This window comes from Gammaproteobacteria bacterium (assembly GCA_027296625.1).
In the GTDB taxonomy this organism is placed as follows: Bacteria; Pseudomonadota; Gammaproteobacteria; order JAKEHO01; family JAKEHO01; genus JAKEHO01.
The window spans coordinates 1-57,671 of record JAPUIX010000158.1; the positions used below are offsets into that span (position 1 = coordinate 1).

48 protein-coding genes (1 of these 48 running past the window's edge) are annotated in these 57,671 nt (G+C 54.0%); 10 read left to right on the forward strand and 38 right to left on the reverse strand.

Translation table 11 applies throughout. From position 1 onward, the window contains the following. The first annotated feature begins 162 nt into the window (after positions 1–162). Positions 163–705, forward strand: a complete 543-nt coding sequence (locus tag O6944_09335) for a Smr/MutS family protein (GenBank protein ID MCZ6719337.1) — start codon at positions 163–165, stop codon at positions 703–705. 65 nt (positions 706–770) lie between these two features. On the opposite strand, the gene ispF is transcribed toward O6944_09335, so the two are convergent. The 6 genes from ispF to O6944_09365 all read right to left on the reverse strand — a co-directional run bounded on the left by ispF (position 771) and on the right by O6944_09365 (position 6,151). Continuing rightward, positions 771–1,244 carry a 2-C-methyl-D-erythritol 2,4-cyclodiphosphate synthase gene (gene ispF / locus O6944_09340; GenBank protein MCZ6719338.1) on the reverse strand — a complete coding sequence of 158 codons (474 nt, stop codon included), beginning with the start codon at positions 1,242–1,244 and terminating at the stop codon, positions 771–773. Then, a complete protein-coding gene (ispD, locus tag O6944_09345; GenBank protein MCZ6719339.1) occupies positions 1,235–1,948 on the reverse strand; it encodes a 2-C-methyl-D-erythritol 4-phosphate cytidylyltransferase in 714 nt (237 codons plus the stop codon). The genes ispF and ispD overlap by 10 nt, the downstream gene beginning before the upstream one ends. 7 nt (positions 1,949–1,955) lie before the next feature. Next, entirely contained in the window at positions 1,956–2,264 is a 309-nt protein-coding gene (ftsB, locus tag O6944_09350) for a cell division protein FtsB (protein ID MCZ6719340.1), read from the reverse strand. A gap of 81 nt (positions 2,265–2,345) precedes the next feature. Continuing rightward, positions 2,346–3,641, reverse strand: a complete 1,296-nt coding sequence (gene eno / locus O6944_09355) for a phosphopyruvate hydratase (protein ID MCZ6719341.1) — start codon at positions 3,639–3,641, stop codon at positions 2,346–2,348. A 43-nt stretch (positions 3,642–3,684) separates the two neighbouring features. Further along, complete coding sequence (kdsA, locus tag O6944_09360; protein MCZ6719342.1) at positions 3,685–4,503, reverse strand: 3-deoxy-8-phosphooctulonate synthase; 819 nt, start codon at positions 4,501–4,503, stop codon at positions 3,685–3,687. After that, positions 4,490–6,151, reverse strand: coding sequence for a CTP synthase (locus O6944_09365; GenBank protein MCZ6719343.1), 1,662 nt, complete (start codon positions 6,149–6,151; stop codon positions 4,490–4,492). The genes kdsA and O6944_09365 overlap by 14 nt, the downstream gene beginning before the upstream one ends. A gap of 375 nt (positions 6,152–6,526) precedes the next feature. Here O6944_09365 and O6944_09370 point away from each other — a divergent pair, with 375 nt between their 5' ends. Then, positions 6,527–7,411, forward strand: coding sequence for a DMT family transporter (locus O6944_09370; GenBank protein ID MCZ6719344.1), 885 nt, complete (start codon positions 6,527–6,529; stop codon positions 7,409–7,411). A gap of 469 nt (positions 7,412–7,880) precedes the next feature. Further along, entirely contained in the window at positions 7,881–9,653 is a 1,773-nt protein-coding gene (locus O6944_09375) for a formate--tetrahydrofolate ligase (GenBank protein ID MCZ6719345.1), read from the forward strand. Between the two features lie 79 nt (positions 9,654–9,732). Here the strand turns inward: O6944_09375 and O6944_09380 are convergent, their stop codons facing one another. The 20 genes from O6944_09380 to leuB form a co-directional block, all read right to left on the reverse strand. Then, positions 9,733–12,498, reverse strand: a complete 2,766-nt coding sequence (locus tag O6944_09380; protein MCZ6719346.1) for a phosphoenolpyruvate carboxylase — start codon at positions 12,496–12,498, stop codon at positions 9,733–9,735. Next, positions 12,495–13,466: a D-glycerate dehydrogenase gene (locus O6944_09385; GenBank protein MCZ6719347.1), complete on the reverse strand. Its 972-nt coding sequence runs from the start codon at positions 13,464–13,466 to the stop codon at positions 12,495–12,497. The genes O6944_09380 and O6944_09385 overlap by 4 nt, the downstream gene beginning before the upstream one ends. A 9-nt stretch (positions 13,467–13,475) precedes the next feature. Then, positions 13,476–14,366 (reverse strand): succinate--CoA ligase subunit alpha, encoded by an 891-nt coding sequence (sucD, locus tag O6944_09390; protein MCZ6719348.1) that lies wholly within the window; start codon positions 14,364–14,366, stop codon positions 13,476–13,478. 21 nt (positions 14,367–14,387) lie between these two features. Then, the gene (locus O6944_09395) at positions 14,388–15,563 is read right to left on the reverse strand and encodes a malate--CoA ligase subunit beta (GenBank protein ID MCZ6719349.1); all 1,176 of its coding nucleotides are present in this window, start codon (positions 15,561–15,563) and stop codon (positions 14,388–14,390) included. Between the two features lie 22 nt (positions 15,564–15,585). Further along, positions 15,586–16,536 (reverse strand): CoA ester lyase, encoded by a 951-nt coding sequence (locus O6944_09400; GenBank protein MCZ6719350.1) that lies wholly within the window; start codon positions 16,534–16,536, stop codon positions 15,586–15,588. 98 nt (positions 16,537–16,634) lie between these two features. Next, complete coding sequence (locus O6944_09405; GenBank protein ID MCZ6719351.1) at positions 16,635–17,840, reverse strand: aminotransferase class V-fold PLP-dependent enzyme; 1,206 nt, start codon at positions 17,838–17,840, stop codon at positions 16,635–16,637. A gap of 266 nt (positions 17,841–18,106) precedes the next feature. Next, complete coding sequence (locus tag O6944_09410) at positions 18,107–19,297, reverse strand: O-succinylhomoserine sulfhydrylase (protein MCZ6719352.1); 1,191 nt, start codon at positions 19,295–19,297, stop codon at positions 18,107–18,109. 195 nt (positions 19,298–19,492) lie between these two features. Beyond that, positions 19,493–21,004: an amidophosphoribosyltransferase gene (gene purF / locus O6944_09415; GenBank protein MCZ6719353.1), complete on the reverse strand. Its 1,512-nt coding sequence runs from the start codon at positions 21,002–21,004 to the stop codon at positions 19,493–19,495. Between the two features lie 41 nt (positions 21,005–21,045). Further along, positions 21,046–21,534, reverse strand: a complete 489-nt coding sequence (locus tag O6944_09420; protein MCZ6719354.1) for a CvpA family protein — start codon at positions 21,532–21,534, stop codon at positions 21,046–21,048. A gap of 92 nt (positions 21,535–21,626) precedes the next feature. Next, complete coding sequence (locus tag O6944_09425; protein ID MCZ6719355.1) at positions 21,627–22,202, reverse strand: SPOR domain-containing protein; 576 nt, start codon at positions 22,200–22,202, stop codon at positions 21,627–21,629. Positions 22,203–22,227: 25 nt separating this feature from the next. Further along, on the reverse strand, positions 22,228–23,577 hold the full coding sequence (gene folC / locus O6944_09430; GenBank protein MCZ6719356.1) for a bifunctional tetrahydrofolate synthase/dihydrofolate synthase: 1,350 nt from the start codon (positions 23,575–23,577) through the stop codon (positions 22,228–22,230). Positions 23,578–23,631: 54 nt separating this feature from the next. Beyond that, positions 23,632–24,492 (reverse strand): acetyl-CoA carboxylase, carboxyltransferase subunit beta, encoded by an 861-nt coding sequence (gene accD / locus O6944_09435; protein MCZ6719357.1) that lies wholly within the window; start codon positions 24,490–24,492, stop codon positions 23,632–23,634. Between the two features lie 68 nt (positions 24,493–24,560). Continuing rightward, complete coding sequence (trpA, locus tag O6944_09440; protein ID MCZ6719358.1) at positions 24,561–25,367, reverse strand: tryptophan synthase subunit alpha; 807 nt, start codon at positions 25,365–25,367, stop codon at positions 24,561–24,563. A 54-nt stretch (positions 25,368–25,421) separates the two neighbouring features. After that, positions 25,422–26,546, reverse strand: a complete 1,125-nt coding sequence (trpB, locus tag O6944_09445; GenBank protein MCZ6719359.1) for a tryptophan synthase subunit beta — start codon at positions 26,544–26,546, stop codon at positions 25,422–25,424. Between the two features lie 112 nt (positions 26,547–26,658). Beyond that, positions 26,659–27,309, reverse strand: a complete 651-nt coding sequence (locus tag O6944_09450; protein MCZ6719360.1) for a phosphoribosylanthranilate isomerase — start codon at positions 27,307–27,309, stop codon at positions 26,659–26,661. A gap of 90 nt (positions 27,310–27,399) precedes the next feature. Then, positions 27,400–28,197, reverse strand: a complete 798-nt coding sequence (gene truA / locus O6944_09455; GenBank protein MCZ6719361.1) for a tRNA pseudouridine(38-40) synthase TruA — start codon at positions 28,195–28,197, stop codon at positions 27,400–27,402. Beyond that, a complete protein-coding gene (locus tag O6944_09460; GenBank protein MCZ6719362.1) occupies positions 28,194–28,868 on the reverse strand; it encodes a hypothetical protein in 675 nt (224 codons plus the stop codon). Before O6944_09460 ends, truA begins: the two co-directional genes overlap by 4 nt. Before the next feature lie 132 nt (positions 28,869–29,000). Continuing rightward, positions 29,001–32,228, reverse strand: coding sequence for a hypothetical protein (locus tag O6944_09465; protein MCZ6719363.1), 3,228 nt, complete (start codon positions 32,226–32,228; stop codon positions 29,001–29,003). A gap of 196 nt (positions 32,229–32,424) precedes the next feature. After that, on the reverse strand, positions 32,425–33,447 hold the full coding sequence (locus O6944_09470) for an aspartate-semialdehyde dehydrogenase (protein MCZ6719364.1): 1,023 nt from the start codon (positions 33,445–33,447) through the stop codon (positions 32,425–32,427). Positions 33,448–33,524: 77 nt separating this feature from the next. Then, the gene (gene leuB / locus O6944_09475) at positions 33,525–34,598 is read right to left on the reverse strand and encodes a 3-isopropylmalate dehydrogenase (protein MCZ6719365.1); all 1,074 of its coding nucleotides are present in this window, start codon (positions 34,596–34,598) and stop codon (positions 33,525–33,527) included. A 338-nt stretch (positions 34,599–34,936) separates the two neighbouring features. On the opposite strand from leuB, the gene dapC reads away from it, so the two are divergent. Beyond that, the gene (gene dapC / locus O6944_09480) at positions 34,937–36,136 is read left to right on the forward strand and encodes a succinyldiaminopimelate transaminase (protein MCZ6719366.1); all 1,200 of its coding nucleotides are present in this window, start codon (positions 34,937–34,939) and stop codon (positions 36,134–36,136) included. 24 nt (positions 36,137–36,160) lie between these two features. After that, the gene (gene dapD / locus O6944_09485; GenBank protein ID MCZ6719367.1) at positions 36,161–36,982 is read left to right on the forward strand and encodes a 2,3,4,5-tetrahydropyridine-2,6-dicarboxylate N-succinyltransferase; all 822 of its coding nucleotides are present in this window, start codon (positions 36,161–36,163) and stop codon (positions 36,980–36,982) included. 132 nt (positions 36,983–37,114) lie between these two features. Here the strand turns inward: dapD and glmM are convergent, their stop codons facing one another. The 6 genes from glmM to carA all read right to left on the reverse strand — a co-directional run bounded on the left by glmM (position 37,115) and on the right by carA (position 46,241). Further along, complete coding sequence (gene glmM / locus O6944_09490; GenBank protein MCZ6719368.1) at positions 37,115–38,473, reverse strand: phosphoglucosamine mutase; 1,359 nt, start codon at positions 38,471–38,473, stop codon at positions 37,115–37,117. 158 nt (positions 38,474–38,631) lie between these two features. Next, on the reverse strand, positions 38,632–40,557 hold the full coding sequence (ftsH, locus tag O6944_09495) for an ATP-dependent zinc metalloprotease FtsH (protein MCZ6719369.1): 1,926 nt from the start codon (positions 40,555–40,557) through the stop codon (positions 38,632–38,634). 57 nt (positions 40,558–40,614) lie between these two features. Next, on the reverse strand, positions 40,615–41,229 hold the full coding sequence (locus O6944_09500) for an RlmE family RNA methyltransferase (protein MCZ6719370.1): 615 nt from the start codon (positions 41,227–41,229) through the stop codon (positions 40,615–40,617). Between the two features lie 119 nt (positions 41,230–41,348). Further along, on the reverse strand, positions 41,349–41,825 hold the full coding sequence (gene greA, locus O6944_09505) for a transcription elongation factor GreA (protein ID MCZ6719371.1): 477 nt from the start codon (positions 41,823–41,825) through the stop codon (positions 41,349–41,351). Positions 41,826–41,829: 4 nt separating this feature from the next. Beyond that, positions 41,830–45,042, reverse strand: coding sequence for a carbamoyl-phosphate synthase large subunit (gene carB, locus O6944_09510; GenBank protein MCZ6719372.1), 3,213 nt, complete (start codon positions 45,040–45,042; stop codon positions 41,830–41,832). 47 nt (positions 45,043–45,089) lie between these two features. Beyond that, the gene (carA, locus tag O6944_09515; protein ID MCZ6719373.1) at positions 45,090–46,241 is read right to left on the reverse strand and encodes a glutamine-hydrolyzing carbamoyl-phosphate synthase small subunit; all 1,152 of its coding nucleotides are present in this window, start codon (positions 46,239–46,241) and stop codon (positions 45,090–45,092) included. 120 nt (positions 46,242–46,361) lie between these two features. Between carA and O6944_09520 the strand changes: the two genes are divergently transcribed. Further along, entirely contained in the window at positions 46,362–46,682 is a 321-nt protein-coding gene (locus O6944_09520; protein ID MCZ6719374.1) for a Rieske 2Fe-2S domain-containing protein, read from the forward strand. Between the two features lie 58 nt (positions 46,683–46,740). Here the strand turns inward: O6944_09520 and dapB are convergent, their stop codons facing one another. The 5 genes from dapB to hrcA all read right to left on the reverse strand — a co-directional run bounded on the left by dapB (position 46,741) and on the right by hrcA (position 52,636). Further along, the gene (dapB, locus tag O6944_09525; GenBank protein MCZ6719375.1) at positions 46,741–47,550 is read right to left on the reverse strand and encodes a 4-hydroxy-tetrahydrodipicolinate reductase; all 810 of its coding nucleotides are present in this window, start codon (positions 47,548–47,550) and stop codon (positions 46,741–46,743) included. A gap of 12 nt (positions 47,551–47,562) precedes the next feature. Continuing rightward, the gene (gene dnaJ, locus O6944_09530; protein MCZ6719376.1) at positions 47,563–48,690 is read right to left on the reverse strand and encodes a molecular chaperone DnaJ; all 1,128 of its coding nucleotides are present in this window, start codon (positions 48,688–48,690) and stop codon (positions 47,563–47,565) included. Between the two features lie 125 nt (positions 48,691–48,815). Next, positions 48,816–50,753: a molecular chaperone DnaK gene (dnaK, locus tag O6944_09535; GenBank protein ID MCZ6719377.1), complete on the reverse strand. Its 1,938-nt coding sequence runs from the start codon at positions 50,751–50,753 to the stop codon at positions 48,816–48,818. Positions 50,754–50,857: 104 nt separating this feature from the next. After that, positions 50,858–51,499, reverse strand: coding sequence for a nucleotide exchange factor GrpE (gene grpE / locus O6944_09540; protein MCZ6719378.1), 642 nt, complete (start codon positions 51,497–51,499; stop codon positions 50,858–50,860). An 84-nt stretch (positions 51,500–51,583) separates the two neighbouring features. Continuing rightward, positions 51,584–52,636 (reverse strand): heat-inducible transcriptional repressor HrcA, encoded by a 1,053-nt coding sequence (gene hrcA / locus O6944_09545; protein ID MCZ6719379.1) that lies wholly within the window; start codon positions 52,634–52,636, stop codon positions 51,584–51,586. A gap of 131 nt (positions 52,637–52,767) precedes the next feature. On the opposite strand from hrcA, the gene O6944_09550 reads away from it, so the two are divergent. Both O6944_09550 and recN read left to right on the forward strand, forming a co-directional pair. Continuing rightward, positions 52,768–53,646 carry an NAD(+) kinase gene (locus O6944_09550; protein MCZ6719380.1) on the forward strand — a complete coding sequence of 293 codons (879 nt, stop codon included), beginning with the start codon at positions 52,768–52,770 and terminating at the stop codon, positions 53,644–53,646. Continuing rightward, complete coding sequence (gene recN, locus O6944_09555; GenBank protein MCZ6719381.1) at positions 53,640–55,316, forward strand: DNA repair protein RecN; 1,677 nt, start codon at positions 53,640–53,642, stop codon at positions 55,314–55,316. The genes O6944_09550 and recN overlap by 7 nt, the downstream gene beginning before the upstream one ends. A gap of 44 nt (positions 55,317–55,360) precedes the next feature. Here the strand turns inward: recN and fur are convergent, their stop codons facing one another. Continuing rightward, the gene (fur, locus tag O6944_09560) at positions 55,361–55,780 is read right to left on the reverse strand and encodes a ferric iron uptake transcriptional regulator (GenBank protein ID MCZ6719382.1); all 420 of its coding nucleotides are present in this window, start codon (positions 55,778–55,780) and stop codon (positions 55,361–55,363) included. 180 nt (positions 55,781–55,960) lie between these two features. Between fur and bamE the strand changes: the two genes are divergently transcribed. Together bamE and O6944_09570 are read left to right on the forward strand one after the other, a co-directional pair. Next, positions 55,961–56,566 (forward strand): outer membrane protein assembly factor BamE, encoded by a 606-nt coding sequence (bamE, locus tag O6944_09565; GenBank protein MCZ6719383.1) that lies wholly within the window; start codon positions 55,961–55,963, stop codon positions 56,564–56,566. Between the two features lie 63 nt (positions 56,567–56,629). Further along, positions 56,630–57,671, forward strand: partial view of a hypothetical protein gene (locus tag O6944_09570; protein ID MCZ6719384.1) — the 5' portion only. 71 nt of this gene lie beyond the right edge of the window; the window shows 1,042 of its 1,113 coding nt (coding positions 1–1,042); its start codon is at positions 56,630–56,632; the stop codon falls past the right edge of the window.

A 57,671-nucleotide genomic window follows, 5' to 3' on the forward strand; every position in this document is an offset into this window, starting at 1 on the left:
TTAGATTATACATTTAATTATGCACGTGAACTATACTGGAGCCCGGGCCTTAACCCCTATCCAGGCTACGCGGTGACGCCAAGCACCTGCCATGTGCACTGCAGCATGCTCTGCCCGGGGATCCCAAACGCGCCCATGTGCACTGAGTACCAAGCAACGACCATGACCAAGCAATCGAAACGTCCGGGCGATGATACCGGAATCTTCCGCCGCGCCGTGGGCGACGTTAAGCGCCTACCACAAGATCGCGCGGCGCTCGACAAACCTAAACCACCGCCGGTCCCAGTCCAGAGACAGCTGGATGAGCAGCAAGTCACAAAGGCGCTGCTGTCGGGTCAATTTGATGGAAGTGAACTGGAAACAGGAGAAGAACTCCTTTATTTGCGTCCTGGCGTGCAACGCACTGTGTTTCGCAAATTGCGGCGTGGTCAGTTCACCGTTGAGGCGGAACTTGACCTCCACGGGATGAATGTCGATAAGGCGTCCGGGAGGCTCGCCGAGTTCCTGACCGAATCCCAGTCAAGGGATCGGCGATGCGTGCGGATCGTCCACGGCAAGGGGCACCGATCACGCAACAAGCAGCCGGTACTAAAAAACAAATTGAATAATTGGCTACGCCAGCGGGATGAGGTCTTGGCATTCTGTTCAACACGTCCTGTAGACGGAGGGACCGGCGCGGTTTATGTGCTACTTAAGCGCCGCTGAAGGCGAAAGCAACTGACCCAACAGTTCTCGCCAGAGAGCACTCGCCTGCTCAAGTGCTCCGATCACTAATTAGTCGTCAATAGCACAACCGCATGGGCCACGATGCCCTCTCCGCGTCCCGCAAAGCCCATGCCTTCGGTTGTGCTTGCCTTGACATTGACCGATTCAACGTTGATGGTCACATCGGCGGCAAGGTTTTTTCTCATGGGCGCAAAATAGGGCGAGAGCTTTGGCGCCTCAGCGACAATGGTAATATCCGCATTGGCGACCCTCAAACTGTTGTCCTTGAGTAACTGAACAACCTTACGCAATAGGATGCGGCTGTCGATCCCCTTTAACTCAGCCTTGGAATCAGGAAAGTACTGACCGATATCGCCCAAACCAGCCGCACCCAAGAGTGCGTCACACAAGGCATGAATGACCACATCACCATCAGAGTGCGCAGCCAACCCTTGATGGTAAGGAATGGTTACACCGCCAAGGATGAGCGATGACCCTTCCTCGAATCGATGGGCGTCGTAGCCGTGGCCTATGCGCATGCTTCTCGCTCCTGTCGGCGTAAATACAGCTCGGCCAGTGCAAGGTCCTCTCGATTGGTGATCTTAATATTGTCCGAGTGTCCCTCAACCAACCTCGGCGCTGCACCCGCAAGCTCCATGGCCTGCGCCTCGTCCGTTACCTTCTGGCCTTGCGCCAGCGCCGCCTCAATGGCACAGCGAAGGGCTTCTAGGCGAAACATTTGTGGCGTCAGCGCATGCCAGAGGCCGTGGCGTTCCACGGTCGCCTGTACGGTATTATCCAGCTGACCTCGCTTGATGGTATCGCGCACCGGCAGCGCGAGCAGTCCACCCACCGGATCATCCGCCAAGACATCCAGCAAGCGATTGATATCTTCTTCACGCACACAAGGCCGCGCTGCATCGTGCACCAACACCCAATCCTCAGACCGGGCAACTGTCTCAGCAGCTTTCAGTCCATTGAGCACGGAATGACATCGCTCAACACCGCCGGTCGCGACGATCACCTGATTGCTGTAGGGGAGTTCAAGTGCTTGCCAGTGACTGTCATGCTCAGCGATTACTACGACAACCCCTTTGATGCGTGGATGGGTGCAAAAACGATTCAGCGTATGTTCGATGACCGGCCGACCACGCAATGAAAAATATTGTTTCGGAACATCGCCGCCCATGCGTTCGCTAATCCCGGCAGCGGGAATTACCGCCCAGAAGTGCTCGCCTGTCATTCAGCCGCTAATCCTGAGCGGGCACGTCTGTCCCTGTTGTCTCTGATTCATTAACGAATAAATAAAACGTTTCGTCCGTCGCAATCATCCCCATCTCGCTGCGGGCTCGCTCTTCGATGGCTTCAAGTCCTTGCTTGAGATCCTGGACTTCCGCCTCAAGGGACTCGTTTCTTTCCTTAAGTTGCTCGTTTTCCAGAATTTGTGCCTCCCTAGCCTGATCCAAGCGACGTACCTCGGTGAGACCACCATGTCCGAACCATAACTTATATTGCAGCAGGATAAGGAGCAGCGCGAAAATGACCCCGAGTGTCCTCATGGTTAGACCATGGAAATCACTGGTGTCACGGCATCCTTGATCACGGCAGTCATATCATCATGATCCCGCATCGTGACAGCGTCAGGCACACGATTCAGAAAAACGGGTAAATGCACTTCGCCCAGGATACACAGATCGATCCCCAAGCTGTTCCTCGATCAGCATCAGGCGATTATACTTGGCCACCCGGTCTGAACGTGATAAGGAACCGGTTTTTATCTGCCCAGCGGACGTGGCCACAGCCAAATCTGCGATCGTTGTATCCTCGGTCTCCCCAGACCGGTGGGAGATAACCACGGTGTAACCGGCAGCCTTTGCCATTTGAATTGCCGCAAGAGTCTCAGTGATTGTCCCAACCTGGTTTACCTTAATAAGGATTGAATTGGCGATCCCTTTGTTTATTCCCTTTTCCAATAATTTGGTATTGGTGACAAACACATCATCACCAACCAATTGGACGCGTGAGCCTAATCGTTCGGTGAGCAAGTGCCAGCCGTCCCAATCATCCTCGGCCATGCCATCCTCAATCGTGATGATAGGATACCGATCCGCCCAAGTTGCAAAGACATCAACTAATTCTTGAGCCGAAAGGGCGCGATTCTCTGAGGCCAATACATAGCGCCCATCCTTGAAGAATTCTGAACTCGCTGCATCGAGGCCTAATAGAATGTCTTCACCCGCCTGGTAGTCCGCCTGCGCGATCGCTTCCAGGATCACTTCAATGGCTGCCTCGTTTGAAGGGAGATCAGGTGCAAATCCACCCTCATCGCCGACGGTCGTGTTTAGCCCTCTCGAATGAAGCACGGCCTTTAAGGCATGAAAGATCTCCGCCCCATAGCGTACCGCCTCGCGGAGACTCGTGGCGCCCACCGGCAGGATCATAAATTCCTGGAGATCAACATTGTTATCGGCATGAGCACCACCGTTGATGATATTCATCATAGGAACCGGCATGTGAAATGCGCCATCGGTGCCCAGATACTCATACAGGGCAACACCCGCTTCACTGGCAGCGGCTCGAGCTGTTGCCATGGAAACAGCAAGGATGGCATTTGCACCAAGCCGCTCCTTAGTGGGCGAGCCATCCAGGTCAATCATGGTCTGATCAACGCCCACCTGATCCGAGACATCCATCCCTTTAAGCATGGGGAAGATTTCGCGGGTAACATTCGCCACGGCCTTCTGCACGCCCTTGCCGCCGTAACGCCTGGGATCGCGATCACGGAGCTCAACGGCCTCCCGTGTGCCAGTGGAGGCACCGGAGGGAACCTTGGCGGTACCCGCCACACCGGTTTGTGTCATCACAGTGGCTTCAACGGTTGGATTGCCGCGCGAATCCAGAATCTCGCGGGCTTGAATCGCTGTGATCGCGGACATCTACTCTACCCTACAAACCCCGCCTATCCATCTCGTGCAACACTCATACACCGTGCGTCTTCACCTGTTCATCCAAAAGTTTGAGCGTCTCCAGTAGCTCGCGCATCTTGCCGAGAGGCCATGCGTTGGGTCCGTCACTTAACGCCTGATCAGGATGGGGATGAGTTTCCATGAACAAACCAGCAATACCGACTGCCACGGCGGCGCGTGCAAGTGCAGGAACCATCTCGCGCTGACCGCCTGATCGATCACCCTGGCCACCAGGCAGTTGTACTGAGTGCGTCGCATCGAAGACAACCGGACAACCGGTTTCGCGCATTACGACCAGCGAGCGCATGTCGGAAACGAGGTAATTGTAGCCAAAGCATGTGCCCCGTTCACAAACGAGGATCCGTTCATTCCCAGTAGCCTTGGCCTTGTGCACGACACTCTTCATGTCCCACGGCGCAAGGAACTGACCTTTCTTTATGTTCACCGGGAGGCCTTGTCGGGCCACATTCTGAATGAAGTTAGTTTGTCGACAGAGAAACGCCGGTGTCTGCAGCATATCGACAACGTCACTGACCTCATCAAGCGGCGAATCCTCATGCACATCGGTGAGAACTGGGACACCGAGCTCACGCTTGACCTTGCCGAGTATCCGTAGACCTTCTTCGATCCCTAACCCCCTGAAACTCTCAAGGGAGGTTCGATTAGCCTTATCGAAAGATGACTTATAGATAAAGGAAATGTGCAGTTCGTCAGTGACTGCTTTGAGCTGCTCTGCACTATCTAAGGCGAGTTGCTCATCTTCGACTACACAAGGCCCGGCAATGAGAAAGAATGGGGCGTTAACATCCACCTCAAAATCAAATAGCCGCATTCTTGATCTCAGGGCTCTTTGCTTGATGGTACTTAATCGCGGCCCGGATGAATCCGGAGAATAGCGGATGACCATCCCGTGGCGTAGAGGTGAATTCGGGATGGAATTGACATGCGATAAACCATGGGTGGGCCGGGTTTTCGATAATCTCTACCAATTTACCGTCCATCGACGTCCCGGCGATCAAAAGCCCCGCATCCTGCAGTTTGGCCCCATAGGAACCATTAAACTCGTAACGATGTCGATGCCGTTCCACGATCACAGGTTTCCCATACATCTCGCGAACCCGTGAACCCGGGACTAAACGACATTTCTGCCCTCCCAGCCGCATGGTGCCGCCCAGATCCGAATGCTCATCACGCCGTTCAACTGTTCCATCGGAAGAGATCCATTCGCTAACCAGTGCGATGACCGGATGAGGCGTTTGCGGATTAAACTCAGAACTATTCGCGCCTGCTAGGCCTGCCTGGTTGCGGGCGAACTCGATCACCGCAACTTGCATACCTAGACAAAGACCCAAATACGGAATCCCTTGCTCTCGGGCAAACTTCACTGCTTGTATCTTGCCTTCGATACCTCGCACGCCGAAACCGCCTGGGACGAGAATCGCATCCACGCTGTTAAGAGATCCCGTACCCGACGCTTCAATGTCTTCTGAATCCACGTAACGAATGTTTGCCCGGATGCGCGTGTGGATCCCTGCATGGATCAGAGCTTCCGAGAGAGACTTGTACGAATCCATGAGATTTACGTACTTGCCCACCATAGCGACAGTAACCTCAGCCTCGGGATTTTGCATCACATCAACTACGGCGTTCCACTCACTTAAGTCGGCCAACGACGCGTCTAGGCGCAGCTTATCCACGACGATGGCATCCAGCCCCTGTTCATGTAACAGCTTCGGGATCTTATATATGTTGTCGACATCGACCGCCGAGATAACCGCCTTCTCGTCAACATTTGTAAACAGCGCGATCTTTTTTTTCTGAGCCTCTGGGATAGGGCGGTCTGTGCGGCACAGGAGAATATCCGGCTGTATACCGATCGACCGCAGCTCTTTTACAGAATGCTGCGTCGGCTTTGTCTTCATTTCCCCAACGGTGGGTATGAATGGAACCAGCGTCAAATGTATGAAGACGGTACGCTCAGCCCCAAGTTCGATCCGCATTTGACGAATGGCCTCAAGAAATGGTAGAGATTCAATGTCACCTACGGTTCCACCAATCTCTACCATGGCCACTTCAGCATCGCCTGCGCCACTCATGATGGAACTTTTAATCTCATCGGTAATGTGTGGGATCACCTGGACCGTGGCGCCCAGATACTGTCCGTGCCGCTCCTTACGAATGACACTCTCGTAAATTTTACCTGTCGTAAAGTTATTGCGTCTCCCCATCGTGGTGCGCACGAAGCGCTCGTAGTGCCCCAAATCGAGGTCTGTCTCCGCTCCGTCTTCGGTGACATAGACCTCGCCGTGTTGGAACGGGCTCATGGTACCGGGGTCCACATTAATATAGGGATCAAGCTTTAAGAGCGTCACTCTGAGGCCTCGCGCTTCGAGGATGGCCCCTAACGAAGCAGATGCAATGCCCTTTCCCAACGAGGACACGACGCCGCCAGTAATAAAGACGAACTTTGTCTTAGACATCACGCGTACATTACAAAAAAAAGGTCCTGCCGCAAGGCCCTTTACGCCCCGTTATGCACACCGAGACGTTCGACCTGGCAGCAACGAGATTACTGACTATGGCTAACCCCCTCTTCTGGGTGTTATGAACGCCAGCAGATCGCAACAAAACACCCGAAATCAAACATAAGGCCGAGAAGCCCCACAAGAGGGATCAATGTGCTAAAAGGACGGGAGTAGAAAGTACCAGAATGGCGCCGGTTTCTCAATCAAATCCACATGTCGCCCGAAACGGAGTAGCACCGGGCCACGTCATCCTGTAACGTACGCCCAAGCAGAACGATTCAATATTCAGAGCCCCCACCAAGCCCAACGGGTCACCGATCTCGCGCCCCCATGCATTCAGATCATCTATTTCGAGGGATCGGCTTCGCTCTTGCCGCCGCGCTCAGTTTCGCTGGCATGGGTGCCACCGTCAAGCTTGCCTCTGAGTCATTATCAAATGAAATGATCGTATTTCTGCGCAATCTTTTTGGACTCATTGTGCTCGCTCCCTGGCTGTATCAGAGCGGCATTAGGACCTTGGCAACGCGACGCTTCACTCATCATCTCGTCCGGACCCTTTTCGGACTTGCCGCGATGTATTGTTTCTTTTACGCCATTGCGCACCTGCAGCTTGCTGAAGCCGTTTTACTCAATTTTAGCGCGCCGTTATTTATCCCCATTATCGCCTTGCTTTGGTTGGGAGAGAGCTTAACAGCACGCTTAGGATCTGCAATCATCGTCGGCTTCCTTGGCATCAGCCTCATTTTAAAGCCTGGTATTGGGATACTCTCTGACGCGGTGTTTGTCGGCCTGGCTTCGGGCGTCTTCGCTGCCGTCGCGATGGTGAGTATCCGCCGCTTATCAGACACCGAGCCAACCCTACGGATCGTCTTTTATTTTGCGGTGATCTGCACCCTTGTCTCAGCGTTGCCACTCATCTGGAACTGGCAGACGCCGGCGCTTGGGGCACTTGCAGCGATGGCCGTCGGTGGGGCCTTCGCAACCATTGGGCAACTGTGCCTCACCCACGCCTACACCCTAGCGCCCGCCGCGCAGATCGGGCCATATACCTATGCGACGGTAATATTTGCCGCAGCGATCGGCTGGGCGATTTGGGGAGAGGTCCCTGATCGACTTACAATGCTAGGGACAACGTTGGTATGCATAGCCGGGATCCTCGCGCTGAGCCTTTCACCAAAGCGCCAGGCGGCTGCGCGCATCACGATTCATGAATAAATCAGAATAACGATCTACTCTTGCCGGCTGACAAGCATACGGGCGATATATTAAGAGCGGGCAGGCGTTCCGCCACCGAGAACCGATAGCGGATTCGAAAGGATGATTTCAGTAGGGATCCTGGATCCAAATGGTTAAAATTATGACGCTAGCAGAAGGCACGCGGCGGTTGGAGGGGGAGCGTCCTGCAATGCCAAACGGATGGAAGACATCACCAAGCTACATTAGCTGAGCACCCAGGCGCCGTTGATGGGTGCCGCCCGACGATCCGTTCATTGCCGATCAAAAACAACGGCCAATGACTCACTGCATAATCACGGGACAACAATGCTGAATCTTTAAACAAAGAAATTAAAAGCCCCCAAGCCAAAAAACCACTTCAAACCGGGGGCATATGACAAGGCGAAACTCCTCATTAGAATTTATTCAGCGTTGGTGATACGGGCGAAAAAAAAAGGAGGATTTCATCATGGCACTTGATCCAACCAAACACGCTGATTGGGAAATTGCAGCGGCGGCTGAGCAGAATATGAAAACAGCTCAGCAGCTCGCTGACGAATTGGGTATTGCGAACGATGAACTGCTCCCGCACGGACATCATATTGCAAAGATTGATTATGCAAAAGTCCTGAGCCGCCTGAAGGACAAACCGGACGGCAAGTTTATTGAAGTCACGGCCCTTACGCCAACACCGCTCGGAGAGGGCAAATCGACGACGACGCTCGGTCTGTTACAAGGAATTGGTAAACGAGGTAAAAAAGTGACGGCCTGCATTAGACAGCCGTCCGGTGGCCCGACATTTAACATTAAGGGTTCAGCCGCCGGAGGCGGACTTTCTCAGTGTATACCTCTGACTGAGTTTTCACTTGGACTGACTGGCGATATCAATGCCGTTATGAACGCACACAACCTCGCCATGGTCGCACTTACGGCAAGAATGCAGCACGAATTCAACTATGACGACGCAACGCTCGCAAAGCGTAACCTGAGTCGACTCAATATCAATCCGAAGAATGTCGAAATGGGCTGGGTTATCGATTTCTGTGCCCAGGCCCTTCGCAATATCATCATCGGCATCGGCGGCAAGATGGATGGCTTCATGATGTCCTCAAAGTTTACCATTGCCGTTTCTTCAGAGGTTATGGCCATACTTTCCATCTTCAGCGACCTTGCAGACTTCAGAGAACGGATAGGTGCTATCGTGGTCGCATACGACAAACAAGATAACCCTGTCACTACGGAAGATCTCGAGGTTGCAGGCGCCATGACAGCCTGGATGAGAGACGCTATCAATCCGAATATGCTTCAATCCATCGAAGGGCAGCCCTGCTTTGTGCATGCAGGCCCGTTTGCAAATATCGCTGTGGGGCAATCATCGATCGTCGCCGACAAGATGGCCCTGAAGCTGGCGGACTACCACATCACTGAATCAGGATTTGGTGCGGATATCGGGTTTGAAAAATTCTGGAACGTGAAGTGCCGCTACTCCGGAAACATTCCCAATGTCTCGGTCATTACCGCCACGATCCGCGCCTTGAAGCACCATGGCGTAAATGCCGGCGCCCCGCCGGTTGTACCCGGCCGACCGATACCAAAAGAATACCTTGAGGAGAATCTCGCATGGCTTGAGGATGGTATGGCAAATGTGATACATCATATCAATACCGTAAAGAAGGCCGGCATTAATCCTGTTGTTTGCATCAACGCCTTTCACACGGATACAGAAGAAGAAATCAAGCTGACAAAGAAGATGTGCGAAGAAGGGGGAGCGCGGGTTGCAGTTTCACGCCACTGGCAATACGGCGGCGAGGGGGCCCTGGAGTTGGCCGATGCGGTCATGGATGCATGTAATGACAAAGTCGACTTTAAGTTTCTCTACGATCTGGATACGCCACTGCGCAAGCGCATCGAGCTGATTGCCAAAGAGGTCTACGGCGCGGATGGCGTAAGTTACACCGCAGAAGCGACGGCCAAAGCAGAAAAATTCGAGAAAGATCAGAAGCTTAAGGACTATACGACAATGATGGTCAAAACCCATCTGTCCCTGTCGCACGATCCCAGCCTCAAAGGCGTACCTAAAGGGTGGACCCTTCACATTCGCGATTTCCTCACCTACGGCGGGGCACGGTTTATCTGTCCTGTTGCCGGAAATATCAGTTTGATGCCTGGTACCGGATCCGATCCCGCCTATCGCCGGATCGACATCGATGTCGATACCGGCAGAGTGAAAGGATTATTTTAGTGCTTTCACCTGAGATGGGGAGGCTGCACTCGCGAGGAACGGATCCCAAATAACCAGGTGCCTGCCTGTCCCGTGGCGGCTAGCCGGTCCAACCTAACCCTTCCGCGACACAGTTAATACTAAGCAACAAAGGCACAAGATCGGACTGCTTCACCTTTTTTGCGCGGCGGAAGCGCTTGATCAATTTGACTTGCTCATAACCGATCTGATTAAGGGTCGGCAGCCTTCGTCCTAGCCGGCGCCTAAAACGCGGAAACCGTTCACAGAGTCCCTGACCGGTGATTTGCAATATCATCTTGACGGTCCGGTGATATTCGTCCTCGATCATGGAAAAGATCTCATCTCGAACACTTCTATCTGGCACAAGGTCCGCGTACTCACGGGCGATGGCAAGATCTACCTGCGGTAAGGTCTTCTCTGCCTCGTCAACAATTAGCCGAAACAAACGCGATTCATTGAACATGCGCCCGAGTAATTGCTCACCTAGCCCTCCGCGCACAGCGATAAAGCGCTCGAGTCCCGTTCCGATCCCATACCAGCCCGGCACCATATGTCGGTTCTGTGTCCAGGCGAACACCCAGGGGATCGCCCGTAGATCATTGAGCGTCTTGGCGCCAAAACGCCGTGCCGGTCGTGATCCGATCTTGAGCAGCACCAACTCATCAACAGGACTCGCCGCCTGATAGTAGGTCACCAAGCCGGGATGCTCCGCCAGTTGCCGATAAGCCGCATAGGCGGCACCAGATAACGCCTCCATGGTCTCATCGAACTCCGGATTGGGTTTGAGCTCCGGTTCTTTTCCCGATTTGAGCGAATGCTCGAGCACGCTTGCCGCGATTAGTTCCATATTATATTGGGCGGTACCGCGGTTCGCATACTTGTAAGTCACGACTTCACCCTGCTCGGTCAGACGCAATTGGCCATGGACCGATCCCGCTGGCTGCGCAGCGATCGCTCGTCCCGTCGGCGCGCCACCCCGGCTCACCGACCCCCCACGGCCATGAAAGAACGCGATGGGAATGCCGCACTCCTCCCCAACGCGCGTCAGCTTCGCCTGGGCTTTGCTCAACTCCCAATTCGATGTCAGAAAGCCACCGTCCTTATTGGAATCTGAATACCCAATCATGACTTCCTGAACCCCGCCAAGATCACGCACCGTTCGCCGCACCACTGGGATCGAGAGAAGCTCCCGCATAATCGTCGGCGCCGAATTCAGATCCGTTATGGTTTCAAAAAGCGGATCCACCAGCAAGGTCGCGCGTTCAATCCCTTCCGCATCAGCAAATAAGCCCGCGTATTTTTCGAGGAGATAGACGCCCAGCACATCCGCTACTGACTGTGTCATGCTCAAGATAAAATTCCCGGTTGCCTCCCGATCCACCTCCAAACTCATGTCACGCACGACCCGAAGCAGCCCTATGGTCGATGCGGCTTTCGGTCCAAATCCGTCTAATTTCGGCAAGCCATTGAGTGGTCGCGCAAGTTCTCTAATCAACCATTCCTTCCATTCGTCTGAGGTGGGATCCGGTAGAGACTCTATTGGTTGATGGGTGAGGTGGCGCCACAATTCAGCCAGCGTACGGTTAGTCACCGTGGTATTTTCGCGTACGTCCAGGCTGACCGTCCTGAAACGAAAGATCTCCACCTCTCGCCGCAGCGGGCGTACCAAACTTTTGGCCAATGATTCGCATTCAGACTCCACAAGCCCGGTTTCCATGATGTTCAGATCACGAATGAGTTCATCGGCACTGGCGTAGGTCGGACTCTTTGAATCGGGCGCCTGATTATCGGCGCCTGAAAGGGTCGCATCTAACTTTCGGAGCATGCACATGGCAAATTGCCTGAAGACCTCGCCGGGATTGCGCACAGCGATGCCGTCTTTATCCCCGCTCTCCTCCAGCGTGCGGCTAAGTGCTTCCAGGTACTTTTCTGATACATTGAGCGCGTGTTCCGCGATACTGCTGGTTCGTACCAAGTGCTCGAGCCTCTGCCGGTATCGTGTAAGAGATACAAGACGGTTAGTTAACATCGTGTCCTTAGTCACTTCGTTGGTAACGAATGGATTGCCGTCGCGGTCACCGCCGATCCAAGACCCGAACTGAAAGAAGGGCGGTATGCGAAACGTATGCTCAGGATAATGTTGGCCGAGGGTCCATTCGAGCTTTTCCAGGAGTTCCGGCACGCGCTCGAACAGGGACTCCTCGAAAAAATGCAGGCCCCATGCAACTTCCTGGGCCACGGTGGGCTTTTCCAAGCGGAGCTCACCGGTAAGCCATAAGAGGTCAATCTCATTTTTCAGATCACTAACCAGTGCCTCTCGCTCCCGGGGCGTCCAACGAGGCGACTCCAATTCCATCAGCAAGAGATAGATGCGCCGGTGTATCTCCAGGACCGTGACGCGCTTGGCCTCGGTGGGATGGGCCGTGATCACCGGTCGCACCCGAGCCGTATCGAGCAGCGCTTGAATCTCTTCCGCCTTGACCTTTGATGCCGCCGCATTCGCAATTACATAGGGCAGCGTACCCTGGACCTGGTCGGCCCCCCGTTGTCGTTCGACCTGCCGTCGCCGGCGCATGGCCGCGTTCTGCTCTGCAATACTCAAGAGCTGGAACCAAATTCCGTGCGCTTGTAGGAACCGCAGTAACAATTCGCGCTCATTGCTGGGCGCCGGCACCTCGCCCCTAAAGGCGGGCACAATAGCCGGATGGCGGGCGTGGATGACGTCCCCGAGCAGCCTAGATAGGAGGCCAATGACCTCGTTTGCATAGGCGGCGGCCGCCGCCTCAGGATCGTCTACCGGGGAAGAGACTGGGGGTGGTGCAGAAAGGATTGGGTCCTCAGTCACACAACTTTGTCACGCGGGGTCTCACCGGCGAAGAACGTCTTGACGTTTTCCAGCGCACGCATGCCCATCGCTACACGGGTCTCTCGTGAGGCACTGCCAAGATGGGGAAACAGGACCACATTCTCCATTGCAAGCAACTCCTTCGAGACCTGCGGCTCGTTTTCATAGACATCCAGAGCAGCACCGGCAATGGTACCGTCTTGCAGAGCCTTGACCAGCGCCTTTTCATCAACGACATCACCACGCGACGTATTGATGAGAAAGGCAGTTGGTTTCATCAGCGCCAACCTTTCTGCGTTGATCAAATAGTGTGTCTCCTTACCAGCTGGGCAGTGTACCGAAACAACATCCGCATCCTTAAAGACGTCTTCCAGTGTTTCACATGGCTGCGCTTCTAGGGCTGCGACAACGTCCTTAGGCGGTGGATAGGGATCATAAAAAATAATGTTCATGCCAAAACCAAAATGCGCCCGCTTCGCCACGGCCTTCGCAATTCGTCCCATGCCAACAAGGCCCAAGGTCTTGCCACTCACCTTCGTTGCGAGCATATGGGTGGGTCGCCACCCGGTCCACGACTTGGAGCGAACATGCCGCTCGCCTTCACCCGCTCGCCGCGCCACCATGAGCAGCAAGGTCATGGCGGTATCCGCCGTACAGTCGGTCAGCACGTCCGGGGTGTTGGTTACGGTAATACCCCGCTCCTTTGCAGCGTTCAAGTCAATATGGTTGAACCCGACACCAAAGTTCCCAAGGATTTTTGCCCTCAGGGGCTCGGCGCTGAGGACCTCGGCGGTGATCTTGTCCGATACCGTAGGCAGTACCGCATCGGCACAACGGAGAGCCTCCTGAAGTTCTGTGACACTCATGGGGTGGTCATTCTCGTTGAGCTCTACGTCAAAGAGCGCCTTCAGCTCTTCCTCCACCTCTTCCGGCCAACGCCGGGTCACGATAACCTTTAGCTTCTCCATGAACGCTTACTAATTCGCCTTCTTAAGCACGTCTGCCACGGTGGCACCCAACTCGGCGGGACTCGGCGCCACCCTAACGCCCGCATCTTTCAGTATTTCGACCTTTTCCGCGGCACTCTCACCAAAGGCGGAAATGATGGCCCCTGCATGACCCATCCTGCGGCCCTTCGGTGCGCTCAGCCCCGCGACGTAAGCAACTACCGGCTTCGACATGTGATCCCGCACAAACTCCGCCGCTTCTGCTTCCTGAGGCCCACCGATCTCACCGATCATCATCACAGCCTTTGTTTCATCGTCTTCTTCAAAACGCTCCAGGATGTCCTTGAAGGAACTGCCGTTGATCGGGTCCCCGCCAATCCCCACGCTGGTTGACACCCCGATGCCGAGTTCCTTCATCTGTGACGCGGCCTCATACCCGAGCGTGCCGGATCGCCCCACAACACCCACTGGACCGGATACATAGATATGACCCGGCATGATCCCCATCATCGCCTTTCCGGGGCTGATGACGCCGGCACAGTTAGGTCCAATTAAACACATACGCTGATCCTTCTTGTAGCGCCACATATAGCGCTTCACCCTGATCATGTCATGGGCCGGGATCCCGTCCGTGATGGCAACGCACCCGCGTATCCCCGCATCAGCCGCTTCCATGATCGAGTCACCCGCAAACGGGGCGGGCACAAAGATGATACTGGCGGTTGCGCCTGTTTCTTGGACGGCCTCCTTGACCGTATTGAATACTGGCTTACCCAGGTGGATCGTGCCGCCCTTGCCGGGTGTGACGCCACCCACAATGTTGGTCCCGTACTCCATCATCTCCGTGGCATGGAAGGTGCCGATCTGACCCGTAAAACCCTGAACGATGACTTTTGTCTTTTTATCTAGCAATATACTCATGGCTCGAATCCCTCGAAAAAACTAGTTACCCCGTGCCTCTTTCCATGAAGCAACGACTCGATCGGCCGCCTCGGCCAGCGTATCCGCACTGATGATCGGCAGGCCGCTGTCCTTTAATATTCGGCGGCCCGCTTCAACGTTTGTGCCGGCAAGGCGCACGACCAACGGGATCTTCAGTTTGATATCTTCGACAGCTTGCACCACGCCCTCCGCAACCCAATCGCAACGGTTGATCCCAGCGAAGATATTCACCAACATCGCCTGCACATTCTCATCAGACAATACCAGGCGGAATGCCTTGGCAACCCGCTCCGGCGATGCGCCGCCACCGATATCAAGAAAGTTCGCCGGCTCACCCCCCGCGTGTTCGATCATATCCATGGTTGCCATCGCAAGCCCTGCACCGTTGATGATGCAGCCAATGTTGCCGGTGAGGGCAACGTAACTGAGCCCGCGATCCGCCGCCATCATCTCTCGCGGATCTTCTTGTGACTTGTCACGTAGCTCAGAGATATGGGGATGCCGGAACAGGGCGTTATCATCGAAGGTCATCTTGGCATCCAGCGCGACTAGCCGCCCGTCCTCCGTGACTACCAATGGGTTGACCTCAACCATGGTCGCATCAAGGTCCCGAAACGCCCGATAACATCCAAGAAATGTCGTCACCGCCTGGCTGACCAGCGCTCGCTCCAGACCCAAACCAAAGGCAACCTCGCGGGCCTGGAAGGCCTGCATCCCCACCGCTGGCTCAATGCTGGCCCGCAGGATCGAATCCGGCTTCTGGCGCGCGATCTCTTCGATCTCCATACCGCCTGCCGACGACGCGACAACCATGATCCTCTCTGACTTACGATCCAGCACAAAGCCTAGATACAGTTCGCGCTCGATGGCCGTCGCCGCTTCAATATAGAGCCTGTGCACGACCTTGCCCTGGGGCCCCGTTTGATGCGTGACAAGCCGCGAACCGAGCAACTCATCCGCCGCCTGCAAGACTTCACGGTCGCTTGAGCAGACTTTGATGCCGCCCGCTTTACCGCGGGCACCCGAATGGATCTGCGCCTTCACAACCCACTTCTCGCCGCCAATTTCCTTTGTCCGATAGGCCGCCTGTTCAGGACTGTATGCGAGCCCACCGGCCGGTACCGTGACACCGAAATCCGAGAGCAGTTCTTTTGCCTGATATTCGTGGATATCCACCGCTTACCTCCTTAAGATGGCGTCAGTTGGCCTTCTCCTTTGCCCGGATTGCCTCGTCGACCTTGACAACATTTTCCGCCATGCGGGCAGAGGCTGCATCAATCATCCGACCATCGAGCTGCGCCGCCCCTTTGCCTTCCCGGGCTGCCTTCGCCAAGGCCTCGAGAATACGTTTCGCTCTGTCCACCTCTGACTCGGGGGGAGAAAAGACCTCGTTAGCGAGCGGTATCTGAGACGGATGGATAGCCCACTTGCCCTCGATCCCCAACGCCGCACCCCGCTTTGCCGCCAAGACATAACCTTCCGGATCATTGAAATCACCAAACGGTCCATCAATAGCACGCAACCCATAAGCGCGACAGGCAACCGTCATGCGAGAAAGTGCGGCATGCCATTGATCGCCCGGATAGTCTGGATTGAGCCCCCCGATGTTGACGGTTCTTGCCCTACAACTGGCGGCATAATCCGCAACGCCAAAGTGCATCGCCTCCAAGCGCTTACTCGATGTGGCGATCGCCTCGACATTGGCCATCCCAAGGGCCGTTTCGATCAGTACTTCAAGTCCAATGCTGTGTTCAATTCCTTTCGCCTCCTCAATTTGACTTACCATGGCATCAACCATGTAGACATCGCATGGCGTCCCCGCCTTTGGAATCAAGATTGTATCAAGGTGGCTTCCAGCCTGTTCCAGCAAATCGACCACATCCCTGTACATATAGTGGGTATCGATGCCGTTGATGCGAACAGAGATGGTTTTGCCTTTACCCCGCCAGTCGATCTCATTGAGCGCCTCGATAATATTTTTGCGCGCCGGCTCCTTATCGGCCGGCGCGACGGCGTCCTCGAGATCAAGGAAGACATAATCCGCACCACTGTCAGCGGCCTTAGCGATCATCTTTGGATTAGAACCAGGCACCGCCAGCTCACTGCGTTGCAGCCGCACACGGGTGGGTTCATAACGAGTATGACTCACAATCCACTCCTCCCTAATTTATGGGGCCAAACTGCTGAGCATAAAAAGCGCCTCTCCCGATTGCGGTCTTTATGAAAGAGTGCGCCTGGGGTGCCAGCTTACATGGCAGCCGTTGCCCCTTTACTGGTATCGAACGCCTCGGCCATGCTGCGAAGGAATTCTTCAGCGGCCGCGACACCGCTGCCCGGTTCGATATCGATCCCGATATCCCGCATCGACATCTCCGAACCGACGATCGCGCTCAAGATCATGAGTTCATTGAGATCACCCAAATGACCGATGCGGAAAATCTTTCCCGCGACCTTATTCAGCCCGACACCCAGCGAAAGATTGTAGCGCTGGTAGGCCACTTTAACGACATCGGATCCATTGAATCCCTCTGGCACATAGATGCCACTGACCGTATCGGAATACCATTTCGGTTCCTTGGCACAGAGTCTGAGGCCCCAAGCATCTACCGCTCGGCGCACTGCCTCGGCCAAGCGATTATGACGCGCAAAGACATTCTCAAGCCCTTCCTCGAACAACAGATTGACGGACTCGCGTAAGCCGCGTATGAGCGTCATCGCCGGGGTATATGGGAAGAACCCATCCTTATTGGTCTTGATCATATCCTCGAAGTCGAAGAATGTGCGGGGCAACTTGGCGGCTGTTCGAGCTTCCAGCGCCTTTTGACTGGCACAAACGATGGCAAGACCGCACGGCAGCATGAAGCCCTTTTGGGAGGCGCTGACAGCCAGGTCCACTCCCCATTCGTCCATGCGGAAGTCGATACTGGCAATTGAACTCACGCCATCGACGTAGAATAAAGCCGGATGATTGGCTGCATCCAAGGCCTTGCGAACACCGGCCATGTCGCTGGTCACGCCAGTCGCTGTCTCGTTCTGACACGCAAGAACCGCCTTGATTTCATGGTTCTTATCAGCAGCGAGCCGCTCCGCATATTTCTCCACGGGCACCCCTTCGCCCCATTCCACTTCCATTACCTCAACATCCAAGTTGTGACGTTGGCATAGATCAATCCACAGGTGAGAAAAGTGACCAAAGCTTGAAGCCAAGACCTTATCCCCCGGTGAAAGGGCATTGCTAATAGCCGCCTCCCAACCGCCGGTCCCTGACGCCGGGAAAATGAAGACTTGTCCCATTTTGGTCTTGAAGACTTTCTTTAAATCTTCGTAAAGAGCAAGCGTAAATTCCGGCAGATCAGGGGCCCGCTGGTCTTCCATTGGAATGTCCATGGCCCGGCGAACTCTGTCCGGAACGTTGGTAGGTCCAGGAATAAAGAGGAAATTACGTCCGGGCATAATTGTGCGTCCTCCAAGTTTTATAGGAATACCGTTTGATTTTATTGACGTTATGGTTATTATCGTCGTTTCAGACGGGGCCGGAACCGATGGAAAAATAGCCCCCGGCGCGACGCTATGAAGCGCCGAACTCTACCACGCTACGCCAAACATACGCATCCAATTACACCTTGTAGGCGCTTGGTTTGCAAGCGAAAACAAAGCGCGAAGAGGCTAGCGCCAACAAGCGTACAAAACCGCCATTTAGCGTCGCGACCCACTAATTTTCAAAGCGAATCAAGGCCCCTTGTGAGATCGACCTTAATATCTTCGACATCTTCTAAGCCGACCGATATGCGAATCAATCCTTCTGTAACCCCCGCCTCTGCCCGCTCCTCGGGTGTTAACCGCCAGTGCGTGGTCGTTGCTGGATGAACGATCGTCGTTTTCGTATCTCCAAGATTTGCCGTGATGGACAGAAGCTGTGTCGCGTCAATCACCCGCCATGCAGCATCCCTTCCGCCATTAAGCTCAAACGACACAATTCCGCCGTAATCACTTTGTTGCCTCCCTGCAAGCACATGCTGTGGATGTGATGCAAGACCCGGATAATAGACACGTGCAATTTGAGATTGCTGCTCCAACCACTCTGCAAGCTTAAACGCGTTCGCGCTGTGTGCGCGCATGCGTAAATGCAGCGTCTCAAGCCCCTTTAGAAAGACCCATGCATTAAATGGACTCATTGCTGGACCGGCGGTCCTTAGAAATCCAAAAATCTTTTCCCCAAGCAGTTCTTCACTGCCAACGACCGCTCCGCCCATACAGCGTCCCTGTCCATCCAGATATTTGGTCGCAGAGTGAATAATGATATCGGCGCCCATGGCCAGCGGTTGTTGTAGCGCTGGCGTACAGAAGCAGTTATCGACGACCAGCAAGCAGCCTTTGGCATGGGCAAGATCGACCAAGCGACGAATATCGGCAATCTCAGTAAGCGGATTGGATGGCGTCTCCAAAAACAAAAATTTTGTCTGAGTGCGGATCGCGCCTTCCCAAGCATCGTAATCCGTCAACGGCACAAAGCTCGTTTCAAGACCGAAACGTGGGAGTATCGCATTTAACAAACTGACCGTGGTGCCAAAGATACTCCGTGATGAAACAATATGATCCCCCGCGCCTAGAAGCCCCATACAGGTGCTAAGTATCGCAGCCATACCTGATGCAGTCGCAACGCAGCGCTCACCGCCCTCCAAGGCCGCGAGCCGCTCTTCAAATGTGCGAACTGTCGGATTAGTGAAACGGGAATAGATATTGCCGGGCTCTTCTCCGGCGAATCGCGCGGCCGCCTGCGCCGCATTTTTAAACACGAAGCTAGAGCTAGCAAAAATGGGCTCGCTCTGCTCACCTTCCAACGTCCGGACTTGGCCAGCCCGAACTGCACGCGTATGAAATCCGTATTGTAGGGGATCGATCTTTACCATAACGCCTTCTCCACCATTTCGAGCCATACCCTCAGATCATTCATTAGGTCATAAAAAAACCCGCCTTCAGCTTCCGCTAAAGCAGGTTTCCTCGCTTTAGCAGAATTTCTTACGCGCCCGCAAGCTGACGTCAAATCGGCGCACTTTCCCGAAGCCTAGAGAATTCGGGCGAGGATGTCAATAAATGCTGTTAGTTCATGCGCTATTCGATAAATCGGTCAAGGCGACCTCTCCACCCTCCCGTTGAACCTTCGCTTTATCAGAGCGCAGAACTTCTAAATGATCAAGATAATCCCGACTCACATCGCCGGTAACGTACTCTCCTGTAAAACAGGAAGTATCAAACTGCTTAATCTTCCGATTACCTTTTCTAGCTGAACCGATCAGGTCATCCAGTTCCTGGTAAATTAGCCAATCCGCGCCGATCTCCTTTGCGACTTCTTCTTCCGACCTTCCATGTGCGACGAGTTCGTTAGCGGACGGCATATCAATCCCGTACACGTTCGGGTACCTAACGGGTGGCGCGGCGGCGGCAAAATATACCTTCCTCGCACCCGCCTCACGCGCCATCTGGATAATCTCACGCGATGTGGTACCACGTACGATCGAATCGTCAACAAGCAACACATTCTTGCCTTTAAACTCCAGGCCAATCGCATTTAGCTTCTGACGCACAGATTTTTTCCGTACCGCCTGACCAGGCATAATAAATGTGCGTGTTATATAACGATTCTTGATAAAGCCTTCGCGGTATTTAAGGCCCAGTGCGTACGCTAGCGGAAGCGCCGCCGTGCGACTTGTATCCGGAATCGGAATTACAACATCAATATCATGATCGGACCAAAGCTTCATGATTTTTGCCGCGAGTTTTTCGCCCATCCGTAGCCGCGCTTTGTATACAGAAATACCGTCAATGATTGAGTCCGGACGCGCCAGGTATACATACTCGAAAATGCAAGGCGAAAGGAGCGGGGTATCCGCGCATTGTCGGGTATGAAGCTTCCCGCTAGCCTCGATGAAAACGACCTCACCCGGTTCGATATCACGCACGAGATCAAAACCCAGCGCGTCGATCGCGACGCTTTCCGATGCAATGATGTATTCTGTACCTCGTTTCGTCTTACGCTCGCCGAACACGATCGGACGTATACCGTGGGGATCTCTAAACCCTAAAATCCCGACTCCAGCGATCATCGCGACCGCTGCGTAACCTCCTCGACAACGTCGATGCAACTTGGTGATGGCTGTGAAGATGTCTTCGGCGTCGATCTGGAGCTTTCCAAGCCTCTGCAACTCGTGTGCAAACACATTGAGTAGCACTTCGGAGTCTGATTCCGTGTTAATGTGCCGGAGGTCCTCACAAAAGAGAGCACGCTTTAATTCCTCACCGTTTGTCAGATTACCATTGTGTGCAAGGGTGATCCCGTAAGGCGAATTGACGTATAAAGGTTGGGCCTCGGCAGACGACGAGCAACCAGCCGTCGGGTAGCGCACATGTCCAATCCCGAGCCTCCCTTTTAGATTCATCATATGGTGCGTATAGAATACGTCGCGAACTAGCCCGTTATTCTTTCGCAGGTATAGGCGCCCGTCCTCGTAGGTCACAATACCCGCAGCATCCTGTCCACGATGCTGGAGCACGGTCAAGCCATCATACAAAGCCTGATTGACATTAGTCTTTGCGACGATTCCAATTATTCCACACATTGCTGGTCCTCGTTCACGACAACAGTAAATCCATACACTGTTCAATAACTGATGTAGCTCGCGATTTCCTCAGGCAGATAACTACGAAGCCATAACGCCATTTCCTGAAAATACCCAATAAGGATTGACTCTCCCCACCATTGGTCATACGGCAAAGGAGTCAGGCCAGCCAACAACACCAACAGGACTACAATGACACCACCGCGAGCGATCCCTAACAAGAGCGCAAGTAGTCTATCAGCGCCTGTAAACTCGGTTTTCCCACCGAGTTTGACTACTACATAACTGACAAACGATGCCATAAGTAATGTGGCGACAAAAATCCCAACGAAGGCAAGCGCAAACAGAATTGATGGTGATGAAACATGATCGGCAAGCCGTTCCGCCAGGTCCGGAGCGAACGCGATGCTAAGCCAGAACGCCAGTATCCATGCCAACAGTGAAAGAAATTCTCGCAGAAACCCGCGCACCAGACTGAAAAGAGCTGAAATCGCGATGATACAGAGGATTGCAATATCCGGCCCCGTCATGAACCATCATTTCCTTGCTACGCTAATGTGGCTGCGCGCATTCTAGCAGAACACTCCCTGTCAACATAGGTGGTGCATGGGCTGAAAAGCCGTTAAGGATATCGAACAACGATACCCTCAAGTTTAACCGTTTTCTGCAACTGCTCCCTCAAGGCGTCAGCATCGGAACGCACAAGTTCGGGACCGACTCGAACCCGAAATACCTTCTTTCCACCCGAATAGACCGGGTCAACAAACGATTCATACCCCTTCTTACGCAACTTTTCATTAAGGGCTTGGGCATTTGCTTCGCGTGAAAAGCTACCAAGCTGTACGACCCAAGCCATCAGGCCAACCCGTTCGCTCACCAGTTGACCGTCGCGTGGTTCCTTAGGCTTTGGCAACTTCGCCTCTGATACGTCCTTTGTGGCCGCGACCACGGGCGCGCCGCCTTCGGTTTCAGTCACCGACTCAGATGGCATGGGGCGCACGACACTTTGCTCCCGTGGCTCATGATGAGTTGGCTCGCCAATTGGCACAATCCGTGAACTGAAAGCGTCCGTAGGTTTAGGTGGGATGTTGGTCGCGGTGATCGTGGTTACAGGCACTGGCGTCTCGTCAAAAAGAATAGGTACAAAAATAACGGCAAGGCCGACTAGCACAGCAGCACCCACCAGTCGTTCTTTCAACTTCTGTTCCATCAAATAGAGCACCCTATGTACTTAGGCGTTGCGCAAGCCCCCGCATGACCTCGCCCACAGTGAGAAACGACCCCGTTACGAGCACGCGATCGCCCGAACTCGCCACAGACACAACATCGGCAAAAGCCTGAGCCACACTCCCATAGGTAACAATAGGCTTCGATACGCCCAACTCAGTCAACTCCTTGGCCAGGATCTCACTCCCTGCGCCTCGTGTCGTATTAAGCGTCGCTACATGCCAGACATCTGCAACATCACGAAGTTCCTGAAATACCGCACGGCGATCTTTGTCTCTCAGCATCCCGATCAGAATATGCGTCGTCTTAGCTCGAGGCAATCCAGTGAGGTTCTGCGCCAACACCCTAGCCGCCTGGCGATTATGTGCTACATCTAGCACGTATTGAATAGCACCTGGAATCACCTGAAAGCGACCCGGAAGCTCGAGTGCCTTAAGACCTGTTCTCAAGGCATTATTATTTATGGGATGCTTCTCTGCGATGAGTTTAAACACCATGAGGACCCCAGCCGCGTTCTGCAACTGGTGGTCACCACAGAGCTTGGGCTTGGGGAGATCAGCGTAGGTGACGGAATCGTAGTGCCAAGTCCAGTCATTATCCGATACCACGTACTCAAAATCACGGCCTATGCAGAACAACGGCGATTGCAGCACCGCGGCGCGATCGATGAGGCTCTGAGGCGGCTTCGGATCCGAGCAGATCGCGGGTGTCCCATGCCGGAAGATCCCTGCCTTTTCTCGAGCAATAGAGTCACGATCCTTGCCCAACCAATCTATGTGGTCTATATCGATAGCCGTCACCAGTGCGACATCAGCATCCAAAAGGTTCACTGCATCTAATCTTCCCCCTAATCCCACCTCAAAGATGCCAACGTCGATATCGGTTCGCTGGAAGATGTCAAAAGCAGCCAGTGTCCCAAACTCAAAATAGGTCAGGGTCAAACCGTTTCGCGCGCGGTCGATGCGATCAAATGCGTCGCATAGGGCTTCATCAGAGACATTCTTACCGCTAATTCGGAGACGCTCGTTGTATGAGATCAAGTGAGGTGAGGTGTAACAGCCGGTTTTATATCCCGCCGCAGTTAGTACGGCATCAATAAGTGCAACACTTGATCCCTTACCATTAGTACCGGCTACGCTGATGACCGTATACGGTGGCTTAAACAAGCCCATCGCTTGAGCAACTGATCGGACACGTTCAAGACTCAACTCGATGTCTTTTACATGCAGCGTTTCCTGCCAATCAAGCCAGTCAGATAAACTGTCAAATCGCTTCTGCGGCGAACCATTCAACTCGGATGAACAGCCTGCGACTGGCCAGTGTTGTGTCGTCTGGTCTAGTGCCACTCGGAATCTCAATGCAAAGTCAGAAGAAGCAGCGTTGATGAGAGCAGTAGTCAATCAGTGCAGTGGCTGATGGGTCAACATCGATAGTAAACACGCAATTCGATCGCGCATATCTCTACGATCGACGATCGAATCAATAGCGCCGTGCTCAAGAAGAAATTCACTGCGCTGAAAACCGTCGGGCAATGTTTCCCGCACTGTTTGCTCAATCACTCGTGGGCCAGCAAACCCAATCAAAGCTTTTGGTTCGGCGATGTTAATGTCACCTAGCATGGCGAGACTCGCCGAGACACCTCCCATGGTGGGATTGGAGAGAACCGAAATGTATGGTATGCGGACGCGGCTTAGCGCAGCCAATGCCGCACTGGTCTTAGCCATTTGCATTAGCGATATGAGCGCTTCTTGCATCCTTGCTCCGCCGCTTGCCGAAAAACATACGAGTGGAATATCGTTATCCATGCAGGTATTCACTGCCCGTACAAACCGCTCTCCTACAACAGATCCCATCGAACCACATATGAAGTCGATTTCAAAGGAGCAGGCTACCAAGGGCAGACCCTTCACCCGTCCCATTATGACCACCAGTGCATCGTTCTCGGCTGTCTTCCTTTGCGCTTGGTGTAAGCGATCCTTGTACTTCTTGCTATCTCGAAACTTGAGAACATCAACCGGCCGAAGCTTGGCACCGATCTCTGAGCGAGGCTCCTTGTCGAGAAAATGATCAAGTCGTCCGCGGGCGCTGATGCGCATGTGATGTGTACATTTGGGACATACTTCCTGACTGCGTTCCAGTTCCGCACGGTAGAGGACTGCGTTGCACGCTGTACACTGCGTCCAGACGCCCTCTGGAACAGTGCGTCGGGTCGTCCCGTTGGTCCTTATGCGACGGGGCAGTAATTTGTCCAGCCAAGTCATAACAGATCTAACGCTTCATTTCAGGCAGCATGCTAACACATGTCGGTGTGAAACAGGGTGTTACACCTTCACACTGCATCCATTGCGCGACGCAGCCCATTAAGGAACGTCATCACCTCTCCTTCAATCTTGTCCAACTGCTCAGCCAGCGCACCCATCCTTTCAACCAACGCGCTCCCAACGATGACTGCATCACTGAACGCGGCCACGCGTGCGGCCGCTTCCGCGTCCTTTATGCCAAACCCAACTCCAACAGGCAACTCCGTCTTGCTCCGGATATGGCTGACTTTAACGGCCACATCCGATACATCCAAGCGGTTGCTGCCTGTCACACCTTTAAGTGAGACGTAATACAGAAATCCACGCGCTGCCCGGCAAATTAGTTCAAGACGTATATCACTGGTGGTCGGCGCCAGAAGAAAAATAGGATCTATATCATGACTTGTTAACGCAGCCGTCAATTCATCTGCCTCCTCCGGCGGAAGATCGACTGTCAATACACCATCCACGCCCGCAGCCTGTGCAGCCTTTGCGAAGCGTTCATATCCCATGACTTCAATTGGGTTAAGATAACCCATCAATATTACTGGTGTATTGGTGTCGCGATCAGAAAACGTCTTCGCCATATTGATCACATCCCGCAAGCTCACTCCGTGGGCGAGCGCCCTTTCACTGGATCGCTGGATTGCGGGACCATCAGCCACAGGATCCGAAAACGGGACACCCAATTCTAGCATGTTCGCGCCTGCACGCACCATGGCATGCATGAGCGGTACCGTACATGATGGTTCGGGATCGCCGGCCGTAACAAAAGGCACCAATGCCTTTCGACCGCTCTCACGCAGACCATCAAAACAGCGACTGATGCGACTCATTCTACCTTAGCAAATGAATTAGTCTTTCCTGCATTAATTTGACGAAGATGCGACTTAGAGGTGAATGCTCTCTCGTTCAGCAACCATCTGTATGTCCTTATCCCCGCGGCCCGACAAATTGATCAGAATAATAGCGTCTCTTCCCAACTCTGGCGCCAATCTCGCGGTGAAGGCTACAGCATGACTTGATTCGAGCGCAGGAATAATTCCCTCTGCGCGTGTCAGCACATGGAAGGCATCAAGCGCTTCTTCGTCATTGACAGCAGCATACTGAGCACGTCCTGTGTCCTTAAGCCAGGCATGCTCGGGTCCGACACCGGGGTAATCAAGACCAGCGGCTATGGAATGCGTTTCCAAAATCTGGCCATTGTCGTCTTCTATGAGATAGGTTCGGTTACCGTGCAACACGCCAGGATGTCCGGCACATAAGGATGCCGCATGGTGGCCGGTATCAATTCCATCACCCGCCGCCTCAACGCCGTACATGGCAACTTGCAAGTCGCCGATAAATGGGTAAAACAGGCCGATCGCATTAGAGCCGCCTCCCACACAGGCAACCAGCGCATCTGGCAATCGTCCCGTCTGTTCAAGACATTGTTGACGCGCCTCGCGGCCGATGATCGCCTGGAAGTCACGCACCATGGCGGGATAGGGATGTGGCCCTGCAACAGACCCAATAATGTAAAAGGTATCATCAACATTGGTCACCCAATCACGCATCGCCTCATTCAAAGCGTCTTTCAATGTTTTTGAGCCCGACTCGACGGGCACCACCTCAGCTCCCAGCAATTTCATGCGATAAACATTGATGGACTGGCGCTGGATGTCACGCGCACCCATATAGACCACACACTGAAGACCCAATCGCGCCGCCACTGTTGCAGTCGCCACACCGTGCTGTCCGGCACCGGTCTCCGCAATGATTCGGGTTTTCCCCATGCGTCGCGCGAGGAGCCCTTGTCCCACGGTATTATTGATCTTGTGGGCGCCCGTATGATTGAGGTCTTCGCGCTTAAGGTAGATTTGAGCGCCACCATACTGCTCCGATAACCGCTTTGCGTGATACAGGGGCGATGGACGGCCAACATAGTGACGTAGCTCTTCATCCAGCTCGGCGATAAATTGCGGATCGCGTGGATAGTACTCATAGGCTTCTTGGAGCGCTTCCAAGGGGCCCATAAGCGTTTCCGCCACAAATCGACCCCCATAAGGCCCGAAGTGGCCTTGCGCATCGGGCAGATCGGTGGAGCTCACAGACACATCAGCAACCGAGCGCGAGCGCAAGCCGACATTACGGATTTGCATTGGATACTCCTTGCATAAACGCCGCTATCTTAGCCGCATCTTTTATCCCGTGACTGGATTCGACTCCACCGCTGACGTCCACGCCGTACGGAGAAACCTCAGCGATTGCTCGCCCCACATTCTCCGGCGTCAAGCCACCCGCGATGATGATGGGTTTGCTGAGACCCTTAGGCACGATTGCCCAGTCAAATGACGCGCCCGTGCCACCTTGGGTACCCTCCTTGTAGGTGTCGAGCAACAAGGCACATGATTCAGCATACTGCGTTTCTATGCTCGCAAGATCGACACCGTCTTGCATTCTAACTGCCTTAATATAGGGTTTGGAATACCGTCGGCATGCCTCTGAGCTTTCTTCTCCGTGAAACTGCAGTACATCGAGCGGTACCTCCTTAAGAATTGCCTCAATCTCCTCTGGATCAGCGTTAACAAACAGTCCAACCCTGCTTACAAACGGCGGTAAGACACGCACGATATCCAGCGCCTGCTGGATGGTGACCGCACGGCGACTTCCTTGATAGAAGACCAACCCAATAGCATCCGCTCCCAGATTTGTGGCGCTCTGCGCATCATCTGACCGGGTGATCCCGCAGATCTTGACTTTTACACGGTGACTGTTCTGCGAATCATGCTTTTGAATTGTTTCCAACGCGAGCTCCCAACAAGTCCTAGATCCATTGTCGAACTGCTACGGGTCCCTGAAAACACAGTGCCTGTGCCCATGCTGACGTCACCGCAGTGGCGACAATTCGGGCCATCCGGAATTGATGACCGCCCGGGGAATATTAAATCGTTCAGGGTATCGCACCTCCATGAGATAGAGACCCTCTGGGGGAGCAGTGACACCGCCTACCGTTCGGTCACGTGCTGCCAGGACATCTTTCGCCCAACTTGGATTCTGTTTATCGAGGCCAATTGCCGTCAAGACACCGACGATGTTTCGCACCATATGGTGTAGAAAGGCATTGGCCTCAATGTCGACGGCAATTAGATCGTCCCTTCGACAGATGTCTAACCGGTGCACTGTGCGCACGGGATTTTTCGCCTGGCATGCCTGTGACCGATACGACGTAAAATCATGCTCTCCGACGAGATGTGATGCAGCTTCTAACATCCGCTGTTCATTGAGTGGCCTGCATTCCCAAGCCACCTTGCTATCTAAGAGCCCCGGGCGCACTGTACGATTCAATATGACATAGCGATACGTTCGTCCGATCGCGGAGAAGCGGGCATCAAAATCACCACCAACCTCTTTAGCCCATAGCACGCTAATATCTTTTGGAAGATTCGAGTTTGTGCCGAAAATCCAGGAGCGCATATCGCGAACCGCACGCGAATCAATGTGCACAATTTGATTGCAGGCGTGAACGCCCGTATCCGTACGACCCGCACATTGCGCTTTAACGATGTGGTCAGCAACCTTGGACAAGGCTTCCTCTACAGATGCCTGAACGGTACGCGTACCGTTCTGGATCTGCCACCCAAAAAAACGTGTACCGTCGTACTCGATACCCAGTGCAATCCTCATACGCTGAATTTGATTACCCCCAGCACGAACGCCAAACCAAGAGGATACATCCATTGCACCCACGTCGGATGAGAAAAGTCGCCTATTTCAATATTATCCAGTGGCGCCTCCTCTGCCTCATTCAAAACCGAGCACATCAACTGAGAGACGGACTGACTCATGGCTGAGATTGGGTTGTCTCTGAATTTCGCTGCAACCACATACTGAGCAAGCCTTTCTTGAACCCTCGGGACCAAGTCCAGAACTAACGCAAGGCGCAGTGCGAGTCGCTCACGCGGGATGCCAAGACACCCCAATGGCTTCGCCAGCCAATAGATCCCCGCTAGCAATTGCTCCCGGGAGGTGGTTTTGGATAGAAGGTTCACGGCGATAATCAGCAACGCAAGTGCAGACGCCCGTTCCACCCCGAGTATCAGACCATGTTGCATCGATGTTTGACCGCCGGTCCCGGTGGTAACGCCTGTCGGCAACCACAAATAGATGATCATGACACCGAGGAGCAACCAACGCATCCGCCAGAGGGGACGCATTATCGCTCGAAAACTGGCTTTATCCGTTACGCCATACCCGAACGCTAGCAGGAGTGCTGCGGCAACCAGTACTTGCACGTCGCCGCTTGATAAAAAAGCAGCGAGTACGAGAACACATAAAATACGGGCTACAGGATGCATGATGACTTTTCGCGCGCCCTGATAGCTTCACATCTATTTTGAAGAGAGGCGCAATTACACTGACAATATGGTTACTCGAAGAATTGGCAAAGGGCAACAGCCGCCCACGATTAGGGGCTTAACACTACGTGCTTAAGTCGCTTGTTTCAGAAGTTCTTGAGCATCCTGCTTTTGTTCTTCTGTTCCCTCTTTTACGACCTCATCAAGAATTGTCTTGGCGCTATCAGAATCGCCTAACTCAATATAGGCCTTGGCAAGATCAAGTTTAGTTGCTGCTTCGTCGGCAGCGGTTTGCTGTTCCGCGTCCGGCACGCGCGGTATGGATACGGTATCCGCAAACTCCGGCTCTTCTTCCGTCTCCGCTGCCAGAATCGGAACAGTGTCCTCCGACAGGGACTCTGAAGGCGCCGCCTCAGTAGGACGGGTGTCCTCCATATCGACCAGTTCAAAATCTAAGCCCTGTCCAGAAGGTGCTTCAGATGCGGGTTCCGGTTCATCCGCACCGCCAGCATCGCTTAGGTCAACTTCCATCACATTGTCTTCGTGGGTTTCCTCAGCGGCGTCAATGTCCCCACCAGGGGAAGAGATATCAAAGACGTCGGCGTCTTTTGCCGCTTCCTCTTCTGCGCCACCCACCTCCGATCCGCCAACTTCAAACTCGATAGTACTGAAATCACTTGCTCCGGCAGTATCTTTGATCTCTTCGTCCGCTTCACTCGTAGACGTCACATCCAACAAGTCCTCACGAGTATCCAAGGTCCCTTCGCTTGTCAGGCTCACATCAAGCAGATCCTCTCCCTTCGACATCATTGCGGCACTACTCGCGGTGATATCCAACATCGATTCATCATCTTCGTCTAGCTGTCCTGCGGTGATCTCCAGCACCGGTTTAATCCCTTCCTCGGTCTGCGTGCCCCCTGTAACGTCTACCATCTCTTCGCCCACATCAGCGGCTTCGCCAGCCGAGACCGTAAGATCCAAGACTTCTTCTTCACTTTCCACCTCACCACTGCGTGTCAGATCCAGCACCTCATGTGCCTGCGCAATCCCTGGCTCCGTTGTATCGGACACATCCAACTCAAAGTCGAGCACCGCATCCTCTTCGGCTTCACCCGCTGCGGCACGTTCACTTACGGTATCGTCAAACGTGTCCTCTCCTTTGGGGGCAAACGTCACAGTGGTATCAGTGACAATGGGCACTTCATCACGCGTGATATCAAGCACATCCGAGCCGGTGCTTCCCCCGAGCAGCTCCACGACCGGCGTTACGTCTTCCTCCCCAGGTTTGGGTGTTTCAAATAACGCTCGGTCCGGTGACATCTCCTGCCACATAGCCACAGCCATCTCCCAAATCTGTCCCTCTCCACCGACAGCATCGCGCAGTTCGCGAGCGTATTCTTCATACGCTTTCTTGTTGTTTGCAGCGTAATAAACCTCTAGCAACTTCAGCTTGTACTCGTGCCGATCGGGCGATTTTTCCATCGCAGCTTTGACAAATTCCTCTGCTTGGTCAAATCGTTCGTAGGCCAAGTAAATATTAATCTCAGCGAGCGGATCCTCTTCCGCCTCGCCGGACGGCGCAGCCTCCGTGGCCACCGGAGAAGCCTCTTCAGCCGGCGGGGAGGTGGCCGGCTTGGGCATCTCGGCTGCATCCAGCGCCACGGTTTCGGCTTTCGTCACATCCACTACCTCTTCCATTTCCTCCAGCTCTACCGTCTCGCCGAAATCCTCATCGGCAAAACCTGGAAGCTCGATCAATTCCGCAGCCTCGGCCTGCCGACGTCTGTGCACAACGACCGCATAACCAAGGAGCAACAAGACCAAACCACCTGCAACCCCGAGCATTGTCCTCGTGTTGCCCATCACAAACCCTTTGGCGGCGTCAAAATACCCGCGCGCCGTGTCGGCAAAACCTACAATGACATCCTTAACGGAGCCCAGGATTTCCTGCACCATTGCCATGGGCCCTGCTGATGTCCCGGCCTCAGACTCCGGCCCAGATACGACAACAACTTCTTCTTCAACGCCCTCTTCCAAACCTGCCTCTTCCATTAACGGAGAAGTCTCAGTCACCTTCGCAACTTCTCCAAGCTCTTCAGGCGCAAGCGGCGGGGGCTCAGCCTGTCGCTTCGCCAACTCAGCCTGCAGTGCAGCGAGCTGATCGTCCTTAAGCGAGATCAGGCGCCGCAAGTCGATCACCAACTCTTCCGACTCTTCTAGGCGATTCTTGATCTCTACATTTTCTTGCCGCAGCGCCTCGACCGTCTCATTGACCAAGGCCAATTTCTTACTAAGCTCCGCCGCCGGGGCTCCATCCGCTGGTGCTTCAGCGACCTGCTGGACCGTGCCGACGCCTTCCTTTGACGGACTGACCAGTTTGAGCTCCGATTCCTCTGTAACTTCGTCGGGCGTGGCCGCCGCCTCTGTACCTGGCTTTTCGATGGCGCCGGCGCCAACGGTACGTGGACCCGCCGTGCTTGCAACAGTCTGGCGGTATTCATCCCAGAGGGCATACTGTCCCTTGACCTCCGCTAGGGCTTCAGCCTTGTTAAGTGCTGTCACTTCGTCCCGATCCGGGATCCGCAGGATATGATCTTTGTAGAGGCCATTGACGTTATCACGGGAAAAGGCGTTCGGATTCGCACGCAACAGTGCCAGCATCATCTGCTGCACACTCACTGAAGTGTCAGGACGGAAGTGCTTTGCCAGCGACCAGAGCGTATCACCGGCGATCACGGGACCGTATTCACCATCCACAGCCGCCGGGTGCGGCGCGTAATCAGGAATGTGGCCGGGGCCATACTGGACGTCGTGACTGATATCAGGTGCCGATGGTGCCGGCGGTGAGGGCCTCGATTCAACCATCTTCGGCGCTTCCACCGGCGCTGCATAGCTTGGCGCCTCACGAGTCGGTGCGGCAGCCGCTTCAGGCGCCTCGAACTCGGCAACCTCGACGGTCGCCTCATACACCGGTGGATCGAGGAGCACTGTGTATTCACGCAACAGACGCCCTCTTGACCAATTCAATTCAATCAAAAAGTCGAGAAACGGCTCGCGGATCGGCTCAGGGGAAGTGATCCGGATGTAATCAGGTCCTGTCTCGTTGCTAATTACTGCGAAACGGAGCTTCGAGAGGATGAACGGTCTGTCGATACCCGCCTTTCTAAAGGCGTCCATGTCGGCGAGCCCAATAGTGAGGCTATCGAGCTCATCGGGTTTTGCCTTCAACAATACGATCCTGGCATCAAACGATTGATTCAAGGCCGAATTAAGCTCTAGCTCGCCCAGCCCGAGCCCCTGAATCACGCTGGGCACACTGAAGGCTGACACAGCCAGGACCAGAACCAGTATCCGTTTCATCGGTCGTAAACTCTGCTTAAATTCCCGAACAAAGAAGATCTGCGGAGCTTGGCCCAGGCATTGCTGAGCACCGGATAGGGCCCAGCCCGGCGAACGTCGCTTACGTAGTTCCCCCGGAACCGGGACTTTAGCGCTCGCGGTCTCCAAGCAGCCACAAGACTTCGAATGTGCTTTACAATTACACCTTAAATATAGTTTATAAGTAGTCTTTTACCAAAATTTCAGCGATTTGAACACTATTTAGTGCCGCCCCTTTCCGCACGTTGTCGGAGACGACCCACAGGTCCACTCCCCTAGGATGAGAGATATCCTCCCGGATGCGCCCCACGTAGACGGCATCACAACCTGACGCCTCGGTCACAGCGGTTGGATAACTATCATTCTGACGTCCATCCAGCACGACGACGCCTGGTGCCGTGGCTAAGAGTTTTCGCACATCATCGGCCGCAATCTTCTCGCGTGTCTCGATATGAATTGCTTCAGAATGACCATAGAATACGGGCACGCGCACTGTGGTTGGGTTCACCTTGATGCGCTCATCATCGAAAATCTTTTGCGTCTCCCACACCATCTTCATCTCTTCCTTCGTGTACCCGTTGTCCTGGAACCCATCGATGTGCGGCAGAACATTAAAGGCAATTTGTTTGGGGTATACTGAGGGTTTAATCGGTTTCCCATTAAGTAGTGCTGCTGTTTGGGCGACAAGCTCTTCAATTGCCTCCTTACCAGTCCCTGACACCGCCTGATATGTACAAACATTTATCCGCTCTATGCCAACCTCATCGTAGATAGGCTTAAGCGCTACAACCATCTGTATTGTTGAGCAGTTCGGATTTGCAATAATGCCGTGGTTTCTGTAGCCAGCAATCGCATGCGCATTCACTTCTGGAACAACCAGAGGAATGTCTTTCTCGTAGCGAAATCTCGATGTGTTATCGATGACAACACTCCCCGCCGCCGATGCTCTTGGAGCATGGACATCGGAGACGGATGCTCCCGCTGAGAATAGACTGATGTCAACGCCAACAAAGTCAAAGGATTCGAGCTCTTGGACAGCCAACTCTTGGCCCTTGCAATCTATCTTCGTACCGGCAGATCGAGCGCTTGCAAGCAGATAGAGTTCGTTAACCGGAAAATCGCGTTCCACTAGGATCGACACCATCGCCTCGCCAACTGCACCGGTGGCACCTACCACAGCAACATTAAACTTGCGAGTCATATTCCTTGATCAGTCCTTCTCACTACCAACCTAATATTGAGCGTGTCATATCATTAAGCAACCGATCGCTTATCTTCTCAGCCCAACGCAGCAACAACGGCATCACCCATTTCTCGCGTGCTTACTTTGCGCGTTCCGGGCGAGTAGATGTCTGGTGTACGCATGCCCCTGCCTAACACGGAGCGAACCGCCTGCTCGACCCGCCCGGCAAGTTGTGGCTCTGAGAGCGTGTAACGCAACATCATCGCCACGGAAAGTATGGTGGCTAAGGGATTTGCCGTATTCTGCCCCGCAATTTCTGGCGCCGACCCGTGGATCGGCTCATACAACCCCTTACTCTTCTCATCGATTGACGCCGATGGCAACATTCCGATTGACCCACTCAACATCGAGGCAAGATCAGACAAAATGTCGCCAAACAGGTTGGTCGTCACAATCACATCAAACTGTTTTGGTTGGCGGACCAGCTGCATTGCTGCATTATCCACATACATGTGGGTAAGTTGCACATTCGGATAGTCGTGCGAAATACCGTCAACAACTTCGCGCCACAGCTGTAAGCTCTCCAGCACATTGGCTTTATCTACTGAACACACCCGCCGCTTGCGCGTCAAGGCAATACTAAACGCCGTATGGGCAATGCGCTCAATTTCTGACTCTCGGTAAATCAGCGTATTTAAGCCCACGCGCTCGCCATTCTCCGAGACCTCGACACCACGTGGCTCGCCAAAATAGATCCCACCTGTCAGCTCGCGAACAATTAGGATATCAAGGCCTGCCACTACATCAGGTTTTAGGGACGAGGCCGCCTCAAGCTCTGGATAAAGGATGGCTGGTCTAAGATTCGCAAACAGGCCAAGATCAAAACGCAGCCTTAATAGCCCCTTTTCCGGCCGCATCGATGCGTCCAGCGACTCCCACTTCGATCCGCCCACGGCCCCCAATAGTATGGCGTCACAGCCTCGCGCGAGCGAAATTGTTTCCGCTGGCAGCGGATCGCCTACACTATCAAGCGCAGCACCCCCCACAAGACCTTGACTGAGGGTCACGTCAAGACCGTGGCCGCTCTTGAGCGTCTCAATCACCTTAACGGCTTCGGCAACGATTTCCGGCCCGATCCCATCGCCTGGAAGCACAAGTACTTTTTTCATCGTTTCACCAACAATCGAATGGTGTCCGCCGACACGCCACCTAAAAAGTGAGTAAGGATACTCCAAGGGTTGATAAGAAAACACACCGAACCATTGCTGTTTCACCGCGCAAGCGACAATGCCCTAATCTGCTCACCATCGCGCTTGGGTTCCCCGCAGCGCTCAATAACCGACTAATTCGCAGACAGCCGCCCGCCAATACCGGCTTCTGACGCTCGGTCCAGACACACTTTTTGGCTTGCTCGGTTTACAGCTTCGGGCACGTGCGATTGGAGAGCATATTTGGATAGCCTATACTACGCGCGTTTTGCACCCATCCGGGGTAAAGAAACGGTTCGATGAACCTCAGCCTTTCCGCACTGCAGCCGTATCCGTTTGAGAAGCTTAACCAGCTTATAAAGAACGTCACACCCCCGGAGGGAAAACCGCCGATCAACCTTTCGATCGGTGAACCTAAACATCCGACGCCACGGTTCATAACGGAAAGCATGATCGAGCATCTAGAGACTACGGCAACGTATCCGACGATACGTGGCAATGTGGAACTCCGTGCCGTCATCGCTGACTGGCTAATAGCCCGGTTTTCACTTCCTGCAGGTAGCCTAAGTGGCGATCAAAACGTTCTACTGGTCAACGGAACACGGGAAGCCCTGTTTGCCTTCGCTCAATGTGTCGTTGACAACACGCAAGAGCGTCCAGTTGTCGTGATAATCAATCCTTTTTATCAAATCTATGAGGGCGCAGCTCTGTTAGCCGGGGCAGAACCCTGGTATATGAACTGCGTAGAAGAGCATGAGTTCCTTCCCGATTTCCAAGCGGTGCCAGAAGAAGTCTGGCAACGATGCCAATTATTGTATCTCTGCTCGCCCGGTAACCCGACAGGTGCCGTAATAGACACCGCCACGTATTCGGCGCTGCTTGAGCTCGCTGATGAATTTGACTTTATTATTGCCTCGGATGAATGTTATTCAGAGATCTACCTGGTTGAGGACGATCCCCCTGTCGGACTTCTACACGCCGCTGCAGTAAGCGGACGTACTAACTACCAACGCTGTATAGTCTTTCATAGTCTTTCCAAACGCTCCAATGCCCCAGGCATGCGTTCGGGTTTTGTAGCCGGTGATGCCCAGCTTATCCAGGCGTTTTTTGTGTACCGCACCTATCACGGCTGCGCCATGCCACTCTATACACAGGCCGCCAGTTTACTCGCGTGGCAGGATGAGAAACACGTGCGACATAATCGGGCATTGTACCGAGAAAAGTTCGAGGCAGTGCTGGACACCCTGACCCCCGTAATGAAGGTACACCGGCCCAAAGCAAGCTTTTATCTATGGCCAGAAACTCCCATCGATGACACTAACTTTGCATACGGACTCATCGAGCGTCAAAATGTAACTGTTCTGCCGGGGAGTTTCCTTTCACGAACGGCTAACGGGGTGAATCCTGGACACCGCCGTATACGGATTGCACTGGTCGCACCGCTCGACGAATGTGTGGAAGCTGCTGTGCGGATTCGGGATTACATTAATACCTCATAAATTAGTGTGGGCTAGTACACCTGTATGGACAAACTCCAAAAGGCGATCGAAGAAGGCTTTAACAACCGAGCCGATATCACGCCAAAAAACGTCGCAAAACCAATCAAAGATGCTGTGCTCGAATGCATCAGTTTATTAGACAGCGGTTCGCTGCGCGTCGCGGAGAAGAAACAGGGCAATTGGACAGTCAATGAATGGCTAAAAAAAGCTGTGCTGCTTTACTTCCGGATAGAGGACAATCATTTAATTAGCGGTTCATTTACAAACTATTATGACAAGGTGCCCCTAAAATTCGCTGGCACCAACATACAAGACTTTACAGACATCGGCGCTCGTGTTGTGCCACCAGCGACTGCACGCTTCGGAAGCTACATTGCGCCGGACGTGGTGCTCATGCCATGCTATGTGAATATTGGCGCGTATATTGATAGCGGCACGATGGTGGATACCTGGGCTACCGTAGGCTCCTGTGCCCAGATCGGAAAAAACGTGCATCTTTCCGGAGGCGTCGGCATCGGTGGTGTGCTTGAGCCGGTTCAGGCTACCCCAACGATCATTGAAGACAACTGTTTTGTTGGCGCCCGGTCCGAGATCGTCGAAGGCGTTGTTGTCGGCGAGGGCTCGGTGATCTCGATGGGCGTGTACATTGGCCAAAGCACCAAGATTTACAACCGACAATCTGGCGAGGTGAGCTATGGGCGTGTCCCTCCGGGCTCGGTTGTTGTATCTGGGAACCTACCCGCAAAAGACGGTAGCCACAGCCTTTATTGCGCTGTGATCGTTAAGCAAGTCGATGAGAAAACGCGCGCTAAAGTAGGCATCAACGAGTTGCTCCGCAACATTTAAAGCGTCAACGTACGCAGGGCAAAATACAATACCCAGTACAGAAAAGCGCCGTTGGCAAAATATTCTATCGTCGCGTGAGCGCCGATGCGCTCTTGCAAACCCATGGATGACCGTCGTACCGGTACCTTATATTTATAGGTGTTGAACCCCCGCCAGTGCATCCTTAACGGCCGAAGCCAGTTGGTTAGCCAAAGCATTCACCTGAACTGCATCCTTGCCCTCGACCATGACCCGCACAACGGGTTCGGTGCCAGAAGGACGTAATAGCACACGCCCGTCACCGCCAAGTTCCGTTTCCACGTCTCTTACGGCATTTTGTACCGATGTGAGGCGCCCAAGGTCGACAGGTTTATCCATGGTCACATTAATCAGCTGCTGTGGATATTTGCTCATGCCTGATTTGAGAGCATCCAGTGACTTGCCGCTGCGCACCATAGCTTCTAAAACCTGCAGGGCAGACACAATACCATCCCCGGTATTCGTCAGATCCAAACAGATTATGTGCCCTGACGTTTCACCCCCTAGGGTCCAACCGCCCTCCAAAAGCATCTCCATGATGTAACGGTCTCCAACCTTTGCGCGTTTAAAATCCAGACCAAGGTTACGTACCGCGATTTCTAAACCAAGATTACTCATCTGGGTACCCACAACGGCGCCGGCAAGCAGATCGCTCTTACACCGTGCTCGTGCAATGATGTACATGATTTCATCGCCGTCAACGATATTTCCAGCACGATCAACCAGAATGGCCCGGTCGCCATCGCCGTCCAAAGCAATCCCTACATCGGCACCACTGTCTCGTACCTTTGCTTGCAGTGCTTCTGGCTTGGTTGCGCCGCGCGCATCATTAATATTAAGACCGTTCGGCTCAACACCAAGGCAAATAACCTGCGCACCCAGCTCCTCAAAAACATGGGGTGCAATGTGGTAGGTTGCGCCATGAGCACAATCCACCACGACTTTCATGCCATTCAGGCTAATATCTCGGCCGATTGTACGTTTACAAAACTCGATATAACGACCCGACGCATCTTCCACCCGTTCGGCCCTACCGAGGCGTCCCGAATCCACAGTTTTCAAAGGGCGCTCAAGCTCCGCCTCGATTTGTAGCTCAACGTCGTCCGCCAGTTTAGTTCCGTCGCTTGAAAAGAATTTGATGCCGTTGTCCTGGTATGGATTGTGAGAAGCACTAATCACAATGCCCCCCTGAGCATGGAAGGTGCATGTCAGATAGGCGATGGCCGGCGTCGGCATGGGACCGAGTAAGCGGATGTCGACACCCGCAGCGGAGAGGCCAGCCTCTAGGGCCGACTCAAACATGTACCCTGAAATACGGGTATCTTTGCCGATTAGAATCTTACCGCCCCCGCCCTTTGCCAACACGCGCCCAGCTGCCCAACCAAGCTTCATAACAAAGTCGGGCGTGATCGGAGCAATTCCGACTTTCCCGCGAATGCCGTCGGTGCCGAAATACTTCCTTTCCCGTCTCATCTTGCTACGCCGATTGTTGTTAACGAATAAAGCTTGCGGGAATGTTAGGTTGTCTGGGAGTCATGAGAACCAGCGCTGTAGACCGGGACGCGTCAGGGAGAGCACGGAAGTATCGACCCACGTGCGACTCTCGAGCACCCGAACCCTGCGCTGCCCCACTAGTGTTGGCTTGCAGGGCCACCTACCGCACCGTCGTCGGTCGGTTTTTTGGCCTTCTTGCGCGTCGGCGCCTCCACAGCTCTACCAACGCTACCATCATCATCGGTCCAGTCTTTTGGCGGACGAGGAGTCTTGCCGGCCATGATGTCATCAATCTGGTCGGTGGTGATGGTTTCGAACTTGATGAGGGCCTCAGCCATATGGTGAAGCTTTTTGATGTTCTCCTTCAGAAGCTTTTCTGCGCGTTCATAGTTGCGATCGATGATGCTACGGATCTCTTCGTCGATCACGTGCGCCGTTTCATCCGATACGAGCTTGTGTTGCGTCACCGAATGGCCAAGAAATACCTCAGCCTCTTCCTCACTATAGGTCAAGGGCCCCAGACGTTCCGACAATCCCCACTTGGTTACCATATTGCGCGCGATCTCTGTAGCACGCTGGATATCATTGCTGGCCCCGGTAGTCACACACTCCGGACCAAAGACCAATTCCTCTGAAATTCGCCCACCGAAGAGACTCGATATCTGACTCTCAAGCCGCTCCCTGCTAAAGCTGTGCCGATCTTCCTCTGGCAAAAACATCGTAACGCCCAGCGTACGGCCACGAGGTATGATCGTCACTTTGTAGACCGGATCGTGCGACGGCACCAAGCGACCGACGATTGCATGGCCTGCCTCATGGTACGCACTGAGTTTCTTTTCTTCATCGCTCATCACCATAGAACGACGCTCTGAACCCATCATGATTTTGTCCTTGGCCTTCTCGAAATCTTCCATGTCAACCATCCGCTTGTCAGCACGCGCAGCAAAAAGCGCTGCTTCATTAATCAGATTCGCCAGATCGGCGCCTGAAAAACCGGGTGTACCGCGCGCAATGATGGTTTGCCTCACATCGTCTGCGATCGGCACCTTACGCATGTGGACTTTGAGAATCTGTTCACGTCCACGAATATCCGGTAACGGCACAACCACTTGCCGGTCAAAACGCCCAGGACGTAACAATGCAGGATCAAGTACATCGGGACGATTCGTTGCAGCAATGACAATTACACCTTCATTACCTTCAAACCCATCCAATTCAACGAGCAACTGATTAAGTGTTTGCTCGCGCTCGTCATGTCCACCACCCAGACCGGCCCCGCGATGGCGGCCCACCGCGTCAATTTCATCGATGAAGATGATGCAGGGGGCATGCTTCTTAGCCTGATCGAACATATCCCGTACCCTGGAGGCGCCGACACCAACGAACATCTCAACAAAATCGGAACCCGATATCGTGAAGAACGGTACTTTGGCCTCTCCCGCGATGGCCTTTGCTAAGAGGGTTTTTCCGGTGCCGGGTGCTCCGACCATCAAGACGCCTTGAGGGATCTTGCCGCCCAATTTTTGGAACTTGCCGGGATCGCGCAGGAACTCCACCAACTCAGCAACTTCCTCCTTGGCCTCATCAACACCCGCAACATCGCTGAACGTGGTCTTTACCTGATCTTCTGCCAGCAAGCGCGCCCGGCTTTTGCCGAATGAAAGCGCACCCCGGCCGCCCGCGCCTCCCTGCATTTGACGCATGAAAAAGATCCACACGCCAATTAATAGCAGCATCGGGAACCACGAGATAAAGATCTGCGTGAGCAACCCATGTTGCTCCGGTGCACGGGCCTCGATTGTTACATCATTCGACAACAACACCCCGATCAAGGGAGCATTATCGGTTTCCGGACTGTAGGTTGAGAATGTAGCCCCGTCATCCATCTTGCCATGGATGTTGTTTTCTTCAATTACGACCGACTTGACTCGCCCGCTCTTGACGTCCGAAATAAATTGTGAGTAGGCGATCTGCTGTGTGGCTGCTTTGCGTGGCCCAAAATTATTGAAGACCATCATCAGCACAAGCGCAATGATGACCCACAGGATCAAATTCTTCGCCATGTCATTCAAACTTGCGGCCTCTAAGTTTAGGTAACAATAAATCCTATATGCTATTAACTATACAACATAGGAGCGGGCCAGGACATAGAGCTCGCTAGACAACTGGCGAGATGCTTTGGGCTTTCGAGTGGACACCTTTTTGAAATGCCTCCTTAACCCCTTGACGTACCCAGCAAACTCCTCGCTCTGAAAGCCTTTGACAAGAACGTCGCCTCCTGGTTTCAAGATCTCAATGGCCATGTCCCGGACCGCCTCCAAAAGGCACATCATCCTTGCCTTATCCGTTGCCTTAATCCCACTAATATTGGGGGCCATATCGGATATTACAAGGTCTACCGGGCCGTTGCCTAACGCATGAATGAGATGTTCTCGAACGGCCTCATCAGAAAAATCACCTTGTATAAATAAGACGTTTTCTATCGGCTCCATGGGCAACTGATCGAGCGCAATCACACGACCAGATGCACCTACAATCTGACGGACATACTGCGACCAGGCACCTGGCGATGACCCCAGGTCAACGATACACATTTCTGGACGTAACAACCGATCCCGTTCGTCGATCTCCATGAGCTTGTAGACAGCACGCGACCGATATCCGCTCTCACGAGCCTGTCTGACATAGGGATCCTGAGCATGCTGCTGAAGCCACTGTTTGCTGCCACTGCGCATCGAAATGTGTCTGGCTATTGGTCGACGGGCACGATCGATCCCTGTGCCTCGATTACATCGCGTCCCTCTGCATTAAGCCGTATCAAATGAAATCCGTAGATCACCGTTCAACGTACCGGTCATCTGTAACTAACCACTCGTATTTCATATTCGATTACTCCGCTTGGCGCGTTAACCTCGACCACATCACCCTCCTCCTTACCAATCAGGGCGCGCGCTATCGGTGAACCAATCGATACCAGGCCATCTTCAATCTCCGCCTCGTCCTCTCCTACGATTTGGTAAGTAACCCCCTCGCCCGATTCGATATTTATGAGGCTCACCGTCGAGCCAAACACCACCTTCCCATTCGCGTTAATCTTGGTGACATCAATGATATCCGCGTCGTGTAGCTTGCTCTCAATCGAAGCAATGCGCCCTTCAGCAAAACCCTGTTCCTCACGAGCGGCATGGTACTCCGCGTTTTCACTGAGATCGCCTAAACTCCGCGCATGAGCAATCGCCTTTATGATCCCGGGCCGGACCTTGGTTTTTAGTATATGTAGCTCATCGCGCAGCTTTTGCGCGCCCCTAGTCGTCATCGGTGATTTGACCATGCGGTCATTCCTTATGTAGATCTTGTAATCGGTTCACCTTGTTGGTGTCGCTCTCTTTGAGCGCCATGATCGTCGCTCTAGCACCCGCCATCGTCGTTGTGTAGGTAACCTTATACTGCAGTGCCGCCCGGCGGATCGTGTAAGAATCTCCGATTGCCTGTTTACCTCCCGTTGTATTCACGATCATGCGAATCTCATCATTCTTTATCATGTCTACAATGTGGGGTTGTCCCTCAAGCACCTTATTAACTTGCGTGCATTGTATACCAGCATCCTGCAGCACCTTGGCTGTGCCGCGGGTGGCATACAAATTGAATCCCAACGCCAGCAAGTCCCTGGCGACGTCTTTACTTTCTGGTTTGTCCTTATCACGCACACTGATAAAAATGTTGCCCGAACGAGGCAAGTTTACTCCCGCAGCAAGTTGTGCCTTGGCGAACGCTTCGCCAAAACTTCCGCCGATTCCCATCACCTCACCGGTTGACTTCATCTCCGGACCAAGCAACGGGTCGACACCGGGGAACTTCACGAAGGGAAATACGGCTTCCTTAACAGAATAATAGCGGGGAATGCGCGCCTTCGTCAGCCCCTGTGCCGAGAGCGAGCGGCCCACCATGCAGTAAGTAGCAATGCGTGCCAACGAGAGCCCCGTCGCCTTGGAGACAAAAGGTACCGTCCTAGATGCTCTTGGGTTGACCTCGAGAACATAGATATTGTTCCCTTGGATAGCGAATTGGGCATTCATCAATCCCACTACGTTCAGAGCCTTGGCCAACTTGCAGACCTGCTCTTGCAATCGTTGCTGAATCACTTGCCCAAGACTATGAGGCGGGAGCGAACAGGCCGAATCACCAGAGTGAACGCCTGCCTGTTCGATATGCTCCATGATGCCGCCGATCAGCACGTCCGTGCCATCGGCCACGGCATCAAGTTCTACTTCAATCGCATCGCTCAAAAATCGATCAAGCAGCACCGGGGATTCATTGGACTCAGCAACGGCCCGCATCATATAGGCCCGCAAATCAGCTACGTTATAGACGATCTCCATCGCCCGGCCACCGAGCACATAGGAAGGACGCACGACGAGGGGATAGCCAATCTCCCCGGCTAGCCGTACTGCCTCATCTACATCCCGGGCTGTGCGGTTCGGTGGTTGGCGCAGTTTCAACTGCACAAGCAGCTGCTTGAATCGTTCCCGGTTTTCAGCAAGATCGATTGAATCTGGCGGAGTTCCAATGATAGGCACGCCCGCTGCTTCAAGATCTCGCGCGAGCTTCAGCGGGGTTTGCCCACCATATTGAACAATGACCCCCTGAGGCCGTTCCAGATCAATGATTTCTAGAACATCTTCAAGCGTCAGCGGTTCAAAATACAACCGGTCTGAAGTATCGTAGTCGGTGGAGACTGTCTCCGGATTACAGTTGACCATGATACTTTCGAATCCGGCTTCGCGCGTGGCAAGCGCTGCCTGCACGCAACAGTAGTCAAATTCGATACCTTGGCCGATCCGGTTGGGCCCGCCACCGAGCACCATAATCTTCTTCCGAGAACTCGGCGCAGCCTCACATTCCTCTTCATAGGTGGAATACAGATAAGCCGTACTCGCGGTAAACTCGGCAGCGCACGAATCCACGCGCTTATAAACGGGACGAATTTTTAATTCGTGACGACGCGCTCGAACGCGCTCTTCACTGACTGCGAGCAACTGCGCAAGACGGCGATCAGAGAAGCCCTTTCGCTTCAGCGAACGAAGTCGCCTGGGTTCAAGCGCTTGCATCTTTTCTGCGCGAACGACCTGCTCCTCACGTACCAAATCTTGAATCTGTACGAGGAACCAGCGATCAATGCGAGACAGCTCATAAACCTCGTCGATGGAGAATCCTGTGCGGAACGCGTCTGCGATATACCACAAGCGCTCCGCTCTCGGCACACGAAGTTCCCGTTCCAGTCTCTCTCTGGTCCCATCATCGTCGAGATCCAACCGCTCATTCAGGCCATCAACTCCAGTTTCCAAGCCGCGCAGGGCCTTCTGCAGCGATTCCTGAAACGTACGCCCGATGGCCATGACTTCACCAACTGATTTCATCTGGGTAGTCAGCCGGTCATCTGCTCGGGGAAACTTTTCAAACGTAAAACGCGGCACCTTCACTACTACGTAATCCAATGTCGGCTCAAAAGACGCAGGGGTCGAACCACCGGTGATCTCATTGGATAATTCATCCAAGGTGTACCCCACAGCAAGTTTCGCGGCCACCTTGGCAATCGGGAATCCCGTCGCCTTGGACGCCAAGGCGGATGAACGTGACACGCGCGGGTTCATCTCAATAATGATGATTTCCCCGTCATCGGGATTCACGGCAAACTGGACATTGGAGCCACCTGTATCGACACCGATCTCGCGAAGTACTGCTATCGCAGCGTCGCGCATCAATTGATATTCCTTATCTGTTAGCGTCTGGGCCGGGGCGACCGTGATCGAATCGCCGGTATGCACCCCCATGGGATCGACGTTTTCTATGGAGCAGACGATGATGCAGTTGTCCTTGTGATCACGCACCACCTCCATTTCAAATTCCTTCCAACCAAGCACGGACTGCTCGAGCAAAACCTCGTGGGTGGGTGACGCCTGCAGACCGCGCTCGCAGATCTCGAGAAACTCTTCCCGATTGTAGGCTACGCCACCGCCACTCCCACCGAGGGTAAATGACGGACGAATGATAAGCGGGTAGTCGATTTGATCCTGCAGCTCGCGGGCTTCTTCCAGGCTGTGTGCAAGAGCGGACCGTGCTACGGTCAAGCCAATATTCTGCATGGCCTCGCGGAAGCGTTCGCGGTCTTCAGCCTTATCAATGGACTCCCGCGAGGCACCGATTAACTGCACGTCGTATTCTGCCAGGACACCCTCCCGGGCAAGGTCTAAAGCACAATTCAGTCCTGTCTGGCCGCCCATCGTGGGAAGAAGCGCATGCGGCCGCTCCTTGGCGATGATCTCCCGAACGGTCTGCCAAACCACGGGCTCTATATAAGTGGCATCTGCCATCTCGGGATCGGTCATGATGGTGGCGGGGTTGGAGTTGACGAGAATCACCCGGTAACCTTCTTCACGAAGCGCCTTGCATGCCTGCGCACCGGAATAGTCGAACTCGCACGCCTGGCCAATCACGATGGGACCCGCGCCAATAATAAGGATACTTTCGATGTCTGTGCGTTTAGGCATGGCTTAGCATTAGGGCACGAGCGATTGGATCGCGCACCCTATTCAATCTAACGGCGTTTGGGCCGGTTCTCTAACAGCTCAATAAAGTGGTCAAACAGCACTCGCACGTCATGCGGCCCTGGACTCGCTTCGGGGTGGCCCTGAAAGCCAAATGCCGGATGACGCGTGTGCTGGACACCCTGCAAACTGCCGTCAAACAACGAGCGGTGAGTGGTGCGAAGATGCGTTGGCAGACTGTTCTCATCTACGACAAAGCCGTGATTCTGACTCGTGATCATGACCCTACCGGTCGCAAGCTCCTGAACAGGATGATTTGCCCCATGATGCCCAAACTTCATCTTGACGGTACTCGCACCACTGGCCAGGGATAACAGCTGATGTCCAAGGCAAATGCCGAATATCGGAATGTCCGTCTCCACGAGCTCCTTGATCACTTCGATCGCGTAGTCACAGGGTTCCGGATCACCCGGCCCGTTCGAGAGAAAAACGCCATGCGGACGCATCGCCAAAATTTCCGCGGCCGGCGTCTTGGCAGGAACAACCGTTAGCCGACAGCCGTGGTCCACAAGGATCCGCAGGATGTTCCGCTTCACTCCATAGTCGCAGGCCACCACATGCCACGGGAGGGCTTTGGAATCCCATTCTCGCGCTTCGGGCAAGCCCTTATTCAAGTCCCAGCTGCCTTGAGTCCACTCGTAAGGCGCTTTCACAGTCACCACTTTGGCGAGGTCCATGCCCTTTAACCCGGCAAAGGACTGGGCCGCCTTGGTGGCAGCCGCTTCATCGATAGGTTCAGCCGCGACGATACAGCCTCGCTGCGAACCTTTGTCGCGAAGGATGCGTGTCAACCGGCGCGTATCGATATCGGCGATCCCGACTACCTGATTTTCCCTCAAATAATCCTGCAGTGAATCCTGGGCGCGCCAGCTACTCATAGTTAGCGGGAGATCACGGATCACCAAGCCGCTAGCGTAGATCTTTGGCGACTCCTCATCCTCAACATTGGCTCCCACATTACCAATGTGCGGGTAGGTCAGCATGATAATCTGCTTGTAATACGACGGATCGGTTAAAATTTCCTGGTAGCCAGTCATGGCGGTATTGAACACCACTTCACCCACGGTCTCACCGGGAACACCGACCGATGTGCCGTGAAACAAACTGCCATCCTCAAGCGCCAACAAGGCCGGGAAATTCAAGTTAACCTCCGCGCCAGATGTGCAAAGCGGGAGAAACCACACGGTTACTCCCGCCAAATAAGATTTGATAAATTCTACTTAAATCTATCAACAAGTGTCTATTAGGGCAGCGTATCTACCATGGCAACCCCTCATCCCAAGCTAGCAGCCGAGGCACAAACCCTTTGTGCGCTTGCCGAGATCCCTAAGAACAGAGCCAAGGGCTTCACCATTTCGGCGGGCCGTGATGCACTCGACCTGTTTGTTGTGCGCAAAGGTTACGACGTATACGGGTATGTCAACACCTGCCCGCATACTGGCACATCACTGGACTGGGTGCCGGACCAGTTCCTTGACGAGACGGGCAATCTGCTTCAATGCGCAACCCACGGGGCGCTATTTCGCATTGAGGACGGGTTCTGTGTGGCCGGTCCTTGCACCGGAGCCAGCCTAACGCAGTAAAGGTGCGGGTCACCGACGTTATGGTAGAACTACTCGGGCGTGTTGAGACGCATCTGAACTAGCGTAAATCAAGCACCTGCAGCATATCAAACAGTCCTTTATCATGTTGCATTAACCACCGGGCTGCACGGATGGCCCCATTGGCGAAGGTCTTGCGACTCGATGCCCTGTGGGTGATCTCCACGCGCTCACCCGTACCTGCAAACATCACTGTATGCTCACCCACCGTATCCCCAGCTCGAATGGTTTCAAAACCAATCGTCTTCTTGTCGCGCTCCCCTAGGGTACCGTGACGCCCAAAGATCGCACATTCCGCGAGGTCCCGACCTAGGACAGCTGCAACAATCTCACCCATACGCAATGCAGTCCCAGATGGGGCATCGACCTTGTTACGATGGTGGGCTTCGATCACTTCTATATCAACATCATCGCCGAGAACGCGAGCGGCAGTTTCGAGTAATTTGAAACAAAGGTTTACACCGACACTCATATTGGGGGCGAATACGATGGGGATATGCGCCGCACCGGCTTCGATGACAGCCTTCTGTTCAGCTGAAAATCCCGTAGTGCCAATCACCATTCCCCGGCCTGCTTTGCGACAACCATCAACTTTCTCCAGCGTCGCGGAGGGCTCCGTGAAGTCAATCAACACATCAAATTGATCGATAACGTCCGCGAGCCTGTCGACAACGGACACACCCATCGAGCCTGCGCCGATAAGCTCTCCGGTATCGGTCCCAATGGCCGGATCCCCCCGACGCTCGACGGCCGCCGTCAGTGTGACGCCCTGCGTTTCCTTACAGACAGCGATCAGCGTGCGCCCCATACGCCCCGCCGCGCCGCTGATGGCAATTTTGACCGCTGTCATGAACTCCCCCGGTTATAAGCTTTTATCTTCAAAGAATTTTTTGACGCCGTCGAGCCATGACGATGCCTTAGGACTGTGGCGTTTGCCGTCACTAGTCATTGACTTTTCGAGCTCCTTCAAAAGCTCCTTCTGTTTGCGATCGAGGTTGACGGGCGTTTCAACAATACCCCGGCAGAACAGATCCCCGACTGTATTGCTACGTACCGATTTGACGCCTTTCCCACGTAGGCGAAAGACCTTTCCTGATTGTGTTTCCGGTGGGACTTTTAGCGACACGCGTCCATCTAATGTCGGTACCTCGAGTTCTCCACCCAGCGCCACCGTGATGATACTAATAGGGATCTCACAGTAGAGATCATTCTGCTCCCGCGTAAAAATTTCGTGTACCTTAACATGGACATGCACGTAGAGGTCCCCTGGGGGCCCACCCTGCTCACCTGCCTCGCCTTCGCCTGCCAAGCGGATACGGTCACCTTTATCCACCCCCGGGGGAACCTTAACCGATATAGTCTTGCGATCCCTAACACGCCCTTGCCCATGGCATGGGGTACACGGATCCGCAATATACTTGCCTGTCCCACGACATTTTGGGCACGCCTGTTGGACGGAAAAAAACCCCTGCTGCAGACGTACCTGCCCATGGCCCCCACAGGTTGAGCAAGTGGCCGGCGTGCCGCCGTCTCGGACACCACTACCTCGGCAGGATTCACACTTGGCCAGTTTAGGAACACGGATCTTAACAGTGTCGCCAAAGACAGCCTCTTCTAAGGTTAATTCGAGGTTATAGCGAAGATCCGCCCCGCGAAAGACGCGTGTGCTGGCCCGTCCTCCAGTGCCGAAGATATCGCCAAACACAGTATCAAAGATATCGCTGAAACTGCTTGCGCCAAAGCCGTCAGCGCCCGCGTTTGCAAAGGGGTCAACTCCAGTATGACCAAACTGGTCATACGCAGCGCGCTTACTGGGATCAGACAAGACCTCATAGGCCTCCTTGGCCGCCTTGAAGCGCGTCTCTGCCTGCTCATCGGGATTGCGGTCCGGATGATATTTCATGGCGAGGCGTCGGTAGGCCTTCTTGATCTCTGCCTCATTGGCGTCGCGTGACACACCCAGAGTTTCGTAGTAGTCGCCTTCTGCCATATTAAGTCTTCAATGACAAATGAGCCCGGATAGATAACAGATCACTTTACAAGTGTCCTGCCTCATCCGGGCCTATGTTGTAGTCCCCTAGCTAATGGTGTCTTGCCGAACAAGACACCCCTTAGTCACTTCTTGTCTTCATCGACTTCCTCAAACTCGGCATCGACCACATGCTCATCAGATGTAGCGGCACCATTGCTCTGCGATCCGGTGCTTGCGCCCTCCGCGGCTTTCGCATCTTCTGTGGTTTGCTTATAGGCCCGCTCGGCGATCTTGCCGGAGAGTTCCGCTAGTTTCTTTGTCTTTTCCTCGATTTCCGACTTGTCATCACCCTTCAATAGTTCCTTCAGCTCACCCATGGCAACCTCGATATCCGTCTTCTCCTGCGCCTCAACCTTGTCACCTAACTCCTCTAGGGATTTGCTCGTCGCGTGGATCAGAGCATCAGCCTGGTTGCGGGCATCCACTACCTCGTGGAACTTGCGATCCTCTTCGGCATGCACTTCGGCGTCCTTTACCATGCGGTCGATTTCCGCCTCGGCGAGACCACTCGAAGCCTTGATGACAATGGACTGCTCTTTGCCAGTTGCCTTATCCTTTGCGGAAACATTAAGTATGCCGTTGGCGTCGATGTCGAATGTCACATCGATCTGGGGCATCCCCCTTGGTGCCACCGGAATATCCGTGAGATCGAAACGCCCGAGTGCCTTATTAGCCGAGGCCATCTCCCGCTCTCCCTGCAAGACATGCACAGTAACGGCTGTTTGATTATCCTCCGCCGTTGAAAACACCTGATTCGCTTTAGTTGGAATCGTGGTGTTCTTCTCGATGAGCTTGGTCATTACGCCACCCAAGGTCTCAATTCCCAGTGACAGCGGCGTCACGTCGAGCAGCAGGACATCCTTGACGTCTCCACCAAGGACACCCGCTTGGAAAGCGGCACCAACTGCCACGGCCTCGTCCGGGTTCACATCCTTGCGAGGCTCCTTACCAAATACCTCTTTGACAACCTCCTGTACTTTAGGCATGCGCGTTTGACCGCCCACCAAAATCACGTCGCGGATATCGGACGGTTTGAGCCCGGCATCTTTCAGCGCAACTTCGCAGGGTGTGACCGTGCGCTCAATGAGATCCTCCACCAAAGATTCCAACTTCGCTCGCGTCAATTTGATATTGAGGTGCTTGGGACCGCTGGCATCGGCCGTAATATACGGCAGGTTGACATCAGTCTGCTGCGATGAGGAGAGTTCGATCTTCGCCTTCTCAGCCGCTTCCTTCAGGCGCTGCAAGGCCAGCGGATCATTATGGAGGTCAACGCCTTGATCCTTTTTATATTCATCACAGAGATAATCCATGACTCGAAGATCAAAGTCTTCGCCTCCAAGGAACGTATCCCCGTTGGTAGACAATACCTCGAACTGGTGTTCGCCTTCGACCTCCGCCATTTCGATGATCGAGATATCGAACGTGCCACCACCAAGGTCGTAGACAGCGATCTTGGCGTCACCACGCTTCTTCTCCATACCATATGCCAGCGCCGCCGCCGTCGGTTCATTGATGATGCGCTTAACCTCAAGCCCGGCAATACGGCCCGCGTCCTTGGTCGCTTGGCGCTGAGAATCGTTGAAGTAGGCAGGTACTGTAATAACCGCCTCAGTGATCTTTTCCCCTAAATAATCTTCCGCGGTTTTCTTCATTTTCATCAATACCCGCGCGGCGATCTCGGGGGGAGCCATCTTCTTACCCTTCGCCTCCACCCAGGCACCCCCGTTATCTGCGGCGACAATCTTATACGGCACCATATCGATATCACGCTTGACCACGTCGTCCTCGTATCGACGACCGATCAGGCGCTTAATGGCATACAAGGTATTGTCCGGATTTGTCACTGCTTGGCGTTTGGCCGCCTGCCCCACCAACACCTGGTCATCGGCACTAAACGCGACCACCGAAGGCGTGGTGCGGGACCCTTCGCTGTTTTCAATTACCTTGGGCTTACCACCCTCCAGCACCGCGACGACTGAGTTAGTGGTTCCCAGATCAATTCCAATTATCTTTCCCATATCGAATACCTCAAGTCAGACCCTACGGCCTGCTTTATCGTGAACTCTGGACTACAAAGCTTCTTAGGAATATTGGGCCGCCTCGAGCGATTTCAAGCCTCTGGTCAGGTCCCTTTGGGTCCCGTGGCGACGATCACCATGGCCGGTCGGAGCAGCCGGTCCTGCAACAGATATCCCTTTTGAATCACTGTCATTACCGTACCGGGCTCGGCCTCCTGAGTCTCCTGCATCGACACGGCTTCATGCAGGTCCGGGTTGAACCGTTCACCCTCTGGGTCCACGATCGTGACGCCAAACTTCTCCAGTGCGCTCTCGAACATCTTTAGGGTGAGCACCATCCCCTCACTCAGACTGGCAACATCTGAAGCATTTTCGGACGCCGATATACCGAGCTCAACGCTGTCCTTCACCGGCAAAAGTTCCGTAATAAATGATTCAAGGGCATATTTATGGGCATTGGCAACGTCACGGGCCGTCCGCTTGCGCAAGTTTTCGAGATCTGCCTTCGCCCGAAGTAATTTGTTCCAGTGTTCATCGGCCTTCTGCTGGGCCTCTTCGAGCAGCTGGGCGAGCTCATCGGCCGACCGCCCCGAGGCTGGTGTTCTGGACACCTGAGGCGCTTGCCCCTTATCCGTATCGGCCGCAGCGAGCTCTGCATCATCGCTCACCGGTGCCGTGTCACTGGTCCGGTTCAAAACTTGTTCTTCACCCCCGTCGCGACGGGGATACCTGCGCTTTCTTGTCATAAGCACTCTCCGAGAGGACGTAATCCGCGTGCGGGAACATAACCAAATGCTGCCTTGGCGCGGTGATTGACATGAATTTTGGGACTAATGCCTCGATTTCAAGGCAGCGCCAAGCATCTTCGCTGTGACATCAACGATAGGAATAACCCGCTCATAGGCCATCCGGGTTGGGCCTATAACCCCCAACACGCCAACCACTTGACCCTCCACCTCGTACGGCGACGTAACGACGCTACACTCATCAAGGACTTCGTAGCCGGATTCCTCTCCAATAAAAATTTGCAGGCCCGGAGCCTGGATCGCCTGATCTAATAAATGAAGAATGTCACGCTTTTGATTAAAGGCCTCGAACAGCTTCCTAAGCGTCTCAACGTTTGACAACTCGGCAAACTCCATCAGGTTCGTCTGACCTGCCAGGACATAATCATGCTTGCTATCGCTAGCTACCGAGGCTTTCTCCGCCATTGCGATGACCGCCTGCATCATCCGATTCACGTCGGCATGTACTTCTTGCATCTCCTTCACGATAGCAGCGCGAACAGACTTCAGATCCTTGCCGGCAAGTGACCGATTCACATAGTTGGCGGCCTCCTGCAACTCGGATGGCGAATAGCGGTGCGCCGTATGAATAATACGATTCTGAACCTCGTGCTCATTGAGAACCAGAATAACGAGAACTTGATTTCCCGAAAGCCGCATAAACTCAACCTGGCTCAACGCATGCTGTTCAGCACGTGGCAACATGACGACACCTGCCAGGTGGGTGATGTTAGACAGCATGGTTGAAGTCTTTTGCAACAGGCCATCCACGTCCTGCTCACTGTCGAGCTCACTCGATATCTTATTAACCTCGCGCGCGTTCAACGCCTTTAATATCAACAGTGTGTCAACAAACAGGCGATACCCCTGCACCGTGGGCACACGTCCCGCGGACGTGTGCGGGGAACGAACCAGTCCCAATGCTTCCAGGTCTGCCATGACGTTGCGCACTGTCGCAGGACTGACATCGAGCCCCGCATCGCGCGCCAGCGTTCGGGAACCAACTGGTTGGCCATCGATAATAAAATGCTCCACCAGCGCCTTAAACAACTGCAAAGCACGGTCATTCAATACAGAGTCTTTTTTTGCGCGAGCCATAGGTGGGTTTCAACATGTTTCAATTTGATGGGGGTAAAAATTTAGCACTCTAGGCATGAGAGTGCAAAAAGACGTGTTGGCGGCAATCACCGGACATGCTAAGTTTGCGTGACCATCAAGGGAGCAACCAGGTGCAGAAGTTCAAGCGTATCGGGGTGATCGCTAAGGGCGGGGCCACTGAGATCGGGGATACATTGAGTTCCCTCAGCGACTACCTGAAGAGCCGAGGGATCCGGATTGTCACCGATTCGAACTGTGCTGATCTGCTCCCGGATGTCGGTGTTGAAATCGTGGATCGCGATGACGTGGGTGGTAGATGCGACCTCGCCATCGCCATCGGCGGAGATGGAACTATGCTCAATGCCGCTCGCCTGCTTTCTAATCACGACGTCCCGTTGCTGGGCATCAACATTGGCCGGCTGGGCTTCCTTGCTGACGTTTCACCCGATGCGATCAAGGAAACACTTGACCGCATTCTTGACGGCGAATTCGTAGAGGACAGGCGATTTCTGCTGCAAAGTCGGGTCCTTCGCGGAGGTCAATCTGTCATGGAAAGCGACGCGTTGAATGATGTCGTTATTCACAAACGCAATGTTGCCCGGCTGGTCGAGTTTGAAACCTATATTAATGATACCTTCGTTCATAGCCAGCGCTCCGATGGCATGATCGTTTCCACACCGACCGGCTCAACCGCGTATGCCCTATCGGGCGGAGGACCTTTATTACATCCCGACCTCGATGCGATAGTGCTGGTGCCGATTTGCCCGCACGCCCTCAGCAATCGCCCCATCGTCATTGATGGCGAGAGCCGTATCGAGATTGTTGTGGGCAGCCGAGAAGTCGACCATGCAAGGCTCACCTGTGACGGTGAAATGGCTCATGAGCTCCTACCCGGTGACCACATCCTGATTCAAAAAAAAGCAAAGCCGATCAGACTGATCCATCCAGCCGGACACGATCATTACGCCATCCTGCGCGCGAAGCTCCAATGGGGCCGGGAACTATGTTAAGACAGTTCCACATTCGTGATTTTGCCGTCATTGAGCAACTGGAACTAGGACTTGAACACGGTTTGACGGTGTTTACCGGCGAGACGGGGGCTGGGAAATCGATCCTCGTGGATGCCCTTGGTTTGGTGCTGGGGGATCGGGCCGATAGCACCGTCGTACGTAGCGGCTCTCTGCGTGCCGAAATCACGGCTGTTTTTGGAATCGACGGCTATACGGATGTCTGCAAATTGCTCCAGGAACATGGTCTTGAAGGTGAGAACAATGAATGTATCGTCCGACGGCTCATTGGCAATGACGGACGCTCGCGCGCATTCATCAACGGTAGCCCAACACCTGTACAACTACTACGGGAACTCGGCATCCGGCTGGTGGACATACACGGACAGCTGGACCATCAGTCCCTTACCAGACGCGACGTCCAGCGGGCGATACTGGACGACTTTGCAAAACACGGCGAACAGGTGGAAAAGGTTGCCAACGCGTATGGCGAGTGGCGGGAGGCCCGAGATGCGCTCGCAGCACTTCAAGGTTCTGACCGAGACCGTGGTGCGCAGGTCGCACTCTTGCGCTACCAGATCCAGGAGTTGGATGCATTGCGGCTCGATCCATCCGAACTCAAAGCCCTTGAAGAGGAACACGCACGACTTGCCAACCTCGGCCGCATCCTGGAGGGATGTCAGGCTGCACTCAGCGCCACTGCTGAGGCCGACGGGTCGGCAGTTAGCAGATTACAGAGAGCAGCCAAGCAGCTAAGCGAGCTACAGACATTCGACGAGGCCTTGAGGCCGACCACCGAGCTACTCGAGAGTGCCGCTATTCAGGTGGACGAGGCAGCCATGGCGCTTAGGCACTACCTGGACAAACTTGAAATGGACCCGAACCGCCTCAGATGGGTGGAAGACCGACTCAGCGCACTCCTCGACATGGCGCGAAAGCATCAAATCCCCGCCGAACAACTTTCAGGTCAGCTTTCAAAGCTGAAGGCTGAACTCCAGTCACTCGAACGTAGTGAAGAACGCTTCGAGGAACTCAAGGCCCAACAGGAAGAATGCCGCGGACGCTATTTCCGGGAGGCAAAGGCACTACACGAGAGCCGAAGGCGAGCGGCGGATCAGCTGGCGGGGACGATCGGCAAGAATATACAAAAGCTTGGCATGCCGGGCGGACAGTTCACCGTCGAGGTGCGCACCACCCAGCGCCAGGATCCCACGCCCAATGGCATCGATCATGTGGAATATTTCGTCACCACTAATCCCGGACAAGCATTACGTCCATTAAGCAAGGTCGCCTCTGGTGGAGAACTCTCGCGAATAAGCCTCGCAATTCAGGTTATCAGCGCCAAGGGACGGGGGGTGCCGACCCTCGTCTTTGATGAAATTGACGCCGGCATCGGTGGCCGGGTGGCGGAGATCGTTGGGCAACAATTGCGGACACTAACGGATGACCGACAGGTTCTGTGCGTTACCCACCTGCCCCAGGTGGCATCACAGAGTCACCATCACGTTCGGGTTACAAAGCTAGCGCGAGGCAACCAGACACGCACCGAGATTACTGTCCTCAATGGCTATGAACGCGTTAAGGAGATTGCACGCATGCTCGGTGGAATCAAAATCACCGAGCAGACCATCGAGCACGCACGCGAAATGCTGGAACATGGGATGAACGCTTGATCAAGGTCGACACGGCAGAGTCGTCTGCAAAAGCAATCTTGCGGCTATTGTTTTGAACAACTCGGGTCTTTGCACCGACCATAAAGGATTAAGGAATGGTCTTCGATATCAAATCCATTCTGCTCCGCCATAACCCGTTGCCGCTCCTCGATGATATCATCGACAAATTCAACTATTTTTCCGCACTGTATGCACATGATGTGATCGTGGTGGGGGCCCTGTTTCAACTCAAAGACCGAATGGCCGCCTTCGAAATGATGACGCGTTACTAGACTAGCGGCTTCGAACTGCGTCAAGACCCGATAGATTGTGGCTAGACCCACATCCTCGCCTGCTTCCATCAAGGCCTTATAAACATCCTCCGCGCTCATGTGACGCTGCTTACTGGTTTCCAGCATCTGTAGTATACGGATGCGTGGCAGCGTTGCTTTCAGGCCGGCTTTCTTAAGATCCTGAGTCTCCATTGCACTTTTCGCAAGCGTCACAAGGAAGGTGTAAACCGGGCGAGGTCAATAAGTGGATAAACTGAAACGATTCCGGCAACAGTATACTCGAACAACGGGGTCTTGTCGCCGGCCCTTCGTCCATGCTTTCCGGCGAACGTTGAGATAGAATTTAAAGTCATATTGAGAGCCCGGGCTTCCATGCGTATCCAGTCACTTACCTTAGTCATCGTTGCGGCACTGATTTTATCTTCAGGTTGTTCCCATGAGCCTAAATGGCGCACTAAAATTCCCTTTGTCTACAAGGTCGACGTCCAGCAGGGTAACGTCGTTACCCAAGATATGCTGGCCAGATTGCAGCCCGGCATGGACAAAAGCCAAGTTAGCTTCATTATGGGCACACCATTGCTTATCGATGTATTCCACAATGATCGCTGGGACTACTATTACAGCTACCAGAAAGGTGGTAAGAGGCGCGAGCAAAGACGCGTCACACTGATTTTTGAAGATGACAAACTCATTGCCGTCGAAGGGGATGTGAAAGTCGCATTGGAACCACTGAAACCAGCCGAGCCTACCGAGACCACGGTCGTCGTTCCGCTGGAGCGAAGTAAAACGGGCCTGTTTAGTGGCCTGCTGCATACGTTTGGATTGGGGGAAGAAGGCCCGCCCCCGACGCAAGCTGAGCGCGAGGCCATGGAAGCAGAACTGAGCGAGCACGACAAAGAACTACTTAAGCAAGAACAAATAGACGCGGAAGAATCGGACCCATCGGCGCCAGTGATCCCCGGAGCCGAAGGTTTATAGTCTCGCGTTAGGCAAGCCGTAGTCCACGATGCACAGGTGACTTAACAAAGAAACAGGAATAGCATGACAACCAGCATGGGGGCCCCTGATAAACGTCTGCTCGCCTACCTCGCGCTCTTGCCCTGGCTTGTCCTGTCAGCCTGCGCCATCGGGCCATCACGCATTCCATCCGACCGGTTCAACTACAACGAGGCGATCGCGCGCTCGTCCAATGAGCAAATGTTGCTGAATCTCGTTCGCCTGCGCTACCGCGACACGCCCATCTTTCTCGCTGTCGCTTCCGTACTTCAGCAGTATGTTGTTACGGGCGCCGTGGCCGTGAGTGGCGGAACCGGTAACTTAAACGGCTTTCCCGCGGACTCTATCGGCGGCAGTGCCAATCTGCGCTATATTGAGCGACCGACCATTACTTATGCACCCCTCACCGGGGATAAATTCGCTCAGCAGCTGCTGACCCCAATACCCTCCGAGCTGCTATTTTCTCTCGTGCAGTCCGGCTGGCCCCCCGACCTGCTGATCGTGATGGGCGTCCAGCGCATTAATCACGTGGAGAATGTGCCATTTTTCCTGGAGTCATTGCCGGAGGATCGTGAGCGCGAGCGCAGCTTTCGACATGTCGTGCAACTCTTTATAGAACTCGCGCAGCGCGGGGCTATGGAGCTGCAGCAGGGGACGTCCGAACACCCGAATACGCCGGCCCCACGCTACCTCGTATTCGAGGAGAACCCCGACCCCGGGACCCAGGCCCTCATCGATGAGTTAAAGGAATCACTGCACCTCGATCAAGGGCGCTCCAGGTTCCTGGTTACAAACCACCTGCTTGGACGCAACCCCGACGAAATCACAATACGGTTACGCTCGGTCCTTGCCCTCATGGGCTTCCTCTCGCGAGGCGTCGAGATCCCGGCAGCGCATATTGAAGAAGGTCGTGCCACAGCGAATGAACAGCTCGGCGAGACAGAGAGTCCCTCGCTACTGGTTCCGCTGCGGATCCACTCAAGTACCGAGCGGCCCGCGGACTCCTTCACTGCGGTCCAGTATCAGGGTTACTGGTTCTCCATCGCCCACTCGGACCTAACCAGCAAGGAGGCATTCACGCTGGTGA

Coding starts and splice junctions, on each gene's coding strand:
- O6944_09335 (MCZ6719337.1), top strand. CDS start 163: ATGACCAAGCAATCGAAACGTCCGGGCGATGATACCGGAATCTTCCGC.
- ispF (MCZ6719338.1), bottom strand. CDS start 1,244: ATGCGCATAGGCCACGGCTACGACGCCCATCGATTCGAGGAAGGGTCA.
- ispD (MCZ6719339.1), bottom strand. CDS start 1,948: ATGACAGGCGAGCACTTCTGGGCGGTAATTCCCGCTGCCGGGATTAGC.
- ftsB (MCZ6719340.1), bottom strand. CDS start 2,264: ATGAGGACACTCGGGGTCATTTTCGCGCTGCTCCTTATCCTGCTGCAA.
- eno (MCZ6719341.1), bottom strand. CDS start 3,641: ATGTCCGCGATCACAGCGATTCAAGCCCGCGAGATTCTGGATTCGCGC.
- kdsA (MCZ6719342.1), bottom strand. CDS start 4,503: ATGCGGCTATTTGATTTTGAGGTGGATGTTAACGCCCCATTCTTTCTC.
- O6944_09365 (MCZ6719343.1), bottom strand. CDS start 6,151: ATGTCTAAGACAAAGTTCGTCTTTATTACTGGCGGCGTCGTGTCCTCG.
- O6944_09370 (MCZ6719344.1), top strand. CDS start 6,527: ATGCATTCAGATCATCTATTTCGAGGGATCGGCTTCGCTCTTGCCGCC.
- O6944_09375 (MCZ6719345.1), top strand. CDS start 7,881: ATGGCACTTGATCCAACCAAACACGCTGATTGGGAAATTGCAGCGGCG.
- O6944_09385 (MCZ6719347.1), bottom strand. CDS start 13,466: ATGGAGAAGCTAAAGGTTATCGTGACCCGGCGTTGGCCGGAAGAGGTG.
- sucD (MCZ6719348.1), bottom strand. CDS start 14,366: ATGAGTATATTGCTAGATAAAAAGACAAAAGTCATCGTTCAGGGTTTT.
- O6944_09405 (MCZ6719351.1), bottom strand. CDS start 17,840: ATGCCCGGACGTAATTTCCTCTTTATTCCTGGACCTACCAACGTTCCG.
- O6944_09410 (MCZ6719352.1), bottom strand. CDS start 19,297: ATGGTAAAGATCGATCCCCTACAATACGGATTTCATACGCGTGCAGTT.
- purF (MCZ6719353.1), bottom strand. CDS start 21,004: ATGTGTGGAATAATTGGAATCGTCGCAAAGACTAATGTCAATCAGGCT.
- O6944_09420 (MCZ6719354.1), bottom strand. CDS start 21,534: ATGACGGGGCCGGATATTGCAATCCTCTGTATCATCGCGATTTCAGCT.
- accD (MCZ6719357.1), bottom strand. CDS start 24,492: ATGACTTGGCTGGACAAATTACTGCCCCGTCGCATAAGGACCAACGGG.
- trpA (MCZ6719358.1), bottom strand. CDS start 25,367: ATGAGTCGCATCAGTCGCTGTTTTGATGGTCTGCGTGAGAGCGGTCGA.
- trpB (MCZ6719359.1), bottom strand. CDS start 26,546: ATGGGCCCCTTGGAAGCGCTCCAAGAAGCCTATGAGTACTATCCACGC.
- truA (MCZ6719361.1), bottom strand. CDS start 28,197: ATGAGGATTGCACTGGGTATCGAGTACGACGGTACACGTTTTTTTGGG.
- O6944_09460 (MCZ6719362.1), bottom strand. CDS start 28,868: ATGCATCCTGTAGCCCGTATTTTATGTGTTCTCGTACTCGCTGCTTTT.
- O6944_09465 (MCZ6719363.1), bottom strand. CDS start 32,228: ATGAAACGGATACTGGTTCTGGTCCTGGCTGTGTCAGCCTTCAGTGTG.
- O6944_09470 (MCZ6719364.1), bottom strand. CDS start 33,447: ATGACTCGCAAGTTTAATGTTGCTGTGGTAGGTGCCACCGGTGCAGTT.
- leuB (MCZ6719365.1), bottom strand. CDS start 34,598: ATGAAAAAAGTACTTGTGCTTCCAGGCGATGGGATCGGGCCGGAAATC.
- dapC (MCZ6719366.1), top strand. CDS start 34,937: ATGAACCTCAGCCTTTCCGCACTGCAGCCGTATCCGTTTGAGAAGCTT.
- dapD (MCZ6719367.1), top strand. CDS start 36,161: ATGGACAAACTCCAAAAGGCGATCGAAGAAGGCTTTAACAACCGAGCC.
- glmM (MCZ6719368.1), bottom strand. CDS start 38,473: ATGAGACGGGAAAGGAAGTATTTCGGCACCGACGGCATTCGCGGGAAA.
- ftsH (MCZ6719369.1), bottom strand. CDS start 40,557: ATGGCGAAGAATTTGATCCTGTGGGTCATCATTGCGCTTGTGCTGATG.
- O6944_09500 (MCZ6719370.1), bottom strand. CDS start 41,229: ATGCGCAGTGGCAGCAAACAGTGGCTTCAGCAGCATGCTCAGGATCCC.
- greA (MCZ6719371.1), bottom strand. CDS start 41,825: ATGGTCAAATCACCGATGACGACTAGGGGCGCGCAAAAGCTGCGCGAT.
- carB (MCZ6719372.1), bottom strand. CDS start 45,042: ATGCCTAAACGCACAGACATCGAAAGTATCCTTATTATTGGCGCGGGT.
- O6944_09520 (MCZ6719374.1), top strand. CDS start 46,362: ATGGCAACCCCTCATCCCAAGCTAGCAGCCGAGGCACAAACCCTTTGT.
- dapB (MCZ6719375.1), bottom strand. CDS start 47,550: ATGACAGCGGTCAAAATTGCCATCAGCGGCGCGGCGGGGCGTATGGGG.
- dnaJ (MCZ6719376.1), bottom strand. CDS start 48,690: ATGGCAGAAGGCGACTACTACGAAACTCTGGGTGTGTCACGCGACGCC.
- dnaK (MCZ6719377.1), bottom strand. CDS start 50,753: ATGGGAAAGATAATTGGAATTGATCTGGGAACCACTAACTCAGTCGTC.
- grpE (MCZ6719378.1), bottom strand. CDS start 51,499: ATGACAAGAAAGCGCAGGTATCCCCGTCGCGACGGGGGTGAAGAACAA.
- hrcA (MCZ6719379.1), bottom strand. CDS start 52,636: ATGGCTCGCGCAAAAAAAGACTCTGTATTGAATGACCGTGCTTTGCAG.
- recN (MCZ6719381.1), top strand. CDS start 53,640: ATGTTAAGACAGTTCCACATTCGTGATTTTGCCGTCATTGAGCAACTG.
- fur (MCZ6719382.1), bottom strand. CDS start 55,780: ATGGAGACTCAGGATCTTAAGAAAGCCGGCCTGAAAGCAACGCTGCCA.
- bamE (MCZ6719383.1), top strand. CDS start 55,961: ATGCGTATCCAGTCACTTACCTTAGTCATCGTTGCGGCACTGATTTTA.